The 47,318-nt window shown below is 64.0% G+C and carries 54 protein-coding genes; 25 read left to right on the top strand and 29 right to left on the bottom strand.

What is annotated here, in order from left to right; translation table 11 throughout:
* A partial coding sequence (locus H537_RS0139105) for a tyrosine-type recombinase/integrase (RefSeq protein WP_029002183.1) occupies window positions 1–807 on the top strand: 807 nt, incomplete at its 5' end.
* 92 nt (window positions 808–899) lie between these two features.
* Here the strand turns inward: H537_RS0139105 and H537_RS0139100 are convergent.
* The 4 genes from H537_RS0139100 to H537_RS0139085 form a co-directional block, all read right to left on the bottom strand.
* Window positions 900–1,421, bottom strand: a complete 522-nt coding sequence (locus tag H537_RS0139100) for a hypothetical protein (protein WP_029002182.1) — start codon at window positions 1,419–1,421, stop codon at window positions 900–902.
* 25 nt (window positions 1,422–1,446) lie between these two features.
* Window positions 1,447–1,725, bottom strand: coding sequence for a hypothetical protein (locus tag H537_RS0139095; RefSeq protein ID WP_029002181.1), 279 nt, complete (start codon window positions 1,723–1,725; stop codon window positions 1,447–1,449).
* Window positions 1,726–1,930: 205 nt separating this feature from the next.
* Entirely contained in the window at window positions 1,931–2,851 is a 921-nt protein-coding gene (gene trfA / locus H537_RS0139090) for a plasmid replication initiator TrfA (protein ID WP_029002180.1), read from the bottom strand.
* Window positions 2,852–3,669: 818 nt separating this feature from the next.
* The gene (locus H537_RS0139085) at window positions 3,670–3,939 is read right to left on the bottom strand and encodes a hypothetical protein (protein ID WP_029002179.1); all 270 of its coding nucleotides are present in this window, start codon (window positions 3,937–3,939) and stop codon (window positions 3,670–3,672) included.
* 425 nt (window positions 3,940–4,364) lie between these two features.
* On the opposite strand from H537_RS0139085, the gene H537_RS0139080 reads away from it, so the two are divergent.
* A complete protein-coding gene (locus tag H537_RS0139080) occupies window positions 4,365–5,600 on the top strand; it encodes a c-type cytochrome (RefSeq protein WP_029002178.1) in 1,236 nt (411 codons plus the stop codon).
* Window positions 5,601–5,682: 82 nt separating this feature from the next.
* Here H537_RS0139080 and H537_RS0139075 read toward each other — a convergent pair whose 3' ends face one another.
* Together H537_RS0139075 and H537_RS48370 are read right to left on the bottom strand one after the other, a co-directional pair.
* Window positions 5,683–5,946 (bottom strand): H-NS histone family protein, encoded by a 264-nt coding sequence (locus H537_RS0139075; RefSeq protein ID WP_029002177.1) that lies wholly within the window; start codon window positions 5,944–5,946, stop codon window positions 5,683–5,685.
* A gap of 281 nt (window positions 5,947–6,227) precedes the next feature.
* On the bottom strand, window positions 6,228–6,992 hold the full coding sequence (locus tag H537_RS48370; protein ID WP_169517194.1) for a sensor histidine kinase: 765 nt from the start codon (window positions 6,990–6,992) through the stop codon (window positions 6,228–6,230).
* On the opposite strand from H537_RS48370, the gene H537_RS0139065 reads away from it, so the two are divergent.
* The 3 genes from H537_RS0139065 (at window position 6,970) to H537_RS48365 (ending at window position 10,955) form a co-directional block, all read left to right on the top strand.
* On the top strand, window positions 6,970–7,815 hold the full coding sequence (locus tag H537_RS0139065) for a response regulator (protein ID WP_169517193.1): 846 nt from the start codon (window positions 6,970–6,972) through the stop codon (window positions 7,813–7,815). The two genes, H537_RS48370 and H537_RS0139065, sit on opposite strands and share 23 nt — an antisense overlap.
* A gap of 1,470 nt (window positions 7,816–9,285) precedes the next feature.
* Entirely contained in the window at window positions 9,286–9,930 is a 645-nt protein-coding gene (locus H537_RS0139060) for a nucleotide-binding protein (protein WP_029002175.1), read from the top strand.
* On the top strand, window positions 9,927–10,955 hold the full coding sequence (locus H537_RS48365) for a ParB/RepB/Spo0J family partition protein (protein WP_084151298.1): 1,029 nt from the start codon (window positions 9,927–9,929) through the stop codon (window positions 10,953–10,955). Before H537_RS0139060 ends, H537_RS48365 begins: the two co-directional genes overlap by 4 nt.
* A gap of 113 nt (window positions 10,956–11,068) precedes the next feature.
* On the opposite strand, the gene H537_RS54185 is transcribed toward H537_RS48365, so the two are convergent.
* From H537_RS54185 to H537_RS54175, 10 genes are all read right to left on the bottom strand, one after another.
* A complete protein-coding gene (locus tag H537_RS54185; RefSeq protein WP_156902256.1) occupies window positions 11,069–12,076 on the bottom strand; it encodes a hypothetical protein in 1,008 nt (335 codons plus the stop codon).
* 406 nt (window positions 12,077–12,482) lie between these two features.
* Complete coding sequence (locus H537_RS48360) at window positions 12,483–15,077, bottom strand: zincin-like metallopeptidase domain-containing protein (protein WP_064736134.1); 2,595 nt, start codon at window positions 15,075–15,077, stop codon at window positions 12,483–12,485.
* Window positions 15,078–15,079: 2 nt separating this feature from the next.
* Window positions 15,080–15,286: a hypothetical protein gene (locus tag H537_RS0139040; protein WP_029002173.1), complete on the bottom strand. Its 207-nt coding sequence runs from the start codon at window positions 15,284–15,286 to the stop codon at window positions 15,080–15,082.
* A 13-nt stretch (window positions 15,287–15,299) separates the two neighbouring features.
* Window positions 15,300–15,827, bottom strand: coding sequence for a conjugative transfer signal peptidase TraF (traF, locus tag H537_RS0139035; RefSeq protein WP_029002172.1), 528 nt, complete (start codon window positions 15,825–15,827; stop codon window positions 15,300–15,302).
* The gene (locus H537_RS54180; RefSeq protein WP_156902255.1) at window positions 15,824–16,021 is read right to left on the bottom strand and encodes a hypothetical protein; all 198 of its coding nucleotides are present in this window, start codon (window positions 16,019–16,021) and stop codon (window positions 15,824–15,826) included. The genes traF and H537_RS54180 overlap by 4 nt, the downstream gene beginning before the upstream one ends.
* A complete protein-coding gene (locus H537_RS0139030) occupies window positions 16,018–17,922 on the bottom strand; it encodes a type IV secretory system conjugative DNA transfer family protein (RefSeq protein WP_029002171.1) in 1,905 nt (634 codons plus the stop codon). Before H537_RS0139030 ends, H537_RS54180 begins: the two co-directional genes overlap by 4 nt.
* Before the next feature lie 8 nt (window positions 17,923–17,930).
* Window positions 17,931–20,249: a TraI/MobA(P) family conjugative relaxase gene (gene traI / locus H537_RS0139025; protein WP_029002170.1), complete on the bottom strand. Its 2,319-nt coding sequence runs from the start codon at window positions 20,247–20,249 to the stop codon at window positions 17,931–17,933.
* A 38-nt stretch (window positions 20,250–20,287) separates the two neighbouring features.
* Complete coding sequence (gene traM, locus H537_RS0139020; protein ID WP_029002169.1) at window positions 20,288–20,728, bottom strand: conjugal transfer transcriptional regulator TraM; 441 nt, start codon at window positions 20,726–20,728, stop codon at window positions 20,288–20,290.
* Complete coding sequence (locus H537_RS0139015; RefSeq protein WP_238446967.1) at window positions 20,728–21,453, bottom strand: PRK13886 family protein; 726 nt, start codon at window positions 21,451–21,453, stop codon at window positions 20,728–20,730. The genes traM and H537_RS0139015 overlap by 1 nt, the downstream gene beginning before the upstream one ends.
* Window positions 21,453–21,848 carry a TraK family protein gene (locus H537_RS54175; RefSeq protein ID WP_156902254.1) on the bottom strand — a complete coding sequence of 132 codons (396 nt, stop codon included), beginning with the start codon at window positions 21,846–21,848 and terminating at the stop codon, window positions 21,453–21,455. Before H537_RS54175 ends, H537_RS0139015 begins: the two co-directional genes overlap by 1 nt.
* A gap of 376 nt (window positions 21,849–22,224) precedes the next feature.
* Between H537_RS54175 and traJ the strand changes: the two genes are divergently transcribed.
* The gene (gene traJ, locus H537_RS0139010; RefSeq protein WP_029002167.1) at window positions 22,225–22,590 is read left to right on the top strand and encodes a conjugal transfer transcriptional regulator TraJ; all 366 of its coding nucleotides are present in this window, start codon (window positions 22,225–22,227) and stop codon (window positions 22,588–22,590) included.
* A gap of 7 nt (window positions 22,591–22,597) precedes the next feature.
* Here the strand turns inward: traJ and H537_RS48355 are convergent, their stop codons facing one another.
* The 3 genes from H537_RS48355 to H537_RS0138995 all read right to left on the bottom strand — a co-directional run bounded on the left by H537_RS48355 (window position 22,598) and on the right by H537_RS0138995 (window position 24,250).
* Complete coding sequence (locus H537_RS48355) at window positions 22,598–22,954, bottom strand: KfrB domain-containing protein (protein ID WP_064736133.1); 357 nt, start codon at window positions 22,952–22,954, stop codon at window positions 22,598–22,600.
* Window positions 22,944–23,948, bottom strand: coding sequence for a ParB/RepB/Spo0J family partition protein (locus H537_RS0139000; protein ID WP_029002166.1), 1,005 nt, complete (start codon window positions 23,946–23,948; stop codon window positions 22,944–22,946). Before H537_RS0139000 ends, H537_RS48355 begins: the two co-directional genes overlap by 11 nt.
* A gap of 71 nt (window positions 23,949–24,019) precedes the next feature.
* Entirely contained in the window at window positions 24,020–24,250 is a 231-nt protein-coding gene (locus tag H537_RS0138995) for a hypothetical protein (protein WP_029002165.1), read from the bottom strand.
* A 183-nt stretch (window positions 24,251–24,433) separates the two neighbouring features.
* On the opposite strand from H537_RS0138995, the gene H537_RS0138990 reads away from it, so the two are divergent.
* The 15 genes from H537_RS0138990 to H537_RS48340 all read left to right on the top strand — a co-directional run bounded on the left by H537_RS0138990 (window position 24,434) and on the right by H537_RS48340 (window position 36,376).
* Window positions 24,434–24,775, top strand: coding sequence for a helix-turn-helix domain-containing protein (locus tag H537_RS0138990; RefSeq protein ID WP_238446966.1), 342 nt, complete (start codon window positions 24,434–24,436; stop codon window positions 24,773–24,775).
* 67 nt (window positions 24,776–24,842) lie between these two features.
* The gene (gene trbB, locus H537_RS0138985; RefSeq protein ID WP_029002163.1) at window positions 24,843–25,808 is read left to right on the top strand and encodes a P-type conjugative transfer ATPase TrbB; all 966 of its coding nucleotides are present in this window, start codon (window positions 24,843–24,845) and stop codon (window positions 25,806–25,808) included.
* 28 nt (window positions 25,809–25,836) lie between these two features.
* Window positions 25,837–26,217: a TrbC/VirB2 family protein gene (locus H537_RS0138980; protein ID WP_043462222.1), complete on the top strand. Its 381-nt coding sequence runs from the start codon at window positions 25,837–25,839 to the stop codon at window positions 26,215–26,217.
* 3 nt (window positions 26,218–26,220) lie between these two features.
* On the top strand, window positions 26,221–26,538 hold the full coding sequence (locus H537_RS0138975) for a conjugal transfer protein TrbD (RefSeq protein WP_029002161.1): 318 nt from the start codon (window positions 26,221–26,223) through the stop codon (window positions 26,536–26,538).
* On the top strand, window positions 26,535–29,069 hold the full coding sequence (locus tag H537_RS0138970; RefSeq protein ID WP_029002160.1) for a VirB4 family type IV secretion/conjugal transfer ATPase: 2,535 nt from the start codon (window positions 26,535–26,537) through the stop codon (window positions 29,067–29,069). Before H537_RS0138975 ends, H537_RS0138970 begins: the two co-directional genes overlap by 4 nt.
* Entirely contained in the window at window positions 29,066–29,791 is a 726-nt protein-coding gene (locus H537_RS0138965) for a VirB8/TrbF family protein (protein ID WP_051244666.1), read from the top strand. The genes H537_RS0138970 and H537_RS0138965 overlap by 4 nt, the downstream gene beginning before the upstream one ends.
* Window positions 29,792–29,799: 8 nt before the next feature.
* Window positions 29,800–30,696, top strand: a complete 897-nt coding sequence (gene trbG, locus H537_RS0138960; protein WP_029002158.1) for a P-type conjugative transfer protein TrbG — start codon at window positions 29,800–29,802, stop codon at window positions 30,694–30,696.
* Entirely contained in the window at window positions 30,696–31,115 is a 420-nt protein-coding gene (locus H537_RS0138955) for a conjugal transfer lipoprotein TrbH (protein WP_029002157.1), read from the top strand. The genes trbG and H537_RS0138955 overlap by 1 nt, the downstream gene beginning before the upstream one ends.
* Before the next feature lie 2 nt (window positions 31,116–31,117).
* Complete coding sequence (locus tag H537_RS0138950) at window positions 31,118–32,500, top strand: TrbI/VirB10 family protein (protein WP_029002156.1); 1,383 nt, start codon at window positions 31,118–31,120, stop codon at window positions 32,498–32,500.
* Window positions 32,500–32,826, top strand: coding sequence for a hypothetical protein (locus H537_RS0138945; RefSeq protein WP_029002155.1), 327 nt, complete (start codon window positions 32,500–32,502; stop codon window positions 32,824–32,826). The genes H537_RS0138950 and H537_RS0138945 overlap by 1 nt, the downstream gene beginning before the upstream one ends.
* Entirely contained in the window at window positions 32,823–33,572 is a 750-nt protein-coding gene (gene trbJ, locus H537_RS0138940) for a P-type conjugative transfer protein TrbJ (RefSeq protein WP_029002154.1), read from the top strand. The genes H537_RS0138945 and trbJ overlap by 4 nt, the downstream gene beginning before the upstream one ends.
* A complete protein-coding gene (trbK, locus tag H537_RS48350; protein WP_043462218.1) occupies window positions 33,572–33,799 on the top strand; it encodes an entry exclusion lipoprotein TrbK in 228 nt (75 codons plus the stop codon). The genes trbJ and trbK overlap by 1 nt, the downstream gene beginning before the upstream one ends.
* A gap of 8 nt (window positions 33,800–33,807) precedes the next feature.
* Window positions 33,808–35,334, top strand: coding sequence for a P-type conjugative transfer protein TrbL (gene trbL / locus H537_RS48345; RefSeq protein ID WP_051244663.1), 1,527 nt, complete (start codon window positions 33,808–33,810; stop codon window positions 35,332–35,334).
* Window positions 35,331–35,921, top strand: coding sequence for a TrbM/KikA/MpfK family conjugal transfer protein (locus H537_RS0138925; RefSeq protein WP_029002153.1), 591 nt, complete (start codon window positions 35,331–35,333; stop codon window positions 35,919–35,921). The genes trbL and H537_RS0138925 overlap by 4 nt, the downstream gene beginning before the upstream one ends.
* Complete coding sequence (locus H537_RS48340) at window positions 35,921–36,376, top strand: transglycosylase SLT domain-containing protein (RefSeq protein WP_043462241.1); 456 nt, start codon at window positions 35,921–35,923, stop codon at window positions 36,374–36,376. The genes H537_RS0138925 and H537_RS48340 overlap by 1 nt, the downstream gene beginning before the upstream one ends.
* Window positions 36,377–36,461: 85 nt before the next feature.
* Here H537_RS48340 and H537_RS0138915 read toward each other — a convergent pair whose 3' ends face one another.
* On the bottom strand, window positions 36,462–36,689 hold the full coding sequence (locus H537_RS0138915) for a hypothetical protein (RefSeq protein ID WP_156902253.1): 228 nt from the start codon (window positions 36,687–36,689) through the stop codon (window positions 36,462–36,464).
* Window positions 36,690–36,962: 273 nt separating this feature from the next.
* Between H537_RS0138915 and argP the strand changes: the two genes are divergently transcribed.
* Window positions 36,963–37,895, top strand: a complete 933-nt coding sequence (gene argP, locus H537_RS0138910) for an HTH-type transcriptional regulator ArgP (RefSeq protein ID WP_051244686.1) — start codon at window positions 36,963–36,965, stop codon at window positions 37,893–37,895.
* A gap of 319 nt (window positions 37,896–38,214) precedes the next feature.
* On the opposite strand, the gene H537_RS48335 is transcribed toward argP, so the two are convergent.
* Window positions 38,215–39,471, bottom strand: a complete 1,257-nt coding sequence (locus H537_RS48335) for an RNA-guided endonuclease InsQ/TnpB family protein (protein WP_043462215.1) — start codon at window positions 39,469–39,471, stop codon at window positions 38,215–38,217.
* A 363-nt stretch (window positions 39,472–39,834) separates the two neighbouring features.
* Here H537_RS48335 and H537_RS52035 point away from each other — a divergent pair, with 363 nt between their 5' ends.
* A complete protein-coding gene (locus H537_RS52035; protein WP_238446964.1) occupies window positions 39,835–40,221 on the top strand; it encodes an ACT domain-containing protein in 387 nt (128 codons plus the stop codon).
* Window positions 40,222–40,284: 63 nt separating this feature from the next.
* Here the strand turns inward: H537_RS52035 and H537_RS54170 are convergent, their stop codons facing one another.
* From H537_RS54170 to H537_RS48325, 4 genes are all read right to left on the bottom strand, one after another.
* Entirely contained in the window at window positions 40,285–40,527 is a 243-nt protein-coding gene (locus H537_RS54170) for an SOS response-associated peptidase family protein (RefSeq protein ID WP_051244661.1), read from the bottom strand.
* Between the two features lie 42 nt (window positions 40,528–40,569).
* Window positions 40,570–40,965: an SOS response-associated peptidase family protein gene (locus tag H537_RS54165; protein WP_051244660.1), complete on the bottom strand. Its 396-nt coding sequence runs from the start codon at window positions 40,963–40,965 to the stop codon at window positions 40,570–40,572.
* Between the two features lie 63 nt (window positions 40,966–41,028).
* Window positions 41,029–41,436, bottom strand: coding sequence for a zinc ribbon domain-containing protein (locus tag H537_RS0138895; RefSeq protein WP_029002150.1), 408 nt, complete (start codon window positions 41,434–41,436; stop codon window positions 41,029–41,031).
* A 116-nt stretch (window positions 41,437–41,552) separates the two neighbouring features.
* Window positions 41,553–42,104, bottom strand: a complete 552-nt coding sequence (locus H537_RS48325; protein WP_156902252.1) for a sterol desaturase family protein — start codon at window positions 42,102–42,104, stop codon at window positions 41,553–41,555.
* Between the two features lie 526 nt (window positions 42,105–42,630).
* Here H537_RS48325 and H537_RS48320 point away from each other — a divergent pair.
* Window positions 42,631–43,077 carry a single-stranded DNA-binding protein gene (locus H537_RS48320; RefSeq protein WP_064736132.1) on the top strand — a complete coding sequence of 149 codons (447 nt, stop codon included), beginning with the start codon at window positions 42,631–42,633 and terminating at the stop codon, window positions 43,075–43,077.
* Window positions 43,078–43,089: 12 nt separating this feature from the next.
* Window positions 43,090–43,509: an ACT domain-containing protein gene (locus H537_RS0138880; protein ID WP_029002149.1), complete on the top strand. Its 420-nt coding sequence runs from the start codon at window positions 43,090–43,092 to the stop codon at window positions 43,507–43,509.
* Window positions 43,510–43,758: 249 nt separating this feature from the next.
* On the opposite strand, the gene H537_RS54160 is transcribed toward H537_RS0138880, so the two are convergent.
* From H537_RS54160 to H537_RS0138875, 4 genes are all read right to left on the bottom strand, one after another.
* Entirely contained in the window at window positions 43,759–44,229 is a 471-nt protein-coding gene (locus tag H537_RS54160; RefSeq protein WP_156902251.1) for a hypothetical protein, read from the bottom strand.
* Between the two features lie 320 nt (window positions 44,230–44,549).
* Window positions 44,550–45,458: a restriction endonuclease gene (locus tag H537_RS54155; protein WP_169517192.1), complete on the bottom strand. Its 909-nt coding sequence runs from the start codon at window positions 45,456–45,458 to the stop codon at window positions 44,550–44,552.
* 259 nt (window positions 45,459–45,717) lie between these two features.
* Window positions 45,718–46,809, bottom strand: coding sequence for a hypothetical protein (locus tag H537_RS52030; protein WP_238446963.1), 1,092 nt, complete (start codon window positions 46,807–46,809; stop codon window positions 45,718–45,720).
* A gap of 306 nt (window positions 46,810–47,115) precedes the next feature.
* Window positions 47,116–47,318: transposase (locus H537_RS0138875; protein WP_029002148.1), on the bottom strand; the 203-nt coding region annotated here is incomplete at its 5' end.

Genomic DNA, 47,318 nt, shown 5'->3' with positions numbered 1-47,318 from the left:
ACCACGGCCGCCGACACCACGGGGCTGGAGCACGACCGGGCCAAGCGCAACCGGGTGCTGGCGCGCACGCTGCCCACGCCGGCACTCAAGGCGGTACTGGAGGAGCTCCCCGCGCTGGAGCCGGGCGGACGGCATCGCCGCATGGCGCTGGTGCTGCGCTTTCTGATCTCGACAGGGCTGCGAATTTCGGAGCTGGCCGCCGCGCGGCGCGACCACCTGGAATGGATACCGCCCTCGCAGCAGGGCGACGGCGGCTGGGTGCTGCACGTGGTGGGCAAGCGCAGCAAGTACCGTGAGGTGCCGTTGCCCGAGGACCTGGTGCATGCCCTGCAGGCCTATCTCGCCGCGCGCGGGCTGCCCGATGACCTGGAGCACGTACCACCGGGCACGTACCTCATCGGCAAGGTGGACGACCTGTACCTGAAGCTGCCCAGCGCCGGCCGCATGGACGTGATGGACACCTTTGGGGCCATCGAGACTGTGACGGCGCTGCCGGACGGCACGCCCACCTACAAGGGCGACGGCGTGCGCCCGCAGACCATCCATGACGACCTGCAGCGCCTCTTCGAGCGCGTGGCGCAACGCCTGGAGGGCAAGGACCGGCTGGGCGCGCAGCGGCTGCGCCTGGCCTCGGCGCACTGGCTGCGCCACACCAGCGCCAGCACGGCGGTAGCCGCCGGCGTCCCGCTGGACGTGGTGGGCGCGTTGCTGGGCCACGCCAGCCTCACGACCACGTCGCAGTACGTGCACGCCGAGTCGCACCGCGTGGCCAAGGAGATGAGGAAGCTCTGGAAGCAGCTGGGCTAGGCGCGCTGCCGTCCAATGTCGTGAAGCAACCGTTTGCGTAGCGCTGCCAATTCACTCCCCCGGATGTCCCAGGGACCCTGCTACCTAGTTGCCTAGGCTGCCAACGCAAACCGTTCGTCGCCGAGCTGGTGCCCGACCAGGGCAGCTTCCTTGGCGATGTTCACTCGCATGGCGGCCTTGGCCACATCGACCACCGCCTGGGCCAGCTTGTAACCGCGCTCATTGAGAAACTGCAGCACGAGCGCCAAGTGCCAGATGGAAGCCGAGCCGGAGTGAACCGGCGCTGGAAACGCAGCCATGTGCGCCACCATGAGCTTGCGTATGTTCTGGCGTGTCACGCCCACCAAGTCGGCGACGTCGGACAGCCCCACGAAGTCCGGCCCGACTTCAATCAGCTTCGCGCCCGGGATGGCGCCCTTCACATCGGCGAGCGCGCTCAGGATGGCGTCCTCGGCGGAAGTGGCTTCCCGCACGAACTCCAGCCCCAGGTGACCGGCCACGCCCAGGCCGACCAGGGCATCGGTGCAACCGGCAGCGCCCAGGCGTTCCACGAGTTCGTCATGGTCCGCGTCGTTGGGATCCAGCTTGTACTTGAGAGTGAATTCGTATTCCATCATCTACCTGCGCAGGGGGCGTGGATCAGTCTTCCGTGTCGCCTGTCCCTTCGCCGTGCTGCTTCTTGTGCGTCGTGCAGTTGTCGACGACCCGCCGAAGCTGCCTGGAGAAGTTGCCCGGGTTCTTGGGCGTGCTCCAAATGCTGGTGATGCAGTGCATTCCACATCGGCACTCGGCGTCGTTGTAGGGACAGTACATCTTTCCCCAGGCATGGGCGCCTCCGACTTCCACCGTCCAGCCGTTCTTCTCCGCGTGCTGAATGGCTGCTTCGACTTCCTTGTTCGGATGCTTTGCCCGTGGCATCAATGTTGGTCTGAAAGGTAAAGATGCATCAGCTGGTTGTCAAGTGACAACCAGCATGCCCGTACTGGACTACAGCTTGGCGCGGCCGACCTCGGCGCTTTGGCCCCAGCCGCGACGCCCAGTTATCTGGCGTGGTTCAGCAAGGAGTCTGGTAGATCAGGCTTGAGTGCTTGCTGGGGCAGCCGAGTCCCGATGCCTGCAGAGGTCAGGCGACCAAGGCTGCCACCGAAGCGTGGCTGATGCGACGCAGGTGCTTGACCTCGTGCGTGTCGCTGACCGGATCGTAGGTCGCCGAGGCAACCAGGCCCTTGTCCATGAGCATCTGGTGCGCCTTCTTCAGCGTCTGCCGGAAGCTCGACATGTTTTGGTTTCGGCTGCCCATCAGGGCATGCAGACGTGGCGTGGAAAGAGGATGCGGCTCGTCATGGGTCTCGTAGTACAGGTGCAGCCACTTGGCCATCGGGCTGCGCAGGCCCTGGCGCCGCTGCCACTCGATGATGGTGTAGAGGTTCTCGTCGAACAGGGCGAGTACCTTCGGATCGATCGCCAATTGCCAGCGCGAGCCGCCATGCGCCTCGTCACCGATGATGGTGACGTCCTTGACGAAGCGGCCGGCGAAGGTCAGCGGCTTGGTGTGGGGCTTGACCGGGCGATCGCACCTGATGCGCAGCGTCGCGTCAATGAGGATGTTGATCGCACAGCGCACGCGCTCGTAGCTCTCGTCGCTGCGGCCCCAGCCCAGCATCTGCAGCATCTGGTGGCCGGTAACGACGAAGAGCGATCCCAGCGGCAATGCGCGGCCGATGTGGATGAGCTGCATCAGGACATCGATCTCGTCACTCGTCCACTGCTTGCCGGTGTACTCGACCCGCATGCCATCCAGCGAGGCGATCTCCGCCCGGTCCAGCTGCAGCCGCTCAGCGCCCTTCTCCAGCACCGCCACCAGCCCGCAACGCACGATGGCGTTGGGCACGGCCCGCTGCTGCTTGCCCCAGGTTGCCGGCAGGAACAGGTCCGCCTGGGGATGCACCTCCCGCGCACTCATCTCCAGCGCGTCACGCTCCCGCGCCTTTGCGCGGCTGGATTCGATGCGCGACAGGAGATCGTCGAAGTTGGGCACAGGCATGGTCCGCAGAAGCTATCACGCCCCAGTTCGCGGTTTGGAATAGAAGGTTCGCGGTTTCGCATATAGGCCGCAACGTCGCTTCGCTGAGGCTGCACACGAGATTCGCGGTATCGCATAGCGCGTTCGTCGTTGCGCATAGGCCGGCTCGCGGTATGGCATGCCTGATTCGTCGGCATGCATAGGCGAACTCGTTGTATCGCATAGCAAAGCTCGTCGGCACGCATAGCAAAGTTCGCGGTATCGCATATCGGTACTGCTGAAATTTCTCAATCTCGACAGTCACTTGGCGACGTTTTCCACAGGCCTGAATCTTATTGAATCGTTCTTGAATACCAATGTCCGGCAAGCCAGCGCGGGCCGAGCGATGGCCTGTCACTTTCCATGGCCACATCGACCAAGAGCACGATCGGCCGTCGGACAACTGCACAAACCGGGTGTCAGCCGAGGTTGGCCTATGCGAAACCACGAACACCTCATGCGCTGACCAGCGCTGCATGTCAGCATGCTTGCCCTATGCGAAACCACGAAGAAGACCGCGATCAGGAACGCAATGCCGTCGAGTTGTGGCCGGTGCGAATTTGGCGGCTTGCTGCCGTGGCCTATCCTGAGGTTTTCCCATACAGCGCCGCTTGGCTCGTATGCGACCCGGGGCGAGCCGCCGCCCAATGACGGCCAACGACCATGAGCGCCAGCAACTGTTGACGCTGCTGGCCGAAATCAAGGCGTAGCGCGAGTGGCCACCCCCTGCTCAACGAACCATTTGGCCACGCCGCGGCGCGCTGGCCTCAAGGGACGTTTATGCGGGCGCGCCAAGCCACTTACCGGCATCGACTGCCCGCACCACGCTGGATGCTGATCTGAGGCCCATCCCGCTCGGGGGCGCGTTCCTCCATGGCTTGACGCTCCAGCTCCAGCGCGATCAGCCTCTCCGGCGTGATGTCCGGAATGGCCTCTCCCTTGGCGACCATCTCGTCGACCTTGCGGTTCATGTCGGCAATCAGCCTGCGCCGCAGTTCGTCGTCCTCGATCCGGCGCAAGTTCATGTACGCCACGAAGGCAAGCATGAACTGCTGTCTGCGGTCATCCATCCCTGCTGCACTTTCTCGGGTAGCGTCCCACGCGAAGTGACTGCGACCATCGTAGTCCCGGCAGATCAGTCTTCGACGTATCAGGTCTTGGCAGACTTCGAAATCGGCTTTGCTGGTTGAGGCAGCCAATGGGATGTGCTCCATCAGCTGCCGCAACCAGCATTTGCACCATCCCTGCCGCATGGCCCCACCCCACCGGGTGATGACGCGCCAAGTACTTCAACTGTGCCGTTTCTGCGCCATGTGGACGCGCCCGTTGGCAACGGCTGGCGTCGAAGGAACACCGGCTGAACGCCGCTGACCCAACGAGGGCTCGGAAACGCTGCGCCTTCTCGTGACGTCTATCCGCCAACCAAACCTGTACCAGAGCGCCGGCTCCACGTGGGTGCCTGCTTCCAGGGTGGTCTTTTGGATCGGAGGTCGCGATGAAACTGTTCCAGGTACCTGCCCTGTGTACCGTGCTGCTTGCCGGCTGCGGCGGCTCGGATCCCAGCAACGCGCCGCAACCCCCAATGTCCCTGGCGCGGGAGGAGCCCCAGGCCGTGACAGCACCGGACCCGGATCGGGGCCAGTACATCTTCCGGCGCCAGACCTTTGGCGACGAAATGTTCTGGAGCGACCGCCTGCACCTGCACGAGGTCGTGGGAACCAGGGTGTCGCCCAAGACCGCGCTATCGGTCGGCCTGAAGGTGGACGTCAGGGCCCTGCCGCCGGAAGTCCGCCAGGGCATCGCCGACGGCAGCGTCGATCTCGCCAGCCCCGACACCACGGTGGCGCTGCTCAAGCTCGATGCCGTCATCGGCCTCAAGGGCCGGGTGGAGACCGTGGGCGGCCGCGACCGGCTCACGCGGCTGGGCGTGACCTGCGCGCTGTGCCACTCCACGGTGGACAACTCGTTCGCTCGGGGCATCGGCAGGCGACTGGACGGCTGGCCCAACCGGGACTTGGACCCGGGCGCCCTCATAGCCCTGTCCCCCGCCCTCAGCGAGGCTACCAAGGCCATCTACCGTTCGTGGGGCAAGGGCCGCTACGACCCGCGCTTCAACCTGGACGGCATCAGCGCCCCCGTGCTCATCCCGCCCGCGTACGGCCTGCAGGACGTGCACCGCATCACCTACACCGGCGACGGTCACCGGATCGCTTACTGGAACCGCTACGTCGCCGTGACGCAGATGGGCGGCCACGGCAGCTTCCGCGACCCGCGCATCGGCGTCTCCGTCACGAACGGGACCGACGACCTGGTCAGCAGCCGCTTGCCGGCGCTGCAGGCGTACCAGCTGACGCTGCAGCCGCCGGTGCCGCCGGCCGGCAGCTTCAACCCCGCGGCGGCCCCGCGCGGACGGGTGATCTTCAACACCAAGGGCACTTGCGCCAGTTGCCACAGCGGGCCGGCGTTCACGGACGCAAACCGGCGCGTGCACGCGCCCAGCGAAGTGGTGAGCGAGCCCGAGCCTGGTGGCGCGCCGAGCTACGCATCGCGCAGCGCGACCAAGATGTACCGCACCACGCCGCTGCGCGGCGTCTGGCAGCACCCGCCCTACTTCCACAACGGCACGGCAGCGACGCTGGAGGAGGTCGTGCAAACCTACAACCGGAAGAAGGCGCTGTACCTGACCGATGCGGAGATCGCGGACTTGGTCCAGTACCTCAAGTCGCTGTGATGGCTGCTGCGTTGCGCGGCCCCGGCCGCCGACCAGGCCGGGGCCCCTGACGCTGATCGGTTCAAAGCTCGCGGCCGGCGTCTCAGCTCTGAGTCTTGCGCGGCCTGCCGCGCCGCCGCGGCGGCACCTCCAGCCCAAGATCGGCCGGCGTCAACTCGAACGCGCGCATGAGGTTGCGCACCTTCACCAGTGCCTCCAGTCGGGTGCCCTCTTCCATCTCGCGCAGCTGCGATTCAGCGTCGGCCAGTTCGGTGCGCAGATTGGAAATGCGGGCCTTGAGCGATTCAGGCGTGAGCTTGGCCACCGGCTTGACCCAGCCGGTCGGGACATCGTCAGTCATGTACATGCGTGGATTCGTCCTCGCGTTTATTGAAAGGAGCCAACGCAGTGTAGGTGGCTGCTCATCGCCCCTGTCAATAGGATGTAGCAGGCTTGAAGTAGCCTGCTGCTATCGGCGCAGACCCTCTGCCCTGCCTTTCCCACCGGGCACAATTTCTTGATGGCGTACCGGGCCCGAGGGCAAAGCGTTTCAGGTCCTGGTGCTCGGTGCAGTACGCGCTCACGATGGCTGGCGTACGCTGGCCCGGTGCGACTCGCAATAGCTACAACCGGCGTGGTGTCGCGCCTTCAAGCCGCCTGGCGTGGCGTCCTGGGCAGCACGAACGTGAATACCGTGCGGCCATTGGCTGACTCCACGCTCACCGTGCCGCCGTGGGCCTGCGCCACCTGCCGGACGATGAACAGCCCCAGTCCCATGCTGGTGCGCTCGGCCTTGGCATTGCCATCCGCGACCTGCCGCAGTGGCTCGAACAAGGTCTCAATGGCTTCGGGCTGAATCGTGGGGCCCTCGTTCTCCACGGACAGCCGCACCTCGGCCTCGCCGCCACGGAGCTTCACCTCCACCGGGCTGGCCGGATTGCCGTACCGAGCCGCGTTCGTGTCCAAGTTGCTGACGATTTGCCTGACGCGCGAGGCATCCCAGGTGCCCTGCGTCGCGCCGTCCGTCGTGTACTCGATGCGACATCCGGGCAGCGCGGCTCTTTGTACCTCGACCTCTTCCTGGCACACCGCGGCCAAGTTGCAGGGTGCCAATGACACCGGCAGTCCCAGGTCCAGCGATGTGCGGCTGTAGTCGAGCAGGTCGTCCAGCAACTCCTTCATGCGCTCGCCATTGCGGCTCAGCCGGGCGATGGGCGCACTCACCGGCGTGCCGTCACCGAGCTTGGAGATGAGGTGCGACATCATCAGGATCGCGTTGAGCAGGCCGCGCAGGTCTTGGCCCAGCACGCCCAGGAACACGTTGCGCCAGCGGTCCACCTCCTTGGACAAGAAATCGACCGACTCGGCAACGGCCTGGTCGATGGCATCGTTGAAGCAGCTGATGTCGTCCACGGCTTCTCGTCCCGGCGGCTCTGCGTCAAACCACAGGCGCAGCACGCTCGCACGCACAGTGCGGTACTCGGCCACCAGCTGCTGCATCGAGAACCCGCTGGCAGCACGCAACGCGGCATGCGTCTGCGCTGCTGTCCTGCCCTGGACGGGCAGGCTGCTGGTTGGCGGACTGCTCCTCACGGCTTTGCGGCGTTCTCAGATCCTCGGCAATCGCCTGCAGGATCTGCTCGGCATGATCGCGCAGCGTGCTCGAGCTAGCTTGGGCTGCGGCGGGGAAAGCGTTGCCGCAAACTCCTCCCACGCGCTCACGATCGTGGCCATGTTGCGCTCGATGAAGTCGGCAAGTCGCACCGGCCCTCCCCTGTGTAGCAGGCACTCCGCATCCATCGCGGTGGCAAGGAGCCGATTTTGCTCGCACTTGCCCATGGACAGCTCACCACGGTGCTTGCGCATACTGGTTGTCGATGACGACCACGATGCCGCGCAGTCCCTGGCGGAACTGCTGCCGCTCATCAGCCCGGTGCCGATGGCCGTCACGGTGGCCTTCGACGGCCAGCAGGCCGTAGACCTTGCCTGCCACCCAAGCGCGCCACCGGACATGGTCCTGCTGGACATGGAAATGCCAGGGCTCAACGGCTTCGACGCCGCAGCGGCCATCCAGGCACGCCTGCGCGAGCGCACTCCCCGGCTGATTGCCGTCTCGGGCAACGTGAAGTACGTCGCGATCGCCTCATCGACAGCCCTCTTCCATCACGCGTTGGGCAAGCCGGTCGATGTCGAGCATTTGGTGCGTCTGCTCGATAGCGCCTGTCCGCAGGGATGACCGCAACAGGACCTGGGCGGGCGTCCGGCAGGCTCACGAAGCCGGGAAGCGGCAACTGCCCAACCCGGCTGCCATGAGCCGATCCGTGGACACATCAACCTGTACGCCTGAGTGGACGGGACCGGCAGGAGCGCCTGTGGCTTGGCACGTCACAGATTGTCGACCGTGGGCCAGGCCAAGATTGCCCTCTCCTGCTACCCCGGGGGGATGGAGGCCAGGCCTGGCCACTGCAGCGACTGCACACTGGGCAGCGGGACACAGGGGATCGGTGCAGGGGCAGCGAAACAATGGCTATGGGTGCGGGCTCTACGAACCGTCATGCACCCTTGCCTCCTTTGCCCCCCTTGTCGCCTTTGCCCAGGGGTTTGTTTTTCCCGCCATCCGGCTTGGCCGAGCCACTCTTGGCGAATGCGGGTGCCGCTGTAAGCGTCAGGATGGCCGGAGCCACATAGACGCTGCCTTTGACGAATCGGCGCCGAGAGGCGTCTGGTGCTGTCATGTTTGCCCTCCCAAAAACTGTCACAGCAGCGCTACTTCAGCACCGATCTGGTGCGGTGTCTTCCTATGGCTAGGGACCGGGTAACGCCCGGGATAGCGCGGCCGCTTAGCTAAGGTTGGAAAGATGTCCAGCGACGGTTCCGGAAACGCTGTTGACATGCGATCGCTAACCCATGCTGAAGCAAGCGCAGAGGCTTATCCGAAACATGCGTCTGATCTAAAAGCAACCAGGCACGTTGCAACAGGACTATTTGGCTGCCTGGCATGCGGGAATGCTCGGCCGGTACTCCCTGCGCGTGTCTAGTCGGGATGGTGGTCGCACAGGGTTACTTGCGGCCAACATGTCAAGCATCGACAACGCGGACACCAGCACCTGTCCGAGCGCCTCGTAGTCCCCAAGCTTGACTAGATGCCGGTTGAAACCGGCAGCCTAGAAGTTGCGGCGCTCTTCGGCCTGGCCCCATCCGGTCGTCATGGCCACGATCGTCGGGTCCCTGTCCCAGGGTTGCCGGCACAGCCTGCGGCAGACCTCGTAGCTGCTCTTCCCGGTACCGCCACGGCACCCGCAAGCGTCGATATGAGCTCCGTCCCGGCGAGCACAGTACTAATTCGAACTGCGCTGGCTCCTGCCTCACCCACTGGGTAGAGCCTAGGTCGCACGCGTCCGTAGTTTGGAGCGCTCCAAACCGGCCTGTAGGAACCAATGATGGGGCTGTCCGCTACCGCGGTGCACTCCCCTCTGGACGTCCGCCGTAGCGACATAGAGCGTGATGCTGAGCTTTCTTCACCCAGAGAAGGTGAACTTGGAGCGCTCCAAACAGAAGACCCTTCCCCTAACGTGTGCTGCCTAGCCTTCGAATACGTGCGGAACGCTTGTCGATGCAGCGTAGATGCAACACACAGTGAGCGCACAAAACGTTATTCATTGATGACAGAAATCCTGCAATGCAAAATCGATATGAGGAGGACCTCATGATTTTGACTATCGCCAACCTAAAGGGTGGTGTCGCGAAAAGCAGCATCGCAGGTAGCTTGGCTGCCATGGCTGCAGCAGACGGCGTGTCCGTTGTTGTCGTCGATGCAGAGAGATTGGGCGCCTCGACTTCCTGGGGGAAGTTGAGGCATGAAGATAGCCGCGAGCCTGCTATCGACGTTGTAGACGTCCGAGGCGACGTGGCCAAGACCATCCAGGGGCAAGCCACCCAGTACGACCTGGTGATTGTCGACATCGGTGCTGGCAATGCCAAGGCTATTGCTTCCTGCGCTCAGATTTCCGACTTAGTGCTACTACCCTGCGGCACCACGACTGAGGAGTTTCGGAAGACGCAGGAAACATTTGCCCTTATGAGGGACTCGAGCGCGCCCGTTTTTGTATTACTGACCCGGGTTACTCCTTCCACGACAAGAAGGGAAACAAAGGAAACACAAGAACTCCGAGCTGTCTTTAAAGAGGCCGGACTTAAAGTTTTCGATGCAGTGATTCCCCGTCGCAAGGTCTGGGAGTTGACTGCGGACGGTCAAGCCATCCATGAACTTGACAATGAAAAGGCAACGCAAGAGATGCGGGCCGTGTACGAAGAAATTCTTCGCCGCATCGACGATCTGGAGAACGCATGAGTATTTCTGCCAAGGACAAGTTCGCACGAGTACGCAGCAAACTTACCCCTGAAAACGTGGCACGGGCACAGGCCGCAGGGCGGCGTGTTGCCGACGAAGGTGCTTCCGTAGCCCCAATTGAGACTCCTGAGTTTGGAGCGCTCCAACCCCAGGATCCCGAGTTGTCCATCATTAGGTCGGATACCGAGCCTGTGGCACTAGCGGGTGGAGCGTTCCAAGAGTCGCGGCCTGCATGGCAGGTCGGACAGGTCTATGAGGTCTCGCACGACAGGTTGAAGCCCAACCCGCTTAATCCGCGCGTGTTCTACCTGCCTGAGAAGATCAACGAACTGGCCGCGTCAATGGAGCGGCAGGGGCAAACGACCGCAGCGACCGGCTTTGTCGAAGGTGATTTCATCATTCTGATTGAGGGACATACCCGGCAGAAGGCCGCGAGCCAGCTCGGCTGGCCAAGCCTTCGGGTTGAGATTCGTCCTAAGCCTGCAGACCTACGAAAGCTCTACGAAGAGGCTCACACTGCTAACGATGAGCGTAGCAACCCTTCCCCGCTGGACGATGCATTGCGCTGGAAGCAGCTACTGAGCGACCGGGTCTATCCGAGTCAGCGCAGCCTTGCCATGGCTATTGGAAAAGATGAGGGTGACGTGAGCCGTACGCTGGCGCTTAACGACATGTCGCAAAGCGTCATTCAATCGCTCGCTGAGGCCCCGAGCCTTCACACGGCCTGGACCCTGCGGAGCATTGCGGAATTCTGGCGAACATGTGGCGACGATGAGACTCACAAGCTCATCGTGGAAGCCAAGCGCAATAATTTGTCCGGCCGCGAGATCAAAAAGCGTCAGGAAACCATACTGGCTGGTCCCTCACAGAGGCCACGAGCTGCCAAGGCATCTGTGGAATTCAAAGGTCGCAAGGGTGAGCTGAAGACCTTTGAGGATGGCCGAGTGCAACTGCTGCTCAAGGGCCTGAGCCATGACGAAGCCGAAGAAATCAAGAGGCGGTTAACCGCTGCTCTGGTTGGTTGATGGAGCAACGATTTGCGAAATTTCCACAAATCGCCTGCGCATTACTACAAACAAACGAGCAAGCGTGCTGTCCATTGATCCGCCTGCGTCAGTGCTTCTTGTCGTGTGACCCTCTAACCTGCAGCCTGTAACTCACGCAGCTTCGATGTTGACTTGAGCGCTGCGAAAGCTTGCACGTGCTCAGGCCGCGGGCGGGTCCGTTGCGCCCAGTGAATGACTGCCTCGCGTTCACGCTCCCTGTCTTCACGCTCGCCTGCCAGCGTGTTGCGGCTCTTGATCGACACGGGCAGCAGCGCAGACTCTCGGCGCACCGATGGCGGAGCCGTCCAGTCACGGCCAGAGCGCACCAAGAACCGCAGGTAGGCCACCGGTCTATCAGCATCAAGAATGGCCGGCAGCACATGCGCGGCAATGTGCTGCAGCCGTACCCCAAGTGGTCCGGCCAGCCGCATCGCCCCGCACAGCTGCCGTCCCGTCATGCCCATGAGCAACGGCGCGAGATCGGCCGGGATGCGCGAGCCGTCTGATGCCAGCACACAAGGTTGTCGGGGCGTGGCTTGAGGCTCAGATCGTCGTGTGCCGGGTTCGGGTTCCGGCTTGGCAGCCGTGTCTACAGGCGGCGCCTGCGGCGCATTTCTCTCCGAAGGAGACTTCTCCTTGAAGTCCCTACAGGCATGCTCCGGCGGTTGTGCATGCCGCAGGAGCCCCAGCTCAGCCAGCGCCAGGTCGGTGAGGCGGGTCAGGCCGACGGGCATGCCGTTGCGCCTTGCGCCTGTGATGTCGCGCTGGCGCTTTATCCAGCCGTCCACCTTCAGGGCCTGGACATGGGTGTTCACGGTGTTGTAGCTGCAGCTGAGCTCACGGGCGATGGTGTCGAACTTCAGCGCGAACCATCCGCCGGCATCCCGCCATTGGACGCCTAGGCTCAGCATGCAGGCAAGCACGTCGCGACGCTTGTCGGAAAGCTCCCCGAGCCGGCCGGTTCGGCGCAGCAGCCGGCGTTCGGCTTCAGCGAAAGCGAGCGGGCAGGGAGGCAGTTTGGCGGCGTCGGTGGAGTGGCCGTCTGCGGGCGAGGACGCACGGGCGTGTGTGCCCGCCTGCTCTGTAACAGGCTGGTTCATAAAGTTTGCAGGGACGAGTTCACCCGCGTGTTGCGGATTTCCTTGCTGCCCCTACACTTCAAGCCTGCAACAGCGGTGTGTCGGTCTACAGCAAGGGATCACGCATCACGGAGGACGCCTCGGGACTGGTAACCCCGGGGCGTTTCTCTTTGCGGGGTTCAGATTCCGTTTCTGAGCGGTCCCAGTCCTTTCCTCATCAACGGCACCGGCTGTGGAAATTCAGCCCGGCACCTGGGCTGCACACGTCCAGCGCCGTGCGAACTCAGCGCTGGTCCTTGTGGGGCTTCGCAGGAGCTTGCTTGTCGGGGCGGGTTCACTTCACGCGGGGCAGGGTAAACGGCGAGACATGGCCTTCCTCGGCCGCCTTGCACACTGCCCCGCCTTGAGCGATCAAAAGCCTCCACGGTCATCCCGCCCTCATGCCGTGACACTGGCGCTGCTGCACCCCGTGACCCGTACTCCGGGATTGGTCCTGGCCACGCTGCTGGACCTGCTCCACTGCCTGTTCCTGCACCCGGGCCTTGTGCAGCTCCATCGCCTGCTGTGCCTCGGGCATCACCTGCCGCAACAGACCCTCGCGCCCGAGCTGGCTGCGCTGCGCCAGGTCGTTGAAGTCCGTGTGCGACTTCATGCGCGCCAGCGCCGCGAGCTGGTCGGGCTTGAGAAGGTCCTTTTCGGCCGCAACCCGGTCCTTGTCCGAAAGCCCACCCTGCGCCAGCAGCCGCTCGGCCGCGTCGTGCAGCCGCCAGGCGGCCGGCGTGATCGGCGCCAATTCGCGCGGGTAGTCGGCCTCGCCCGGGGCGAAGACGGGGAAGAAGGCGCGGCCGCCGACATCGCGCGCCGCCGCCTCTGCCTTCTCGCGGCCCGGGTTGAAGCCCTGCGTGAGCTGCACCGCCCGGTCGTCGTCGCCGGCCACCAGGATGGGCTTGGTCGGGTGGAGCTCGCGCAACGCCTTCGCCACCGCGGCCACGTTCCCGGAGTCGAAGGCCACCACGCCGGCCACGGGGGCGCCCATCGCCTCCTTCAGCGTCGCCATGGTGGCGTAGCCCTCGCCCACGACGATCACGGGCGCGCGGTCCAGCTCCTTCATGCCCCCCAGCACGTGAAAGCAGCCTTCCTTGTGGCTGTCCTTCGCAAACCGCTTCGTGCCGTCCTCACCGATGTACTGCGTCGTCCAGTGCTTGCCGGTCTTGTCGCAGGCCGGCACGAAAGTGGTTTTGCCGGCGTGGTCCGTGAGGAGCCCGGGGTAAGCCTGGACACCCTTGGCCTGGAGGTAGGGCGTGGGCTGCTTCGGGTCCACGGGCCTAAGAGCGGCCAGCTGGCGCTGCACGCGCTGCGCCGCTGCCTCGTGCTGGCGCTGCTGCTCGGCCTCGCGCTCGGCCCGCCTGGCCGCGGCCTCGGCGGTGAGCCTGGCGCGGTCCTCGTCGCTGAGGTGGTAGCCCTTTGCCTTCCAGCGCAGTTCCTGGCCGGTGCGGTTGTCCTTGGCGTAGCCGGCCGGCACGTGACCGTCGAGGTGTCCGACGTAGAAGCCGGCCTTCTCCTTGCCCTTGTCGCCGGCCGTGGCGATCCGGTGCGTGGCACCGTCCATGACCGGGTGCTCGCCCTCCAGGATGAAGCCCATGCCGCGCAGCTCCTGGGCGAACTCGTCGCGCGCGGCCATCGCCGGATCCTGCTGCTGGCGCTGGTTCTCGGGTAGCCATTTCCGCAGAGCGTCCCTGTCCGCGCCTTCGCCCGCGTACCAGGACTTGGCCGCGCCGTCCCAGCGCGCACCCGCGGCCTTGGCTTGGTGCCGCTCGATGTAGGGCACGGCGAGGTAGGTACGCTGCTCCTCGTGCGCGGGCGCGGCCGGCTGTTCGGCTGGCGCTGCCTGGAGCTGCTGTGCTGCCTCTTCGCGCCGGGGCCAGCGTGCCAGCAGCGGCGCCGTTTCCACGCCGGGAGGCACGTACCAGGACTGCTCCTGGCGGTCCCAGCGGGCCCCCAGTGCCTTGGCCTGATCCTTCTGCGCGAAGGGCACGGCCAGGTAGACGCGCGGCTGCTGGGCCTGCTCCAGGGCCTGGTCGATGCGCTGGTTTTCCTCGGCAACGGTGCCCACGCTCGCCTCCTGCTTCTGGCCCTGGTGCTGGTCGAACGCCATGACGAAGGTGTGGATGCGCTCCGCGTCGGCCGCCGCACGGAAGATCTCCAGCGGATCCTCCTTGAGCACCTTGATCCAGGACGCGACGTAGGACGCGTGGCGGCCCGGGTCGTGGCCGATGCCCAGCGAGTCGCCCACCAGCATGGATGCGATCTCGGCGCGCAGTTCCTCTCGCGCGTAGCCTTCGCTGCCAAACGGATTGGCGAGGTCCCGGCCCAACCGGTTCTCGTGCCCGGTCCAGTGGCCCAGCTCATGCAGCGCGACGGCGTAGTAGCTGGCCGCGTCCGGGAACTGTCCTTTCCCGGGCATCTGGATGGCGTCGGTGGAGGGCCGGTAGAAGGCGCAGTCGCCTTCCACGTGGCGGATCGTGGCGCCACTGGCGTGCAGCAACTTCTCCGCGCGCTGCGCCGCATCCCAGGCCGGCGGCCGGTGCTGCAGCGTGAGCAGGCCCTCGATCTGCTCGGCGTTGAACACGACGGCATGGAAGACGCGCGGGCGTTCCAGCTGCACCTGCACCGTCTCGGGCTTGCCGTCCGCACCGATCACCGGCCGCCCGTTGTCGTCGAGCCTGGGCTGCTCCTCGCTGAACTTCCAGTACTGGACCGGGGTGCCGTGCTCGCCCTTGCGCACCTGGGCGCCCTGGGCCTGCGCCTGGTTGTACGTTATCCAGCGCGGGTCGCTGTAGCCCTGGGCCGCCAGGAAGACCGCATTGATGCCCTTGTAGCGCTTGCCGCTGACAGGGTTCATCGGCACGCCAGCTCTTGGCCGGCCGGGCTCCCAGGGCTTCTGCCAGGGCGCGGTGCCGGCCTCGAGCAGCTCGACGAGCTTCTCGGCCACCCGCTCATGGAAAGGCTTGCCGCGATCCATGGTCAGGCCTCCGCGGCCAGGTCGGTGGCGCTGTCCAGGGCGTCGCTGAGGGTCAGCGCGTCTTCCACGAAGGCGCCGGCTAGTGCCGCCTCCTCGGGGTCGAATTCGGCCAGGAAGGCGGGCGTGCCGGCGTCGCGCAGCTTGTCGCGCACCACCTCGGCTAGGCTCGGGGGCGGCACCCGCACGTCTTCGTCGTTTGGCATGTCCATGAGTGGCTTTTCCTCAGTAGGTGAACACGGGGCGGATCACGGTCTTGATCTGCCTGCGGCTGGTCGGCCCGAAGTAGCGGGCATCGAAGGAGAGGGCGAACCGGTCGGACATGAGCAGGACCTGGTCGGGCGCCAGCGTGGCGCTGGTGGCCTGCAGGTGCGGCATGAGCCGGCCGGCGCCGTCGAAGCGCACCGGGGCGCTGTCGGGCAGCGGCTGGCCATTGACGCGCACGCCGTCGTCATCCAGCTCCACGTGGTCGCCGTGCGCTGCCATCACGCGCTTCATGACGTAGCCGGCGCCACCAGGGCACACTCCCACGCCCAGGTAGCCGCGCCGGTAGGCCTGCTCGAAGACGCCGCCCTGCGGCAGGCACAGCAGGACGTAGGACCCGACGCGTACCAGCTCGCTGGTGGCGCGGTACAGGCCCAGCGGGATGCTCGGGCTAATGTTCCAGTACAGGCCCAGCGCCTTGGCCGCGGCGCCCAGCGCCAGCGGGGCGGCCACGACGCCGGCCAGGGCGAACTTGTGCCAGCGCCTCATGGGCCGTCCCTTCCATGCGGGACGTCTTCCCCGCGTGGGGCGTCCTTTCCGCGCTGCTCGGGCCTGCGGTTGCTGCGCTCCTTCCAAAAGTGCCAGCAGGCCATCAGCAGGATGACAAACAGGCTTGCCAGCAACGAGACACCGATGGAGTCGGTGAACTGCTCCCAGCGGGTCGGTGGTGCTTGCCAGGTCATGCTGCTTGCGCCATGCGCGGCTGGTTCGCGGCCACGATCCAGTCGCTGGTCTTGGGCGGCGCCACTTGCGAGCGGGCCAGGAAGGTGGGGTCCTGGAAGTACAGCGGCTGCTTGCCGTAGATCGCCGGGTAGCCCGCCACGTACACCACCATGTCGCCGGCCTTCGTGATCTGGTCGGCGCTGTCCTTCTCGGGGCCGGGCATGCGCATCGCCTCGTCAGCCGTGAGCAGGTTGCGCGCGACTTCCTGCACCGTGCGCGAGACGTTGGACTCCATGAAGGCCACACGCTTGCCGCTGACCGTGATGGCCTCCTTGAGCACGGTGGTCTGCCCGGTCTGCCGCGACAGGTACTCCGCCGTCTCGACCCGGTTGGGCGGGAAGGCGCACTGCACGTGGCAGTTCGAGCTGATCGTCTCGCTCGGCCCGTAGCCCAGCTGAGGGTGGCGAAGCTGCGTGATGTCCTGGATCACCAGGAAGGCCTTGATGCCGTAGCCGGCCATCCACGACAGCGCGTCCTCGAGGATCGGCAGCCTGCGAAAGGCCGTGAGCTCGTCCAGCATCATCAGCAGCTTGTGCTTGTAGCTGGGCTTCGGACGCCCCTGCTCGAAGCCGATCTTGTCGGCCAGCAGCCGTATCGTCATCGTGATCAGCAGCCGCAGCAGCGGGCGCAGCCGCTCCTTGTCACTGGGCTGGGTGACCAGGTACAGACTCACCGGGCTGTCGTGGTGCATCAGGTCCCTGCTGCGGAAGTGGCTGTCCGCTACGTTGCGGGCCACAACCGGATCGCGGTACAGCGACAGGTAGCTCTTGAGCGTGGACAGCACCGAGCCGGCTTCCTCTTCGTGCCGGTCAAGCTGGTCGCGCGCCGCGGCGCCGACTACCGGGTGCACCTCGCCGTTGAGGTGGTGGTACTGCGTCATCTCCACCCACAGCTCGGCCGTCGCGCGCTCCGGGTCAGCCAGCATGTGGTCCACCACCGGCAGTGACGCGCGCGGGCCGTCGCCGTTTCTTGCCCGGTACAGGGCATGCAGGATGACCCCTTGCAGCAGGGCAAAGCTGGTCTTCTGCCAGTGCGACTCCAGCCCCTTGCCATCGGGATCCACGATCATCTGCGCGATGTTCTGGACGTCCCCGACTTCGTGCTCGGTCCCGAGACGCACCTCGTCCAGCGCATTCCAGTGCGCGCTGTCCAGCGCAGCCGGCTCGAACTTCAGCACCTTGTTGCCGGCGAAGAGCTTTCGCCAGCCCGAGGTCAGCTCCCACAGTTCGCCCTTGAGGTCCGTGATGAAGGCGCTCTTGACCCAGGAAAGCAGCGTCGGGATCACCAGGCCCACGCCCTTGCCGGACCTGGTAGGGGCGTAGCACAGGATGTGTTCCGGCCCGGTGTGGCGCAGGTAGCGCAGCACGCCCTGCTTGTCGATCCAGCCGCCCACGTAGCAGGCCAGGGCTGACGGTGGCGGCAGCTTGTGCATCCTCTCGCGCCAGCTCCGTGCCTCGCGTGGCAGCAGGCCTGCTGCCTGAATGTCCTTCAGCGTGGCCCAGCGGGCACTGCCGTGCATGTACTGGTTGCCCGTGGGCTTGCTGGCCTCGACCATCTTCACGACCATGGTGGCGATCAGGCCGCCCGCGGCCACCATCGCGCCGACGCTGCCCGAAGTCATCAGCTGCTGCGGGTAGACCTCGCTCCACTTCGCGGCCCAGCCCAGCACGTGCCAGGGCAGGTACACGTGGCCCACGCTCATCCCGAGGCTGGCGTGGTAGTCGAAGGTATGGGCGAAGTGCTGCGTGGCTGCCCACAAGCCACCCGCCAGCGAGGCGGTGCCCATGATGGGCACCAGCTTGCCACGGGTCCTGCGGCGTTGGCGCACCTGCGGCCCGACGGCAGGGTTGTTCATTGTCATGGAGCGGGTCATCGGCTTCGTCCTCTGGAATGGCTCGCAGCCAGCGAGCCCGTGGGGGTGACGGTGATGGATTGCCCGATGGATACGGACTTCAGCCGCCGGACAGTTGTGAAGTCAACTGGCATCACCAGGACCGCATCGCCGCGGTCGAGCAGGGCCAGCGTGCAGCCATCGACGCTGCGCAGGCCTGCGAAGGAAAGGGGCTGCCTGGTCGGGCTGTAGCGCACGTGCCTGGGCACGTCGATGCCGCGCGCGCGCTTGCCCTCGCGCTCCTCGATGTAGCTGTCCGCGGCGGCGTAGGCCTGCGGCGCCAGCTTCGCACCGGGTATCGGCCAGGCGGGGGCGGCTGGCGCTGGCCGTGGCGCCGTCGGCGCACGCACGCCCACGCCGGCGCCGGTGCGCAGCCGCGCCTCGGCCTTGGGCGGGGCCTTCGATCCCGGGCGGCCCACGGGCGGGCGGCTTACTCCTCCTTCTCTTCCTGCCCGATCCACGGGCCGTCGCAGTGCGTCAGGTGCCTGGGCTCCTTGTTGCTCCACACCGTGACGTACATCACCCGGCAGTAGCAGCTCACGTCCTGCTCGCTGGCCTGCCACATCGCGTTCGGGCAGGTCTCGCACACGGTGACGGGATCGGGGCGGCGTACCTTTGGGAGCGCCGCCAGGGTTGGGCTTTCGACCGTGGGCATGGCGGGCAGCGCCAGCCGCGTCAGTTCCAGATCGGGCGGCTCGGGCAGGGCGGCCATCGTCTCGTTGATCAGGTCCTCGTCGCTCATCCGTTCCATGAGGGGGCTCCTTGCGCATCAAGGCCTGGCGCTGCCGCTCAAGGCCGGGGTCGATGAAAGTGACCGGCAGCGCCAGCTCCACCGCCGCGTGCACCACGGCCATACGGAATCGCTGGGAGCCGCTGACGGTGATGCGGTCGCCGTAGCGCTGGCGGGCCAGCTTCAGCGCCGCCTGCACCGCGTCCTGGTCGGCCGCACGCGAGACCTGCAGCCGCTGGCCGTCATCGCGCACGGCGCTGGCGCCGGCCCGGTAGACGACAGTGCCGGCCTTGGTGACGTTCTCGACTTCAGGGCTGGCGCCGGTGGACTCGGTCAGGCCTTGCGCGCGCACGGTGTGGCCGCGCAGGTTCGAGGCCTTGGCCCTGGCCCGCAGCGCCGCCAGCGCCTCGCTGTTGCCCTTCACGGCCTCGGCCTTGAGCCAGTCGGCCCAGGCTTGGTGCTGGTGGTCCTTCAGGATCGCCGCGCGTTCCGCTTCGTAGGCGCGGTAGATAGCCTGCAGCCTCTGGCGCATCTGGAAACTCGCGGTGGCGTAGACGAGGCGCTTGTCGATGCCCTTGCCGTCAGAAAGCCGGATCGCGGCGCGCTGCAGCGCATAGGCCCGCTTCGCCGCCGCGATGGCCTCGGCCTTGCGCTTGCGGGCAGCGTCCAGGACTTCGGCCCGCTGGTCGCCCACGGCCTCGCGCTGCGCGCGGTAGCGGGCGTAGAGCTCGGTGGTGTCCACGCGGCTGCGCACCGGCCCCTTGCGGTAGGACTTGCTCGCCCAGGGCCGTGCCAAGCCCACCGGAGCCTGGAAGGCACCCAGCCTGGTCTCCAGGGCCTTCTTCGACAGGCCGCGGTCCACGGTGCTGGCCTTCACGAAGGTGCCGTCCTGGGAGGCAAAGACCAGCCCGGCACCGTGCTCTCGCAGTTCCAGCCCATGGTCGGCCAGCACGTGGTGCAAGTCCTGCCAAGTGCTGGCCGTCTGCGTGTGGTCCAGGCACTCGCGCCGCACCCAGCGCATGAGACTTTCGATGGCCGCGTGCCGCTCCATGTCGGCCGCCTTGCCCTCGCCAACACCGCGTCGCGGAGTGTGGTTGTCCACCTTCAAGCTGTACTCCCGCTCCAGCCGCTCGCACATCACGGCCAGGGTCTTGTAGGCAAGGTAGGGCTCCTTCAGGGTCAGCCGCTGCGGGTGGACCTTGTTGATGGCGATATGCATATGCAGGTGGTCGGTGTCGTGGTGGACGACACTGATCCGCTGGTGCCCTTCGAAGCCCAGCGCCTTGCACAGCCGCTCCTCGATGGCCGCCAGCGTTTCGGTCGTGGGGTGTTCCCCCGCTTGGAAGCTCACCAAAAGGTGGTAGGTGAGATCCGACTGCGCCCGGGTGTTGAGCTGCTGCACGGCCAGCATCTCGCTCACGGCCGCGCCCAGCGTCTGAGCCTCGCAGTGGGTGAGGCGAAGGTCTCCGACGCGCTCGGTCAGACCCTGCTGGTCGGTGAGATACGCCACCAGCCCAGCCATGCTGCTCTTGTGCGGCACACGCATCGGGACGTGCTTGGCGATCACGAGTCTTCAGCCGCTGAAGGATTGGTCCAGCAGCGCCCCTAGATTGCCACCCAGGCCAGCACCAGCGCGGCCACCAGCGTCATGAGGCCGCCACCCAGGTTGATCAGGGCCACCTGCCGCACGTGCCTGAGGTGGGCGGCTGTCTGGTGGGCGTGCGTCTGGACCAGGGCCTGGAGACCGGTGGACGTTGCCGCTGCGCATTGCTGGGCTGTCGCTGTCATCGCCTCCCGGCTTGTCTCCAGCGCCGCCTGCAGCGCCTTCTCGGCCTGGACCCGTGCGCTCTCGCCGCTGCGCCGGGCGATGGCTTCCATCTCGGACTTGAAGGCGTCGAGCAGCTTGCGCTGCTGCTCCTCGCCGGCGGCCAGCAGGTGCTCGTTGATCGTCAGCAGCATGAGGACCGGGTCGTCGCGGGTGAGCCCGACGCCGTGCCGGGCCGCGATCTCCCGGATCACGTGCTCGATGCGGTCGCCCGCGGCCATCACAGTACCGCCGCGCCGTCGAGCTGACGGAAGAGCTGGTCGCGCACGATCTTCAGCCGCTGCCGCGTCATCAGCGGCACCGCGGCCGTGCCCAGCATCTCCTCGAACGTCCTGCGCGCCTGCAGCATGTCGCTGAGGTCCCGCCCGTACGTCTCCCCCTTGAGGGCCGGAATCTGCACCAGCGCCGACACCCGCGCCTTGTTCGAGGTGTAGGCCTTCATCGCCTCGAACGGCTTGCCGTCTTCGCTCGCCACCGGCCCGAAATACGGGTTGAGCCACACGATGAACAGACAGTCGGCCGGGAACTGCGTGGCGAGCTGCGCGAACCCCGACACCGTGTCCACCAGCGCCTGGCCGCCCGTGACCACCGTGTGGACCACCAGCTCATGGCCCAGGTCCTTGAGCAGCGCCGGCACCTCGTTGGAGACGAGGTAGTGCGACAGCGGCACGAAGGAGCTGGCGCCGTTGTCCACGATCACGTCGGCCTGCGCGGTAGCGAGCAGATCCACCATCGAGTCGAAGCGGCGCGTGTCGATTTCGTCGCCGGCCAGCAGCTCCACCCGCTTGACGTCCAGCGTCTTGTAGCCGGCGAAGGTCGCGTTCACCGGGTCGGTGTCGATGCACAGCGGGCTGTGCCCCTTGGCCTGCTTGTACTGGGCCAGCATGGCCGCCACCATGGACTTGCCCACGCCGCCCTTGCCTTGCAGGATGAGGTTGATCTTCATCAGAAAAGCTCCTTGGGATCAGCGGCTGCCGTGAAGCTGAAGCCCGGCACGGTCGTGTCCGTGCGTCGCGGCTCGACTTGGGGAGGTGCAGAGGAACCAGGTGCCGGGGAAGGCGATGGCGTCGAATGGGGCTGCGCAGGCGCTACTGGGGCATGGCGCCTGACGTGCTTGCGCACGTACCGCAGGAACGTGTCGTAGCGAAAGCCTAGCCGCTGCGTCTCATGCAAGTGGCGCCAGATTGTCGTGAGCGGGAAGCCGGCCGCAAGGGCTGCTTCCACATCGTCACGCACAGCCAGGAAGGCCACCGCATTCGCGTCCTGGCCGTGCTTCTTCGGCGGCTGAGCCTGCACCCAGGCAGCCAATTCGCCGAGGTAAGAGGTTTGCGCTTTTGGCATGGCTACCGCCCCTGCGCACCCTGCAAGTGCTTATGCATCGCTGTAGTTCCGGGGTCCAAGTCGCTGAAGTAGCGCTGTATCACCGCATCCGCGCTGAAACATCGCTGAAGAAGCCGAATCGCCTTACTGAAGGTCGTCGTTCGTCATAGGCTACACAGAACAGCGAGGCTTTGCCGCAAGACCATGCGGTGAGCCGTACATAGCCTACCGAGCCGCAGTGCTTGTTCCGAATAGCAAAGTGCGGGCAGGATAGGTGAAGTTGGCTAACCGGCGAGCCGGCCAGCCAACTCCACTTGGCCTTACTCGCTGCGCTCGACGGCATCCCGCTGCGCCAAGCCTGGACGGCTTGCGCCGAGCGGACTGAGGACGAATCGCGATGAAAGATGGACGGAAAAAACCACGCTATCAGCACTTGCGCGTGCCGGTGCTACCGCAGGAGAAGGTAGCGATTGAAGCCCTGGCGAAGCAGGCGCATCGGCCCGTGGCGCGCTACCTACGCGAAGTAGGGCTGGGGTACAAGCTGCACAGCGCCGTGGACTTGGAGGCCGTGGGCAGACTGGCGAAGGTCAACGGTGACCTGGGCCGGCTGGGTGGGCTGCTGAAGCTGTGGCTGGCCGGAGATGGCCGCACGGCACGCTTCACGCCAGCCATGGTGGAGGTCTTGCTGGGGCGGATCGCTGCGCAGCAGGAAGAACTCGCAAGGGTGATGCAGGAGATCGTCACGGCCCGCAGAGGGGCCTGACCCAGAATCAGCGGGCGCTGGACTTAACAGGCTGCATGTCGAAGCTGGCGCGGCCCTGGCGGTTGTAGGAGACGGTGAGCCGACCTCCGAGCGGGGGCGGGCGATCAAAAGCGCCCAAGTCGTGCTTGACGAGTCCGGCATCCGTCTGCAGGTACACCTGAAGATCGTCCACGTGAACAACGATGCCTGCGGTTGGCTTGGATTGATCCGCCTCGGCGGCCTCAAACAGCTGGTAGAGGCCGGGGCGCACCCCACGGGCTTTGTCAACCTTCTCGATGCCCCAGTCGTCACCGGCCAGGACCTGGAGGACCCGGTGACCGTTCAAGACCACCAGACGTCGCTTTGGGGGCTGCTCAACCTTCATGGACGCTCACCAATCGAACTGCAACTTCGGCGAGCTCCACTTCCACTTCCTCCTGCTCATTGGTGAGGTAGCAGACCCATGCCCGGCCCGGAGCCGTCGGACGGCGCGTGGTGAGCAGACGCGCGGCGCGGTTGCCTACAGCGACTTCAATCCACGCGCGGTGCATGCGATCGCTGCTCTTGCCAGATGGCAGGGAGGGTGCAGGCTCCGCTGAAACCTCTTCGGTAGCCACCAGCTCCACGGCTGACGCAGGTGTCGGTGCAGCCAATTGCCTGATCTCCTCAAGGTACTCACGCAGCCCTCTGACCGTGCCGCGGGTGATCTCCTGTTCCTTGTTCTCGATCCAGGCGGCCACCTGGGTGGGGTACCGCTGCAGCGCGACCACCAGCTCGTGTATCACCGTGACGTCCTTGACGCGGCCGGAGTCAAAAGCCTGGGCGATGGGGTCGGGCAGATCCAGCAGGATGACGTGCTGCGTGACGAAGGCGTTCGACTTCCCCAGCTCGCGTGCGATGTCGGTCTTGCGCTTGCCGCGTGCCAGTTCCTGGCCGATGAAGTCTGCAATTTCCCGGGCCGTCAGGTCTTCGCGTTGCAGGTTCTCGATGACCTGATCCACGCGCTCGAAATCGTTGTCGATGAAGGCCTTCACCGTGGCCAGGCCAGCCATGTGGCACGCACGCCAGCGGCGTTCGCCGTGGTTGATGAAGTAGCGCCCCGGCTCGTTGGGGTTGACGCGTACTGATATGGCCTGCTTCTGTCCACGGGCCTTGATCGAATTGGCAAGCTCGGTGAGCTTTTCCGGGGTGTAGCCCGGATTCTTGGCGCGGCGCGGTTGGTTGGGGTCCGGGGTCACCGCGTCCAGCGGCAGCTCCAGCGGAGCACCGCTCGGTACTGCAGCCGCAACGCTGCCTGTCAGCCTGGAAGGCCTTCCAGGCTTCTCGGATCCAGCCGTCGCGGCCCGCTTCGTTGGCTTCGTCGGCGTCTTTACAGCCATCCAGCATTCTCCCTCTGTCCCAAAGCGCGCCCGGTCAAGTGCCGCCTTTTCTCGGTCCTCATTACCATGGTTTATTTTTGGTTCCTGCAATTTTCCACGACCTGGCGCGGCAGCTCGCCATAAGCCAACCACCAACTCAGAAAGGTGAGCAGGATGAAGCAGCCCAGGGCCGTGAACCAGTGGCCGATCACAAAAAACACAAGAATCATCAGGGCGAGCCCCCAGCGGATCACCGGCCAGAGAAGCATTACCGCCATGAACACGAACTCCAGCGGGTCAGCCTTGTAAGGAATCCTGGCCATCGGTTCTCCTTGACGGCAAGCGTAGCCTGGGCCGCATGCTCGTTCAATAGACTATATGGCTGTAAAACTATGCTTCGTCGGCAAGACGCGGTCACGTCTCGTCACATCGGTTAATCGAAAACTTCCACCAAAAACGCTTCAGCGGCTGAAACGGAGGGCGCATTGCTTGAATACCTCATTTTCTTGACCAACGTCCTGCAGTGCCTTGAGGAGCAAGGCAAGTCCAAACACGACCTGTCCCGTGACTCAGGCGTGTCCGTCTCGTTCATCTCGGACCTCACCACGGGCCAGGGCAACCCTTCACTCAAGGTCATGGCAAAGATCGCTGCCGCACTCGACGTGCCGCTTGCGTTTCTGCTCGAGCGCTGCGACCTTCCCCCAGGCGCCCAGGAGCTGCTGGCTGAACACAAACCGCTCAGCAGCGTCCCGCAGGGTTTTCAGCGGGTGTCCCTTGTTCTCACGGACTACCAAGCCTTTGTCGCAAGGAAGTGGGCGCAGGACGCGCGCAAAATGATGCACCGCTAAGTTGGTAAAAGCCTACTGCTATCTCGGATAGTTGTCCAGGCCTGGGGTTCTCTATATCTTGCGGGGCATGTCGCCAGACGCTCCGTCCTCGGTCACCACTGAAGAGCGCGCCAAGCACGCTATCGAACGGGCTCTTGGTCCGGAGCTGCTGGCTGTCCTGCACGACCCCAAGACCATTGAGCTGATCCTCAATCCGGACGGCTCGCTGTGGGTCGAGTACCTGGGCGAGCCGATGCGCAGGATCGGCACGATGGCCGCCGCGAAGGCGCAGTCCATCCTCGAAAACGTTGCCGGCTTCCACCGCAAGGAAGTCAGGCGCACATCCCCGCTGCTGGAGTGCGAGCTGCCCATCGACGGCAGCCGCTTCGCCGCGCAGCTGCCGCCCATCGTTCCGGCGGCGTCCTTCCAGATCCGCAAGAAGGCCATCAAGGTCTTCACGCTGGACGACTACGTGGCCCGGGGAATCATGACCGATGCCCAGTTCACGGCCATCGTCAAGGCCGTGCGCGAGCGCCGCAACATTGTCGTCTCGGGCGGCACGGGCTCGGGCAAGACCACGCTTGCCAACGCCCTCATTGGCGAGATCACGGATGCCTTCCCGGATGACCGGCTGATCCTCATCGAGGACACGGGAGAGATTCAGTGCCGGGCCGCGAACTACGCGCAGTGGCACACCACCACCGACGTGAGCATGCGCGACCTGATCAAGCACGCGCTGCGCGCCCGGCCGGACAGGATCATCGTCGGCGAAACCCGCGGCCCTGACGCCATGGACCTGCTCTCGGCCTGGAACACGGGCCATGAGGGCGGCCTCGCCACGGTTCACGCCAACAACCCGCGCGCTGCACTGAGCCGGCTACAGATGCTCGTGAGCATGCACCCGGAGTCCCCGAGGCCGATGGAGCCGCTGATCGCCGAGGCGGTCCACGCCATCGTCCATATCGCCCGGTTGCCGGATGGCTCTCGCCGTGTCCAGGGAATCCTGGGCGTGGATGGATTCAGGGACGGCGCCTTCGTCACCACGTTCCTCTGACCGTTACCTCAGCAACCAGGAGCATTCCATGCACTCCAGGGCCCAAGCTCGCCTTTTGAATCCTGCCAGCCTCGCGCTCGGCTCCCTGCTGGCGCTGGCTGTGCTGGCGCTGATGCCCAACCTGGCACATGCCGCGGCGGGCGCGGGCGGCGGCATGCCTTGGGAGGGGCCGCTGGACCAGCTCCGCGCTTCCGTCACCGGGCCGGTGGCCTTCGTCGTGTCGCTGATCGGCATCGTGGTGGCCGGCTCGATCCTGATCTTCGGCTCGGACCTCAACGCCTTCTTCAGGACCATGGTGCTGATCGTCATGATCATCTCCATCCTGATCGCGGCGCAGAACTGGCTGGCCGGCACCTTCGGTCGCGGCGCTTCCATCGGCACGGCGGCGCACCACAGCCAGGAGGCCTGAGCCATGGCACTGCACAAGGTCCCTGTGCGCGCCTCGGCCAACCGCCCCAACCTGTTCATGGGCGGGGACCGTGAGCTGGTGATGGTCTGCGGGCTGCTGGCCGCGGCCCTGATCTTCTCGGCCATGGAATGGCAGGCCATCCTCTACGGAGTGGCCGGCTGGTTCGCCTCGTTGTACGGCTGGCGGCTCATGGCGAAGTCGGACCCGCTCATGCGCCAGGTCTACATGCGCTCCCTGCGCTGCTACCGGCAGCGGTACTACCCGCCGCGCTCGACGCCGTTCCGCGTCAACACGGCCACCCAGGGGAAGCAGTACAAATGATCGTACCCACCACCCTCGCCGTTGCGGCGGCGGGCGCGGCCACCTTGGCGGGACTCGCCTTCCGGCTCAAGGGTGTCGATGCCGCGCTGCGGCTCAAACGCCATCGTTCCACGGACGCCGGCGTGGCCGACCTGCTGAACTACGCGGCCGTCGTCGAGGACGGGATCGTGGTGGGCAAGGACGCCGGCTTCCAGGCCTCCTACCTCTACCGCGGCGAGGACCAGGCCAACGGCACGGACAAGCAGCGCGACGCCATCGCTGCGATGCTCAACAAGGCCCTGGCGCCGCTGGGCAGCGGCTGGATGCTCAACGTCGATGCAGGCCGGCGCCCGGCGTCCACCTACCCTGAGCGCCATCTCTGCCGCTTCCCCGACCCCGTGTCGGCCGCCATTGACGAGGAGCGCCGCCGCCAGTTCACCAGGCCCGGGGCCCTCTTCGAGAGCTACTTCGTCATCACGCTGACGTGGCTGCCGCCGAAGCTGGCCGAGCGCAAGCTGGTGGAGCTGATGTTCGACGACGACGCCGTGCAGCCGGACCACACCAGCCGCACGCACAGCCTCATCGAGCAGTTCAAGCAGCAGCTCACGGCCATCGAAAACCGCCTGTCGTCCGTGGTGAAGATGACGCGGCTGCGCGGCCAGGCAGTGACGGACGAGGAGGGCACCCGGCGCACGCTGGACGACCAGTTGTCCTTCCTGCAGAGCTGCATCACCGGGATGCACCATCCTGTAGCGTTGCCCGACAACCCGGCCTACCTGGACTTGCTCATCGGTGGCCAGGAGCTGACCCCCGGCACGATCCCGCTGCTGGGCCGCAAGTTCATCCAGATCGTGGCCATCGACGGGTTTCCGCATGAGAGCTGGTCCGGCATGTTGCAGGCGTTGGCCGAGTTGCCCAGCGAATACCGCTGGAGCACGCGGTTCATCTTCATGGACCAGCACGAGGCGCTGAGCCACCTGGAGAAGTTCCGCAAGAAGTGGAAGCAGAAGACCCGCAGCTTCTTCGACCAGGTCTTCAACACCAACGTCGGCGGCGCCAACCTCGACGCCATCAACATGGTCGCGGACGCAGAAGCTGCCAAGGCCGAGGTGAGCTCCAACCTGGTGGCCGATGGCTACTACACCAGCGTCGTCGTGATCATGGACGAGAGCCGCGACCGGGCTGTGGCCTCGGCCCAGGAGGCGCAGAAGGTCATCCAGCGGCTGGGATTCAACGCGCGCATCGAGACCATCAACACGCTGGACGCCTTCATTGGCAGCCTGCCGGGCCACGGCGTGCAGAACGTGCGCCGCCCGCTGGTCAACACCATGAACCTCGCTCACTTCCTGCCGCTGTCCAGCATGTGGAGCGGCAGCCGGACTGCGCCGTGCCCGCACTACCCGAAGGGCTCGCCCGCGCTCATGCAGTGCGTGACGCATGGCCGCACGCCGTTCCACCTCAACCTGCACGTGCGCGACCTGGCCCACACGCTGATGATCGGCCCGACCCGCAAGGGCAAGTCCACGCACCTGGGGATGATGGCCGCGCAGTCGCTGCGCTACGAACACATGACGGTCTTCATCTTCGAGGCGGGCATGAGCGCGTACCCGCTCACGAAGGCCGTGGGCGGCCGGCACTTCAACGTCGCGGCCGATGAGCGGCCCCAGCTCGCGCCGCTGCAGTTCCTGGACACCCGCAATGACCGCGCGTGGGCCATGGACTGGATCGACAAGGTGCTGGCGCTCAACGACTTCAGGACCACGCCCGAGCAGCGCACCGCCATCGCCACGGCCATCCTGAGCATGCACCAGAACGGCGGCAGGACCCTCTCGGACTTCTTCAATGCCTGCCAGGACGAGGCCGTGCGCGAGGCCCTGATGCAGTACACCGTCAACGGCGCCATGGGCCACCTGCTGGACGCGGCCGAGGATGCCCTGGGCTTCAGCCGCTTCAACACCTTCGAGGTGGGCGAGCTGATGGAGCTGGGCGACAAGTACGCGGTCCCCGCGCTGCTGTACCTGTTCCGCCGCGTGGTGCGCAGCCTCAAGGGCCAGCCGGCCGTCATCTACCTTGACGAGGCCTGGCTGATGCTGCTGCACCCGATCTTCGAGCAGTGGATCAGGAAGTGGCTCAAGACCCTGGCGAAGCTCAACTGCGCCGTCGTGCTGTCCACGCAGAACCTCACCGACGCGGCCAAGTCCGGCATCTTCGACGTGATCGTGGACAGCACCGCCACGAAGATCCTGCTGCCCAACCCGGATGCCGTGTCGGAGGAAATGACCGCGCTGTACAGGCGCATCGGTCTCAACGACCGACAGATCCAGATCGTGGCGAAGGCCCTGCCCAAGCAGCAGTACTACCTCATGTCCGAGCCGGGATGCCGCCTGTACGAGCTGGCCCTCGGCCCCCTGGCGCAGGCCTTCGTCGGCGCCACCGACCCGGTGTCCCTGGCAACCGTCAGGCGGCTCGAAGAGACGCACGGCGAGGCCTGGATCCACGAGTGGCTCGCCATGCGCGGCCTGAAGCTCGACGACTATCTGGAGACGGCATGAACCCCAAGCTCTCGGCCCTGGGTGGCCGCATCAGGCTCCTGTTGCGCAAGGACCCCGACACGGCCACCGAGAACCCCTATCTCAACGCCCGGCGCACGTGGAATCTGGCCGTCGGCTCGGCCATCAACCGTGGCTTCATCGGGACCATGGTGGGCGGCTTCGGGATGGTGATCGCGCTGGCCGCCGTGGGCGGGATGGTCCACATCGGCAGCCAGTCCAGGTTCGTGCCCTACGTCTACGTCGAGCGCCCCAACGGGGAGACGCAAGCACTGGGCGTCGCCATGCCGGTGTCCCCGGTCAGCCCACTGGTGATCAACGCGGCCGTACGCGACTTCATCACGGACGCCCGCATGGTCACCCCGGACGTGGCGCTGCAGCGCAATGCTGTCGAGCGGGTCTACGCGAAGCTGCCGCCCAGCACGGCCGCCCGCACCAGGATGGATGAGTGGTTCGCGTCCGATCCGCCGTTCAAGCGTGCGGCCAAGGTGGTGGTCAGCGTCGACAAGGCCACGGTGCTCCTGCAGAGCCCCACCACGATGCAGGTGGACTGGGAGGAGGTCACGCACGACCGGCAGGGCTCGCAGCTCGGGGCCGCGCGCATGCGCGCCCTGGTGACGTTTGCCGTGGCCACCAGCACGCCGATCAACACGCCCGATGCCGAGCTGGCATTGAACCCCGCGCGCGTCTTCGTCAGCGACTTCTCCTGGACACAGATCAAGTGAGGGTGGCGATGAAGATGCACCTGGTTGCGGCGTGCGCGGTCCTGCTGGCTGCGCCCGCCATGGCGGCCGACCCGGCTGCCCAGCAGCTCCTCTCGAAGGATGGCGGGCAGAAGCTCACGAAGCAGCAGCGCCAGGCCCTGGGAGTCACCAACCGCTGGGAGACCTACTCCACTGCCGGCATGGCGCCTGTGCCGGGGCCCAACGGGCAGGTCCGCTTCGTCTACGGCGCGCAGCAGGCCACGCTGGTGTGCGCGGTGCTGCACGGCTGCGACCTGGCGCTGCAGCCGGGCGAGAACATCAACGAGGGCGGGGTTCACCTGGGCGACGCGGCCCGCTGGACCGTGGAGCCCGCCATCGAGGGCAGCGGAGCCCACGAGACGCTGCACCTGGTCATCAAGCCCAAGGACGTGGGCCTGCAAACCACGCTGTTCGTGTTCACCGACCGGCGCCGCTACACCTTCAAGCTGCGCTCCCACCTCATCGAGAACATGACCACGGTGGGCTTCGAGTACCCCGAGGACGCCAACGCCAAGGTCACCCAGGTGCGACGCCTGCAACAGCAAGAGCGCCAGGAACGCACGCTGGCCTCCACTGGCGAGTACCTCGGCGACCTGAGCTTCGACTACGACCTCGACGGCCCGAAGGGCCTGCGCCCGGTGCGCGTCTACAACGACGGCCGCAAGACGGTGGTGGAGATGCCGTCCGGTACGGCCAACGGCGAGCTGCTCTCGCTGGTGCTGCTGCGCAGGGAGGGCGGGGTCTTTTCGGACGACCAGCCCGAGCGCATCGCCACCCGCTACCAGAACGGCCGGTACATCGTGGACGCCGTCTTCGACAAGGCCATCCTGATCGCAGGTGCGGGCAGCGATCAGCAGCGCGTGACGATCACCCGCCGGACCAAGTGATGAACAGCATCCTCACCGCGGCCGTGTTCGCGCTGGTCCTGGCCGGCTGCGCCACCACCAGGACCGAGGCGCCGCAGGGCAACTACCTGCCGGCCGGCATCGACCAGCCCCGGCTCGCGGCCGACACCGTGCGCCAGCTCGTCGCCGTCTATCCACCCGCCAGGACGCGCCTGGCCCTGGAGCAGCCGGCCAAGGACCCGTTCGGGGCCGCGCTGCTGCAAGGCCTGCGCGCCAGCGGCTACGCCGTGCAGGAGGGCGGCAAGGCCCCTGAAGGCACGCTGCCGCTGCGCTACGTGGCCGACCAGGCCGGCCCCGTGTTCCGTGTCATGGTGGCCGTGGGCAGCCAATCCCTGGCCCGGGCCTATGTGCCTCAGGGCAACGCGCTGGTGCCGGCTGGTGCCTGGGCTCGCAAGGAGTGAACATGGCCCAGCAGGACCTCCTGTCGCCCGATGCGTCGCCCGGCAGTGCCGGCGTGCGCCGCGTCAACCGCGTGCCGATCTACCTGGCAACGGGCGGCCTGTCCCTCTTCGTGGCCGTGATGGCGTCCGTGGCCTGGCAGCGTGCGGCCCGGCAGCAGATGGAAGCGCAGGCGACGCAGCCGACCACCGCGGGCACCAGCTCGCTGTCGGCGGCCAAGGCCATCACGGGCCAGTACCAGGGCGCCGTGGTCCCCGCGGCGGCCCTGCCCGCGCCAGCCGCGCCGGCACCCGCGGCCAGCCCCGTCATGGTCGCGCGCCCGACCGGGGATGACCTCGACACGCCGCCGCCCCCGCCTGGGCGCAGCCCGGCCGATATGCCCCCGATGCCGCCCGGTGGCGGTGGAGCTCCAGCTCAAGCCCCGGTGACGGACCCCGCGGCAGATCAGATCAAGCAGCGCCGGCTGCAGATGGCCGAGCAGGCACTGCAGGCCCCAACCACGGTGAAGTTCGCGCTGCAGCGCACGGGCAGCGGTGGCGGTGGCGGCGCCCCGGCCTCGCGCGAAGAAATGCTCGCGCGCATGGCTCAGGTGCAGCAGGCAGCGGCGGCGCAGTCGGGCGGCACGGACGTCAGCGCGGTCTACCAGCAGCGCCTGGCGCAGCTCCGCGCCGGTCAGGGCGGTGCTGGGGGCGCCATGCCCGCCGTGGCCCCGTCTCGCACCGGCATGGCCCAGTTCGACGGCCAGGCCAACCGCTGGACGCACAACGCGCAGGTGCAGGCGCCCGAGTCGCCCTTCACGGTCCAGGTCGGCGGCGTGATCCCGGCAATCCTCCAGGACGGGATCAATTCCGAGCTGCCAGGCCAGATCAGGGCGCAGGTATCGCGCGACGTCTTCGACACGGCCACGGGCAACCACCTGCTGATCCCTCAAGGCACGCAGATCGTCGGCTCCTACTCCAGCGATGTGGGCTATGGCCAGTCGCGCGTGGTGGTGGCGTGGCAGCGCCTCAACTTCCCCGATGGCAAGTGGCTGGACATTGGCGCCATGCCCGGCGCCGATCCGGCCGGCTACTCGGGCTTCTCGGACCAGGTGAACCGGCACCTGTTTCGCACCTTCGCCTCGGCCTTCCTCATGAGCGGCATCGTGGGCGGCATCACCTACAGCCAGAACCGCGGGCAGAGCCAGTACGCGCCCACGGCCAGCAGCGCCCTGAGCGAGGCCATGGGCCAGCAGCTCGGTCAGGTCACCGCGCAGATGATCGCCAAGAACCTCAACCTGTCTCCCACGCTGCAGATCCGCCCCGGGTTCCGCTTCAACGTCGTCGTCACGAAGGACCTGAAGCTGCCCGGCACCTACCAGGCCTTCGACTACCAAAGGAACCGCTGATGAAAGTTCGCCTCGTCAAGATCACGACGGCGCTTCTCACTGCCGCCAGCGCCACCGTCCAGGCTGCCGTTCCGGGGACTGACGCCAATGCGCCCGCACCGGGGAGCTTCTACGGCAAGGAAGCCGTTGATCGCTACAACCAAATGATCCAGCTTCAGTTCAAGGTGATGCAGGATGCCGTGACGGTGTACCGGCAGTGCATGGAACTGCAGCTTGCCATCGCGCAACGAGGGGGCACGACAAATGCGACCTGCACCGCGCCGACCTTTGCTCCACCTCCGACCCTGCAGTGGCTCGAAAACGACCCCCGCAAGGAGCAGCAATGAAAGGCCGCCTCGCCAGGACCGCCGTTGCCATCGCCCTCGTGGCCAGCACCAGCGCGCGCGCGCAGATTCCGACCACGGACATCCTCAACGCGATTCAGAACACGATCACGGCCAACGAGAACGTCGCGCAGACGATCAAGCAGATCCAGGAATACAGGACCCAGCTTGAGCAGTATTACCTGCAGATCAAGAACGCCGTAGCCCCCGCGGCTTACGTGTGGGACCAGGCCACGAGAACCATGGACCAGCTGCGCGACGCGATGTTCATGCTCGACTACTACAAGCGAAAGTACTCAAGCCTGGATACCTACCTGCGCACCATCAAGGACATGGGGCAATACAGGGGATCGCCGTGTTTCAACGGCAAGGGATGCAGTGCAGATCAACTCGCGCAGTTGCGGGAGGCCGAGGCGAGGCTTTCCGAGGCCCAACGGCTGACCAACGAGTCGTCTATCCGCACGTTGGATCAACAGCAAAACGCCATGGCCGCCGACGCGCGGCGCCTTCAGCAGTTGCAGGCGACCGCGCAGGGCGCACAGGGGCAGATGGAGGCCATCGGCGCGGCCAATATGCTGGCCGCCCAGCAGTCCAACCAACTGCTGCAGATACGGGCCATCCTCGTGGCGCAGCAAGCGGCCCTCGTGACACGGCAGCAGGCAATGGCTGACCGTGAGGCCCGCGAGAACGTGGCCGGGGAGGCTTTCCGCGCCGGCACCTTCGTGGCAAGCCCTCGCCGGGAGTGGTGATGGGCACGGCACGCCGTCCTGCTCTGGCCGCGGCCCTCGCACTCGCGGCCGTGCTGTGCGCCTGCTCGCCTCAACCCGAGCCCAAGCCGGAGGCACAGCTGGAAGTCAACGATGCGAACTGTCGCCTGGAGTTCCTGCGCACGCTACCCAAGGAACGGCGCGAGGACCTCGCTGGCCGGTGCTTCCGCCGCGGCACGTTCGAGTCCAGCGAGCCCCGCAACTGGTGACCCGGCCCATGAAGCTCACCAACTCGTGGCGCCTGGCCCTCGGGCTGCTGCTGCTGGCACTGGCCCTGTCGGCACAAGCGCAGGGGCTCAACAGCTCGGGTATTTCGGACGACCTGCTGGAGCGCTTCAGGACCGGCGCAGCCGGCTGGGGCGGCGTCATCATCAAGTACGCAAGCTGGGTCTTCTGGACGCTGGCGTTCATATCGCTGACCGTCACCTTCGCCTTCATGGCGCTGCGCCGGGCTGACTTTGGCGAGTTCTTTGCCGAATTGATCCGCTTCCTGCTGACCACCGGCTTCTTCTGGTGGCTGCTGATCAACGCACCCGTCTTCTCCACGGCGATCATCACCGGACTGCGCCGCGTCGCGGGAGAAGCCGCAGGCCTGGGCAGCGGCGCCCTGGCGCCTTCGGGCATCGTGGACATTGGCTTCGCCATCTTCTACAAGGCCGTGGACAACTCCTCAGCCATGAAGCCTGTGGACTCATCGGTCGGCATCATCGCGGCGCTGGGTGTCCTCATCGTCCTCGGGCTGATCGCCATCAACATGCTGCTGCTGCTTGCATCGGCATGGGTCCTGGCCTATGGCGGCATCTTCTACCTGGGCTTTGGTGGTGGGCGGTGGACCTCGGACATGGCGATTCACTACTACAAGATGGTCCTGGGCGTGGGCATGCAGCTCTTCGCCATGGTGCTGGTCATCGGCATCGGCAAGTCTTTCATCGACGACTACTACGCCCGCATGAGCGCCGGTCAGACGCTCAAGGAACTGGGCGTCATGCTCTTCGTGGCCGTGATCCTGTTCGTGCTGTCCAACAGGCTGCCGGCCCTGCTTGCCGGACCGGCGACCGGCAGCCACGGGGGCGCCGCTGGCATTGGCAACATGGGCGGTGGCGCCCTGGTCGGCGCGGCCAGCATGGCGATGGCCGCCAGTGGCATGGGGCTGGCACTGGCTGCCGCTGGCACAGCCCAAGCAGCAGGTGGCGCGCAGGCCCTCATGGCGGCCTTCAAGGCGGCTGGCGACGGTGGCGAAGGAGGTAGTGGCGAGGGAGGTGCTGGAGGCTCGCCAGGAGGCATCTGGAGCGGCGGCGGGGATATGGGAGGCGGGAGTGGTAGTGCTGGTGGCGCCGAGGCCGGTGCGCCGAGCGCCGGTGGCGCAAGCACGGGCAGCACGCCATTTGCGCACGCCGCCGGATTCGATGGCGGGGCGCCGTCGTTCATGGACCGTATGTCGGCCACAGGAAATCATCTTGCGCAAGGCGCCGGCCAGATGGCGAAGTCCAAGCTGGACGAAGCCAAGGAGGCCTGGAACCTGCGCGTGGCCGAAACGCCTGGCGGCAGACTCGCCGCGGCCCTGAAGTCGCAGGCGCAGCCAGCGACGGCCGATGGCGCCGCTCCGGACTTCGAGGACGATGTCCTGTCGGGTGGCGGCAAGCCCGGCACCCCGGAGGATGAAATTGCAGCCTTCGCCGCCCGTGACCCAGGCACGTTTGACGGTGAAGACCAGTTCGACGACAACCCAAGGGACAACGCATGAAGCGCGTACTGACCGCGGCGCTGGCTGCGATATGCCTGTGCGGTGCGGCCCAGGCCCAGGACCTGTTCACGGGCGACACGAAGCTGGCCTGCGAGGCGATCCTCTGCCTGTCAGCCTCCCAGGGCCGCAGCGAGTCGGCGTGCCAGCCATCGCTGAAGCGCTACTTCAGCATCAACAAGCGCAAGCTGCGCGACACGATCAAGGCGCGGGGCGACTTCCTCAACCTGTGCCCGTCCGCGCAGAGAGACGAGGGAATGCGCACGCTGGTGTCAGCCCTGGCAGCGGGCGCCGGCTGGTGCGATGCGGCCACCCTCAACATGACGCTGGGTTACGTAGGCCAGGACCCCTACACCGGCCTGGAAGCCACCTTCGTCAGCAACCTTATGCCGGTGAACTGCACGGCGATCTACACGCACCCGAACACGGCCTATCCCACAGACCAGCTCCTGCCGAAGTACGTGGGGCTGCCCGAGCGCGGCGGGCTGTGGGCCGATCCCGCGGACTATGAGCGGGTGCTGGCCGAGTACACCGCGCGCGTGGCGGCCGAGGATGCGGCGCGCTCCGCCAACAGCTGGTGGTGGCGCTGATGCTGCTTGTCGTTGCTGCGTTGCCGCCTCAGGTCCAGGAGCGCGTCGTGTGCTCCATCGCAGCGGCAACCAGGTACCAGATCCCGGCCAACATCGTGCTGGCCGTAGCCGAGAGGGAGGGCGGCCAGCCCGGCCAGTGGGTGCGCAACTCGAACGGCTCCCATGACGTCGGCGCCATGCAGTTCAACACGGCCTACCTGCGCGAGCTGGGCCGCTACGGCATCACGCCCGAGGACGTGGCAGCGCGCGGCTGCTACCCCTACAGCCTGGCCGCGTGGCGGTTGCGCCGGCACATCAAGTACGACCGGGGCGACCTGTGGTCGCGGGTGGCCAACTACCACTCACGCACGCCACAGTTCAACGCCGTGTACCGGGCCGACTTGATCCGCCGCGCGGTGAAATGGGCCGACTGGCTCGACATGCGTTTCACCACCGTCACATGGACCACACGTTGAGCCGTGACGGTTTCTCAATCATCAACCTGCGCCAGTATTTGCATTCTCGCTGGCACTCAACGTCGGGATGCACGCTGGGCCTTCTTCAGTACGTTTGCGCCATAGCGCGGCGTTCGTCGGACGCTTGCAGCGGCGGTGAGGCATGGGGAACGTATCCCAGAGTGCCGTCGCTGCTACGGTAAAACAGCCCGTCTGGGGTTTCCCAAGTGAGATTGTCGGCGAGACGCTGCATCAGATGGTGCTTGGGAACGTAGGGCTCGAAGCCCATCGGCTCTCCAGTGTTCGGGTCGATAGCCTCGTAGCAGTCGCTCATCATGGGCATCGTTTCGACCGAGTTAGCGGTGACTCGTTGAGATTTTTGCTAGAAGGCTGCGATGTATCAGTTCAGGGCGGGCGCGCTGGCTGCTGATCTCAATTGGAACTGTCAAAAATACTGTTGCAATGGTGCGGTCCTTCGTCGACATGGCAGCAACTCCAATAGAAGGCAACTTGTGCCCGTCAAGCAGATGCTAGTGAGTTGGCTGTTGCATTGACCGTGATTTACGAATTATGAACGCGGTTAAGCGCTGCTAAATGGAGACCGATGATGCTGGACCGAGATCAATTGACGACGTTCGCTGCAGTAGTGGAGCAACAAAGCTTCGAAAAGGCTGCTACTGCTCTGAGCATCACACGGGGCGCAGTTTCCCAACGCATCAAGGCATTGGAAGAGGCACTATCGTCAGTGCTTCTGGTGCGAGAAAAGCCTGTGGTCCCGACAGCTCAGGGTGAAGTGCTTTGGCGTCACGTCCAAGCGTTGCGCTTACTGGAAAGTGACACGCTGGCGAAAATCAAGCCGGAACCACAGCTTGCACCTGTTCCGCTGGCCATCGCCGTCAACGCGGACTCGCTGGCAACTTGGATACCAACGGTGCTCTGGCCGCTGATGAGGCAGCATCGGATTGCGCTGGAGGTTATTACTGACGATCAGGACCACACATTGCGACGCCTCGCCCGCGGCGAGGTGATCGGGTGCATATCTACTGAAGCCAGACCGGCAACCGGATTCATCGCGGAACCGTTAGGTGCAATGGAATATCGGTGCTTTGCCACGCGTTCCTTTGCCGATGAGCATTTTGCGAAGGGGTTCACGCTCCAGGCGGCACTGCGTGCGCCAGCAGTGCTCTTCAACAGAAAGGACTCGCTCCATGACGAGTTCCTGCAGAACGTTTTTGGCATGAAAGTCGAGAACTACACCAAGCACTATTTGCCGGCACCCGGCACCCTGCTAGATGGCATCGCATCAGGCGTCGGATACGGCTTGGTGCCAACGGTGCAGGTCCAGGGGCGTTACGCCACGGAGTTGGTTGATCTGGCGCCGCGCCACCCTGTGTGCGTGTCGTTGCATTGGCACCACTGGACAGTAGAACCGCCCCTGTCGCAGGTAATTACGGCACTGGTGGTTGCTGAGGCGGCCAAGACGCTGACACCTGCCTTGGTGTCCCAATCATGTGGAGATTCGACGGACACTCCCGCGTAACCAGCAACTTGCGACCAAGGGTCTCGAAGTCGTCGTTCCGACGATGAGGGATAAAAATCGCTGTGACTAACGACTTCTTCGAACCAATTCGCGCCGTAGACCATAGAAGACATTGAGAAATCGGCTGCCACCACTGGCGATGTCTGGGCCGGAACAAGCGTGTAGCTCGCCAGTAAGCACGCGAATGCCAAGCTCAAGTTGCTGCAGTCAGTGCGCTGATGTTTGATATTATTATTGCGGAACCTGAATCCAATAATACTACGAAAATGCTTGGCGGTAAGATTTTGAGTGCCAAACTGCAAATGGTGCTCGAAATGAACTACCCTAGCCTATGTGGTGCAGAGGATAGAGTTTCACGGGCATTGATTCCCGTTTCGGCCAGTTCCTGACCGGTATGCAGTCCTAACGCCCAATTCAGCACGACACGTGCTGCAGCCATATCACGGGGTTCGGTATGGCCGCAGCGACTGCATTCGTGCGTCCGGTCTGACAGACTTTTCTTCGCCAGCGCCCAGCACGCTGGGCAACGCTGGCTCGGTTTGAGCTGCCGCGTCGGCGCCTCCACCCATTCGCCGGCAGTTTCCAGCACTTTCTGGCGAAACAGGGAAGTGAAAAGCGCAGGGGCAGTGTCCAGAATTTCGCGGTTCAAGCCTGCCTTCTGAGCGACGTTCTTGCCGGGCTCGTCAACGGTCCCGGCGGCGCTTCGCGTCATGTTGGCGATGTGCAGCTCTTCAGTTGCTACCAGCGCAAAGAGGCTGGCCAGCTTGGCTGTTTCCTTGTGCGCCCAATCCAGACGGCGCCGAGCAGTTTTTCCGTGTGCAGCAGCCAACCGCTGCACGGCCTTGCGGCGGCGGTTGGACCGCTTGTTGCGCTTGCGCGAGACAACCTGCTGCAGTCCGGTGATGTAGTCCTTCTCGGACTGCCACCAACGCGGGTTGTCCATGTGGATCACTTCGCCCGCATGGTCCACGCCAGTGAGGAAGGTCTCGACGCCCCAATCGAAAGCCATGGCCGCGTCGCCCGTGCGTTCGCGCTGCGGCATGCCGATGTCCAGCGTGAGGGATAAGTACCACCTGCCGTCGCGGTGTAGCACGTCGCTAGCGCGAACTTCACCCCCCTGGCGAGCCTGTCCGCGTGCGCGCAGCTGTCCGATACCGGACAGCTTAAGCGTGCCATGTCGCCAGTCGATGCCGGGCGTGAATCGCCAACCGTCGCCATGCGCCTTGAAACTGAAGCCGGGGAAGCGCGCCAGCGACTTGAAGCGCGGGAACCCCGGCGCCTGCCCCGACTTGACGCGGCGGAAAAACGCGGCGAACGCCTTGTCTAGCCGGCGCAAGGTCATCTGCTGACTGGAGCAGTTCGCGGCTTCGGCCCACTCAGGGCATTCCCGACGCAGCACCGTGAGCGAACGGCACTGCGCCGCGTAGCTCAGGCTCTTGCCGGTCTTGCGCCAGCAGTCGATGCGCTCTTCCAGCGCGGCGTTGTAGAGCTGCTGGTGCGAGCGCAACAGCCCCAGCAGCGCCGCTTCTTGCTTGGGCGTCGGGTAGAGACTGTAAGTCGCTTTGCGGCACTGCATGGCAGTGTTACTGTACAAAACATCAGCACGAATAAAATGCTAAATTAATTTCTCGCGTAACTGAATACCGGCCTTGCGGCCGATGCTTTATGCATCTTCCATGCAGTGCAGGTGGCTTCGCCTTCAACGCCGCTTGCGCTGCCGATCTTATTGGGGGAGTCACTTGCACTTTCTGTGTCTGTGGAGAAGAGCCGATTGTTGCCATCATGGGACGCCACTTACTTGTCCGTTTAGCAAAGTTCAGGTCGGGTTAGCTTTGCTAAACGTGTGATGCAGCTGATACGTTCGTGCGGCGCTACCAAAGACAATCTCTAGCTTTGTGCTGCTTGGTCAACAAACTTCGGAACAAAAATGCCTGGAGAAATGAATCTGGCTGTGCTTTGCGAGACAATGGCGCCGACGCTGCATCCAGGCACGTTTGTGTACTGTTGCGTCCCTCATGAGAAATTTCCGCTGCCGATTGAGCCGTTCTGTACTTTCAAGGAGTCAGAGGGGGTGACCGTAATATTGGAGAGTGGGGCGGCCAGCGCAATGGGCTTGGAGTATCAATACGAGTGTGCGATGATTACGCTCACTGTGCATTCCGCCTTGAATGCCGTTGGATTTATCGCCGTTATCAGTAATGAGCTGGCAGGGCAAAATATACCTTGCAACGTTGTGTCAGCTTTCCATCATGATCATTTGTTCGTGCCGTGCAGCCAGCGCGAGCACGCGATGGATGTTCTTCGGGCGATTGCCTCAAAGAAATGAGAGGTTCGTAGCAAGCGGTCAGCATTCCAACATTGCCAGTTCCCCCCGTTACCGTGCCGTCCTTCATGTGGCCGAGTCGTCCTTTACCACTTGATCCTTGGCGGCCTTGCGCGCCGGCTGCGGCGCCGCCTCTGCGGTGAACTGCTTGGGGTCAAACGGCTGCAGCAGTGCCCGGGCCTGCCGCTCGTCGGCGTAGAGCCAGTTCTGCCAGCGCTCGGGCGGCACGATGACCACCGAGCGCTTCTCGTCGCCGAGCTTGTGAAAGCGCCGCATCAGCGGGTGTTCATCGGCGTTGATAGTGAGCATGGAGCAGCACCACCGCGGCTGATCCTGGCGCTGCGTTTCCTCTCAGATGCCGGCCAGGAAGAACGGCAGCCCGTCCTGGCGGGCGATGCGCCAGCGCACCGCATGGCCGGACTCGTAGTTGGGCTCGAAGATGGCCTGGACCGGGATCAGGCAGAAGCGCCGGCCTTTCCATGCCTGGCGGAAGCTCGGCTTCTCGGCCACCGTCTCGCTGCGCGCGTTGTAGGTGTGGCGCGCGAGCTTGTCGTCCTTGGCCCAAGGCGGCAGCAGGCCGAAGACGCCCGGCCAGGGCGAGAAGTCCGCACCCTCGTTCTCGCCCGCCGTGACGAAGAGCGCCTTCGAGCCGGGATACGCCTCGTCGAGGTAAGAGAAGGTGGGTTCCAGCGTCTGCAGATGCAGACGCAGGTGTCTGGGTGTCGGCGTCTCGTAATTGGCGCACATGGGGCATCCTGGGTTGTCGCCTGAAGGCAGTATCCCCTCCCGCCGCTCTGGCCCGAGCTGGGCTCAGCCTTCGAACTTCATGCCGCAGTCCATGCAGAAGCGGGCGTTGGCCGGGTTCCTGTGTCCGCAAGCAGGGCAGAACTTGGGCTTGGCCTGTGGTGCCGCGGGGCCCGGCTGGGCCGGGTCCGTGCTGCCCAACGCCGCGGCCATGTCGGCGGCAATGCGGTCTTGGGCAGGCGAGCCGATGGCGCCCTGCAGCGCGCGCTCGGCCGTGGCCAGCGCTTGGATCCGGCCAAGGTCCTCGGGGCTGCCCGGCGCCACGAGGCTCGCACGCGACTGGCCGAACTGGATCAGGTGATCCGCCAGCGCCTGCGCCTCGACGTCGGTGGAAAACATCGCCGTGATCTGCCGTGCGCTGTCCTTGCCGAACACCACCGACTCGATGCGGGCCCTCCACACGCGCAGCGTCATCGACTCGGTGCGAACGATCTGGTGCTGTAGTCGTAACTCATCGAGCCCTCGGCGTGTGTCACATGGACGGGCGAACCATTGTCTTGGCGCCGCAGCGGCGAAAAGTGCTCCGGTTGTTAGTGCCGTGCCTTCCAGGAAGACGACTTGGCACGGCCCTCCGGTACGTCGGAGTCCGGTGCATGCCGGCGCCGATCACGCCGCGGCGCCTGCGGCTGCCCGGGTCCGGGCGGCCACAGGAAGCCGAAAGCCACTGCGCCGTCGCGCTCGCGGGCGCGGTGGTGCTGCAGGTGCGCGTCCACAAGACGCGACAGGTAGCCGCGCCGGGCCTTCAGCGGGAAGAGGATGCGCTGATGCAGCAGGCCCTCGTGCACCAGCACGTAGAGCAGCCCATAGGCAATGACGCCCAACGCCAGCCACCACAGCGCTCGCCACTGCACATCGAGTCCGAGCCAGAACAGCGCCATGGCCACAACCACGTAAGCCAATGCGAACAGGTCGTTGTGCCAGGCGCGGTTGCTCCTGCCTGGTTGATGGTGCGAACGGTGCCAGCACCACAGCGGGCCATGCATCACCCAGCGGTGCATTGCCCAAGTCATGGCTTCCATGGCCGCGACTCCGGCCAGGAAGACGAGCAGGTGCAGCAGCGTGAAAAGCAACGTGGTGATCACGGGCAGAAACTTCAGCAGCCAACGTGCCGGGCAGAAGAATGCGAAATGGGCGGCTGGCCGGGTTGCTTCGGTCGTGGGCTGCGACAACTGCAGCTGGCGCTGGAATGCCGAGCGGCCACCGTACGACTGGCATTCCGGCACTGCTGCCACAAGTCGGCTTCTCGTCCTATGTGCGGGTCACGGTGTGGCCGATGCCGCCGCGTACAACCCTGTTGGACCGCAACCGCAACGACCTGAACAAGCCGGTCCATGACGTTGGCGCCTACCAGAACTGAACACGCAGGAAACGAATCGGAGATCCGGCCCGCACCGTCCAAACCCATCATCCGCGGCCTGTACAGCAAATGAAGGTCAATTTCTTGCCACGGCGGCGTCCCACGGTCGAGCGCACGTCATGCCGTTTAGCAGGCGTGGCGCATGCATTCATTTCACCGGCGTGACATCCCGAAATAGGGCGGTCGTGACAACTCCAACGCTGTGAATTGCGCTACCTTGTGGCTGCAGTAACGATCTGGAAGGCGCACCAATGATCGAAGCACTCATTTCCGGCAAGGTGTATGGCCGGCCCGAGCAGCGCGTGGGCAACAACAGTGGCAAGCCTTTTGTGACGGCCAAGGTTCGTGCCGCCACCAGCGGCGGCGAGGCGCTGTTTGTGAACGTCCTGGCCTTCGATGCCATTGCCCAGGCGGCGCTGCTGGCGCTGTCGGACGGCGACGCGGTGTCGCTGGCGGGAACCTTGACGCCCAAGGTCTGGACTGACCGCGAAGGCCAGCCACGGCCCTCGCTGGACCTGGTGGCCAGTCGGGTGCTCTCGGCGTACCAAGTCAAGCGCAAGCGCGACGCGGTGGCCGGCGCAGAGCAGCCTTCGCGCAAACTCGACGTGCCGGCTCGGCCGGCCGACCACCACGCGCCGGCGCCTGCGGCCGAAACCGACGCGGATGGCTGGCCGGCATCCGATCAGCCCTGGAATTGAGGCGAGTACGGCATGGCCGGCGAGCGCGACTTGAGAACGCTGCTGCGGCACATGACGCCGCAGCAGCAGCCCGGCACCTTCGTGTTCTGCAGCTTTGCAGACGACGACTTGCCTACGGGCCTCGCGCCCATCGCCACCTTTCGTGAAGTCGAAGGGCTCAGCGCCATCGTGACGCTGGATGAAGCACAGCGCGCCGGCGTGCCCTACCAATTCGAATCAGGCCTGATCACGCTCACGATTCATTCGTCGCTGGACGCCGTAAGCTTCCTCGCGGCGGTTTCCGTGGTACTGGCTGACGCGGGCATCCCGTGCAACGCCGTGTCGGCTTTCCACCATGACCACCTCTTCGTGCCCCGGGACATGACGCAGCGGGCACTGGGTCTCCTGGTGGCGGCGGCCGCTGCGTCGACGGACACGCCTGGCCAGAACTAGCCGCCGTCAGATTGAAAGCGACTCAATCGTGCAAGTGGCGAGAACAGCAACGTCACGCAGATAAGAAGGGACGACGGTGGTGGAGTCCGGGCGTACCGAAGATTCACTTTGTGCCCAAAGCGGATGTACACGATGGAAAAGTACAGCGCCGAAAAGCGAGTGCCTAACGGCCGTTGTTGACGGCCATAGAGCCGCAGTGGTTGCGGCACTGGCTGGTGTAGGCGCGGCGGCACCGCCGCCGCGCAGCCGTCAAGGCGCCATGACGCTGAAAGCGCTGTAGCACCTATACGGCGGAAGGGGACACACGTACTGCACCGAAATTTCTGGAAACCAAGTTCTGGCCATTATTGCTAGAAGTATAGAAATGCTGACTATGCCATGTATTGCGCCTATTATTAATGGCTTGTCAGGCTTGTTCAGCCTCAAGAGAGGCATAAACTGGTATGGAATCTCTTCCTCCTTGGATGGACTTTTGCTGTAGTCATTGATTGCATTCCAAATAATTAGCGCGGATCGCTGCGAAGAAATTATTAACCTGAAATTCAACGCTGCAAATACGGCGTAACCAAAAAATAGACCATAAATTAGTGAATTAGGTGGGGCTTTGGATGCCCATGAAAATCCAACTGCTGCCGCAGAGAATGCTTGGTAATAGGCCCAAAACTTGTGGGTTTGGTCAGATGTGCTTCGAAGGTGTGCAAGAGCATCACTAATCTTCATGCATTCTCCATGGTTAAATTAATCCATCTAAGGGCAAGACTAACGGGTATATGCCGAGTTCTGTTGGGCGGGTTGCACCGATGCTTGACAGGCAGCTCCCATGTCTTTCCGCGGCATGCGCGTAGCCGGTAAGGCTCGCGGGCGGTGCGCGTTGATAATAGTCTCTAGCCGACCATGAAAGAAGACGTCAGTACTCAGCTGGCACGTCCTAAAACTTTCAAAAAATATCAGTAGGGCGAATTCGACAAGTGTACACTTTCGGTGTGGGCGCGAAAAATCAATACCTGCCAAGACTTGGCGAGTTATGCAGATTCGCCTGGTTAACCACCTTCCATATCAAAGCGAAGGTTGTCTGCCTTTTTGTCCAAGGCGCGTAGGAAGTCAGCGCCATTAGCAAGATGACGCACGTCTTCGAGCGAAAATACCAAGACATATACACCATCTCGATCGAATCTGCTCTGTATCTCTCGTAGCGCATCAACGCCTGAGTCAACACCAGTTACTCCGTTTTTCGAGAAAAGCACGCCAATCCGGACCTTGCATTTGTCAAGCTTTCCCATGAAATCACGCACTGGTGCTACTCCGACCGGCTTGCTCCAGTTTTTGCACTCTACAAGGAAAAAACGTCCCAACTCATCAAGCAAGGGCACTCGATCTTTTGAGTTGTTATATTCAACGACGATGTCTATTTCACTACTACGCGTCTGAAGATTGACATACTTGCATGCAAGAGGCGGTGCGCTGCTAATAAGGGCCTGAGCTAGTCTTTCAAGGGACTCCCCCTTTTCATCATTATTCTCTGCGCACTCAACCGCTTCGATTAATTTGACGAATGCGCTCGTTTCAAAATTTTTATTTACTGGCGTGACGCTCTGTGAATGGCGAGAGATTATTTTGAATAAATCTTCTGTTTGTCGATGCGATAGTTCTCTAAGCACGTACCGTTTGACGTCGCCTTGGTGCACAAGGATTAATAAATTTGGCGCCAACACCAACCCGGTATGACAGCGAAGCGCCTCAAGATATCTTGTGACCTGATACGCCCAGTCGCCGACGTTGTAAGGCTTTCCACGTTTAATTTCAAGTACGATCCAAGGAACGGCCGAGACGGACTCCGACAGAACAACATCGGCACGGTACCTGTCAGCAGAAAATTCGTAGAAGGTTTCCGCCTCAGAGTAACCAAGGCAACTGACGAACTCAGGAACTACTTGACGAGTAAAGTCCAACTCACGCTCGTAAGACTTGCCAGGTAGCGACGTAAGGAGGTTATGGAGACGTTCAACTGGTGTCATTTATTTCCGACGAGCCTTGATTGTTTTGGTGGCGATAGACATATTGCTGCAAAGCGGCTAGTATTGCACTACGTTAATGTTTTTTGCGTAGATTGTAGCTGCAAGCAAGCCGATCAGCGGCAGTAGCTCTGGTTCTGTAATGTGCTCGGGAGGTCTAGGACCTCCTTGTGCTCAGCGATGAAGCAAGTGCAAATCAATTGGTTGGCAACCCCAGTTTGTCAAAAAACGCCCTATTCCGCTCATTAGCCGATTTAATAACTCCATCGAAAGATATAACCTCAATATAAGCATTGAACCCCTTTTTGTACCCAAAGTATCCGAGTCCGTCGCTTGTGCGGGTCAAGTCATGAATCTTGCAGCGGTGCTCCATTGAAGGCGTGAGATCACAGATGACATAGCAAAAACCCGGAATTTCTTCGGACTTGGGAATTTGCCGTCCCGATGCCGTCTGAGCCTTCCCGTCACGAATTCGCTGTAAATATCCTAAAGCTTGCTCAATGGGGTCTTTTTCCTCGCCCTGGCCAGCATCATTTCTCATCGGCCGCTTTATTTCCACAACGGTCAGAGTTGCTGGCGGCATTCTTTTGCCCTCAGCAACCAATATGGGTTCGTCAAAAATGTTTAAAACAAGAATGTCTGGCTCTTTGGCCTCTCCACAGTTAGTAATCGGTATGGCCGACAGTGGCTTGTCCGAGGCCAGAAAATCGTGGAAAGCTAATCTTTCATCAACCAGCCAAAGATTGCAGCTATCTAGATGAATCTCATTGGAAGTTTTCCTCATCGGCATGATAAGCTCATGAATTAGTTCTTCCTTTGCATATTTGCCGTCATCTCCTCTTTGAATCGCTTTTTCTAAAATATCCAGAATTACCTTGCGGTGAAAAACATAATTAGCCAGGTCTGATTTTTTAATATCGTCGGCCTTCGCCAAATATTTCTCAAGTCTTGACTGATACTGGGCGGGTGATTCGTTCTTGCCGAAGTTCATCACTTCGTGCCCTTCAGCAAGCAGACTGCCCTCGATTTCCGAAAGCTGTTTGTGCAGTAGCAGGTCAAGATCTTTGTCTGAAATATCGGGGTCAACATTCAATTTTGCTTCGTCTATGCGACCCAAGATGGGACGATAGCGTGGTGCGCGGTTCGAGACGAATCTTTCGACCCGCTCCCTACCTGCCTTGCGATTTTCTTGCAAATAACCATCAAGATACTGACAGGAACAAGCAATGACCGCATTTCGAATTTCGCGTAAGTTTAATTCGGTTTCGGAGAATAAGTCATCGCTCATTTCCTCTATGTCAAATCCAATTCGTTCAGGTCGGACGTGTGCGTCTAGGAAGGGTGACGTGACGTAACATGCATAAACGAAGTCTCCGTCGGCATCTCTAATTTTGCCGTGTAGTCCAGATATTTTGCCTGCGATACTTTCTTCTTCTACTACTCGACTAGGGAGCCACTGAACAATTGCCGCTTCGCGTACGACCGACAGAACTTACGGTCCAACTTTTCACAATATGGCTCAGCTCAGTCTGTTTTTGCTGCTTGACGTCCCTTTTAGGCTGGTTTCTGACCCTTTTCCGGGTCCTGAATCATTTCAGGACGCATCTTGGGCTTGCGGCTTGAGAAGTTTGCTCTTGGCGATCACCAAATTGGCCAGACCGAACAGGCTGTATAGCTGCGCCGTGTTCTTGGCCAGTCCCTTGTAGCGTGCTTTCTTGTGATGGAACAAATTCTTCACCACGTGGAACGGATGTTCGACCCGCGCTCGAATTTGTGCCTTGGCCCGCTCGGCCGCCA

This window comes from Azohydromonas australica DSM 1124, assembly GCF_000430725.1.
Lineage (GTDB): Bacteria > Pseudomonadota > Gammaproteobacteria > Burkholderiales > Burkholderiaceae_C > Azohydromonas > Azohydromonas australica.
The sequence above is the reverse complement of the archived record's forward strand: the minus strand, read 5'-3'. Positions and strand labels throughout refer to the sequence as shown.

Bases quoted from the DNA above. Each gene is read 5' to 3' on its own strand.
- H537_RS0139100 (WP_029002182.1), bottom strand. From the start codon at position 1,421: ATGGAATACGAATTCACTCTCAAGTACAAGCTGGATCCCAACGACGCG.
- H537_RS0139095 (WP_029002181.1), bottom strand. From the start codon at position 1,725: ATGCCACGGGCAAAGCATCCGAACAAGGAAGTCGAAGCAGCCATTCAG.
- trfA (WP_029002180.1), bottom strand. From the start codon at position 2,851: ATGCCTGTGCCCAACTTCGACGATCTCCTGTCGCGCATCGAATCCAGC.
- H537_RS0139085 (WP_029002179.1), bottom strand. From the start codon at position 3,939: ATGGATGACCGCAGACAGCAGTTCATGCTTGCCTTCGTGGCGTACATG.
- H537_RS0139080 (WP_029002178.1), top strand. From the start codon at position 4,365: ATGAAACTGTTCCAGGTACCTGCCCTGTGTACCGTGCTGCTTGCCGGC.
- H537_RS0139075 (WP_029002177.1), bottom strand. From the start codon at position 5,946: ATGTACATGACTGACGATGTCCCGACCGGCTGGGTCAAGCCGGTGGCC.
- H537_RS0139060 (WP_029002175.1), top strand. From the start codon at position 9,286: ATGATTTTGACTATCGCCAACCTAAAGGGTGGTGTCGCGAAAAGCAGC.
- H537_RS48365 (WP_084151298.1), top strand. From the start codon at position 9,927: ATGAGTATTTCTGCCAAGGACAAGTTCGCACGAGTACGCAGCAAACTT.
- H537_RS54185 (WP_156902256.1), bottom strand. From the start codon at position 12,076: ATGAACCAGCCTGTTACAGAGCAGGCGGGCACACACGCCCGTGCGTCC.
- H537_RS48360 (WP_064736134.1), bottom strand. From the start codon at position 15,077: ATGGATCGCGGCAAGCCTTTCCATGAGCGGGTGGCCGAGAAGCTCGTC.
- H537_RS0139040 (WP_029002173.1), bottom strand. From the start codon at position 15,286: ATGGACATGCCAAACGACGAAGACGTGCGGGTGCCGCCCCCGAGCCTA.
- traF (WP_029002172.1), bottom strand. From the start codon at position 15,827: ATGAGGCGCTGGCACAAGTTCGCCCTGGCCGGCGTCGTGGCCGCCCCG.
- H537_RS54180 (WP_156902255.1), bottom strand. From the start codon at position 16,021: ATGACCTGGCAAGCACCACCGACCCGCTGGGAGCAGTTCACCGACTCC.
- H537_RS0139030 (WP_029002171.1), bottom strand. From the start codon at position 17,922: ATGACAATGAACAACCCTGCCGTCGGGCCGCAGGTGCGCCAACGCCGC.
- traM (WP_029002169.1), bottom strand. From the start codon at position 20,728: ATGGCCGCGGGCGACCGCATCGAGCACGTGATCCGGGAGATCGCGGCC.
- H537_RS0139015 (WP_238446967.1), bottom strand. From the start codon at position 21,453: ATGAAGATCAACCTCATCCTGCAAGGCAAGGGCGGCGTGGGCAAGTCC.
- H537_RS54175 (WP_156902254.1), bottom strand. From the start codon at position 21,848: ATGCCAAAAGCGCAAACCTCTTACCTCGGCGAATTGGCTGCCTGGGTG.
- traJ (WP_029002167.1), top strand. From the start codon at position 22,225: ATGAAAGATGGACGGAAAAAACCACGCTATCAGCACTTGCGCGTGCCG.
- H537_RS48355 (WP_064736133.1), bottom strand. From the start codon at position 22,954: ATGAAGGTTGAGCAGCCCCCAAAGCGACGTCTGGTGGTCTTGAACGGT.
- H537_RS0139000 (WP_029002166.1), bottom strand. From the start codon at position 23,948: ATGGCTGTAAAGACGCCGACGAAGCCAACGAAGCGGGCCGCGACGGCT.
- H537_RS0138995 (WP_029002165.1), bottom strand. From the start codon at position 24,250: ATGGCCAGGATTCCTTACAAGGCTGACCCGCTGGAGTTCGTGTTCATG.
- trbB (WP_029002163.1), top strand. From the start codon at position 24,843: ATGTCGCCAGACGCTCCGTCCTCGGTCACCACTGAAGAGCGCGCCAAG.
- H537_RS0138980 (WP_043462222.1), top strand. From the start codon at position 25,837: ATGCACTCCAGGGCCCAAGCTCGCCTTTTGAATCCTGCCAGCCTCGCG.
- H537_RS0138975 (WP_029002161.1), top strand. From the start codon at position 26,221: ATGGCACTGCACAAGGTCCCTGTGCGCGCCTCGGCCAACCGCCCCAAC.
- H537_RS0138970 (WP_029002160.1), top strand. From the start codon at position 26,535: ATGATCGTACCCACCACCCTCGCCGTTGCGGCGGCGGGCGCGGCCACC.
- H537_RS0138965 (WP_051244666.1), top strand. From the start codon at position 29,066: ATGAACCCCAAGCTCTCGGCCCTGGGTGGCCGCATCAGGCTCCTGTTG.
- trbG (WP_029002158.1), top strand. From the start codon at position 29,800: ATGAAGATGCACCTGGTTGCGGCGTGCGCGGTCCTGCTGGCTGCGCCC.
- H537_RS0138955 (WP_029002157.1), top strand. From the start codon at position 30,696: ATGAACAGCATCCTCACCGCGGCCGTGTTCGCGCTGGTCCTGGCCGGC.
- H537_RS0138950 (WP_029002156.1), top strand. From the start codon at position 31,118: ATGGCCCAGCAGGACCTCCTGTCGCCCGATGCGTCGCCCGGCAGTGCC.
- H537_RS0138945 (WP_029002155.1), top strand. From the start codon at position 32,500: ATGAAAGTTCGCCTCGTCAAGATCACGACGGCGCTTCTCACTGCCGCC.
- trbJ (WP_029002154.1), top strand. From the start codon at position 32,823: ATGAAAGGCCGCCTCGCCAGGACCGCCGTTGCCATCGCCCTCGTGGCC.
- trbK (WP_043462218.1), top strand. From the start codon at position 33,572: ATGGGCACGGCACGCCGTCCTGCTCTGGCCGCGGCCCTCGCACTCGCG.
- trbL (WP_051244663.1), top strand. From the start codon at position 33,808: ATGAAGCTCACCAACTCGTGGCGCCTGGCCCTCGGGCTGCTGCTGCTG.
- H537_RS0138925 (WP_029002153.1), top strand. From the start codon at position 35,331: ATGAAGCGCGTACTGACCGCGGCGCTGGCTGCGATATGCCTGTGCGGT.
- H537_RS48340 (WP_043462241.1), top strand. From the start codon at position 35,921: ATGCTGCTTGTCGTTGCTGCGTTGCCGCCTCAGGTCCAGGAGCGCGTC.
- H537_RS0138915 (WP_156902253.1), bottom strand. From the start codon at position 36,689: ATGAGCGACTGCTACGAGGCTATCGACCCGAACACTGGAGAGCCGATG.
- argP (WP_051244686.1), top strand. From the start codon at position 36,963: ATGCTGGACCGAGATCAATTGACGACGTTCGCTGCAGTAGTGGAGCAA.
- H537_RS48335 (WP_043462215.1), bottom strand. From the start codon at position 39,471: ATGCAGTGCCGCAAAGCGACTTACAGTCTCTACCCGACGCCCAAGCAA.
- H537_RS52035 (WP_238446964.1), top strand. From the start codon at position 39,835: ATGAATCTGGCTGTGCTTTGCGAGACAATGGCGCCGACGCTGCATCCA.
- H537_RS54170 (WP_051244661.1), bottom strand. From the start codon at position 40,527: ATGCTCACTATCAACGCCGATGAACACCCGCTGATGCGGCGCTTTCAC.
- H537_RS54165 (WP_051244660.1), bottom strand. From the start codon at position 40,965: ATGTGCGCCAATTACGAGACGCCGACACCCAGACACCTGCGTCTGCAT.
- H537_RS0138895 (WP_029002150.1), bottom strand. From the start codon at position 41,436: ATGACGCTGCGCGTGTGGAGGGCCCGCATCGAGTCGGTGGTGTTCGGC.
- H537_RS48320 (WP_064736132.1), top strand. From the start codon at position 42,631: ATGATCGAAGCACTCATTTCCGGCAAGGTGTATGGCCGGCCCGAGCAG.
- H537_RS0138880 (WP_029002149.1), top strand. From the start codon at position 43,090: ATGGCCGGCGAGCGCGACTTGAGAACGCTGCTGCGGCACATGACGCCG.
- H537_RS54160 (WP_156902251.1), bottom strand. From the start codon at position 44,229: ATGAAGATTAGTGATGCTCTTGCACACCTTCGAAGCACATCTGACCAA.
- H537_RS52030 (WP_238446963.1), bottom strand. From the start codon at position 46,809: ATGAGCGATGACTTATTCTCCGAAACCGAATTAAACTTACGCGAAATT.